The organism is Porphyrobacter sp. SLTP (genome assembly GCF_009905735.1).
Classification (GTDB): Bacteria; Pseudomonadota; Alphaproteobacteria; order Sphingomonadales; family Sphingomonadaceae; genus Erythrobacter.
Map to the genome: position 1 here is coordinate 1 of NZ_JAAALE010000015.1, position 55,961 is coordinate 55,961.

General features: G+C 64.2%; 57 protein-coding genes and 1 tRNA gene (1 of these 58 running past the window's edge). 25 read left to right on the forward strand and 33 right to left on the reverse strand.

Annotation, left to right across the window (positions count from 1 at the left end):
* The 4 genes from GVM20_RS12480 to GVM20_RS12495 form a co-directional block, all read left to right on the forward strand.
* The coding region (locus GVM20_RS12480; protein WP_502706194.1) for a hypothetical protein at positions 1–875 on the forward strand (875 nt) is incomplete at its 5' end.
* Between the two features lie 259 nt (positions 876–1,134).
* The gene (locus GVM20_RS12485; RefSeq protein ID WP_160761140.1) at positions 1,135–1,395 is read left to right on the forward strand and encodes a type II toxin-antitoxin system CcdA family antitoxin; all 261 of its coding nucleotides are present in this window, start codon (positions 1,135–1,137) and stop codon (positions 1,393–1,395) included.
* Entirely contained in the window at positions 1,395–1,694 is a 300-nt protein-coding gene (locus GVM20_RS12490; protein ID WP_166547527.1) for a CcdB family protein, read from the forward strand. Before GVM20_RS12485 ends, GVM20_RS12490 begins: the two co-directional genes overlap by 1 nt.
* A gap of 32 nt (positions 1,695–1,726) precedes the next feature.
* Entirely contained in the window at positions 1,727–2,569 is an 843-nt protein-coding gene (locus tag GVM20_RS12495; protein ID WP_166547528.1) for a hypothetical protein, read from the forward strand.
* 38 nt (positions 2,570–2,607) lie between these two features.
* Here the strand turns inward: GVM20_RS12495 and GVM20_RS12500 are convergent, their stop codons facing one another.
* The gene (locus tag GVM20_RS12500; RefSeq protein ID WP_166547529.1) at positions 2,608–2,922 is read right to left on the reverse strand and encodes a hypothetical protein; all 315 of its coding nucleotides are present in this window, start codon (positions 2,920–2,922) and stop codon (positions 2,608–2,610) included.
* Positions 2,923–3,113: 191 nt separating this feature from the next.
* Between GVM20_RS12500 and GVM20_RS12505 the strand changes: the two genes are divergently transcribed.
* Complete coding sequence (locus GVM20_RS12505) at positions 3,114–3,278, forward strand: Flp family type IVb pilin (protein ID WP_199799596.1); 165 nt, start codon at positions 3,114–3,116, stop codon at positions 3,276–3,278.
* Positions 3,279–3,488: 210 nt separating this feature from the next.
* On the opposite strand, the gene lepA is transcribed toward GVM20_RS12505, so the two are convergent.
* The 3 genes from lepA to GVM20_RS12520 all read right to left on the reverse strand — a co-directional run bounded on the left by lepA (position 3,489) and on the right by GVM20_RS12520 (position 10,362).
* Positions 3,489–5,306, reverse strand: a complete 1,818-nt coding sequence (gene lepA, locus GVM20_RS12510; protein ID WP_166547530.1) for a translation elongation factor 4 — start codon at positions 5,304–5,306, stop codon at positions 3,489–3,491.
* A gap of 55 nt (positions 5,307–5,361) precedes the next feature.
* Entirely contained in the window at positions 5,362–7,539 is a 2,178-nt protein-coding gene (locus GVM20_RS12515) for a putative bifunctional diguanylate cyclase/phosphodiesterase (protein ID WP_234031989.1), read from the reverse strand.
* A 159-nt stretch (positions 7,540–7,698) separates the two neighbouring features.
* Positions 7,699–10,362 carry an EAL domain-containing protein gene (locus tag GVM20_RS12520; protein WP_353653157.1) on the reverse strand — a complete coding sequence of 888 codons (2,664 nt, stop codon included), beginning with the start codon at positions 10,360–10,362 and terminating at the stop codon, positions 7,699–7,701.
* A 277-nt stretch (positions 10,363–10,639) separates the two neighbouring features.
* Between GVM20_RS12520 and GVM20_RS12525 the strand changes: the two genes are divergently transcribed.
* Together GVM20_RS12525 and GVM20_RS12530 are read left to right on the forward strand one after the other, a co-directional pair.
* Complete coding sequence (locus tag GVM20_RS12525) at positions 10,640–12,337, forward strand: PHA/PHB synthase family protein (protein WP_166547531.1); 1,698 nt, start codon at positions 10,640–10,642, stop codon at positions 12,335–12,337.
* Positions 12,338–12,469: 132 nt separating this feature from the next.
* A complete protein-coding gene (locus GVM20_RS12530) occupies positions 12,470–13,330 on the forward strand; it encodes an alpha/beta fold hydrolase (protein ID WP_353653158.1) in 861 nt (286 codons plus the stop codon).
* 22 nt (positions 13,331–13,352) lie between these two features.
* On the opposite strand, the gene GVM20_RS12535 is transcribed toward GVM20_RS12530, so the two are convergent.
* Entirely contained in the window at positions 13,353–13,634 is a 282-nt protein-coding gene (locus GVM20_RS12535; RefSeq protein WP_166547532.1) for a DUF427 domain-containing protein, read from the reverse strand.
* 36 nt (positions 13,635–13,670) lie between these two features.
* Positions 13,671–14,624: a glycerophosphodiester phosphodiesterase family protein gene (locus tag GVM20_RS12540; RefSeq protein ID WP_166547533.1), complete on the reverse strand. Its 954-nt coding sequence runs from the start codon at positions 14,622–14,624 to the stop codon at positions 13,671–13,673.
* Positions 14,625–14,728: 104 nt separating this feature from the next.
* On the opposite strand from GVM20_RS12540, the gene GVM20_RS12545 reads away from it, so the two are divergent.
* Positions 14,729–16,495 carry an N-acyl-D-amino-acid deacylase family protein gene (locus tag GVM20_RS12545; RefSeq protein WP_166547534.1) on the forward strand — a complete coding sequence of 589 codons (1,767 nt, stop codon included), beginning with the start codon at positions 14,729–14,731 and terminating at the stop codon, positions 16,493–16,495.
* 30 nt (positions 16,496–16,525) lie between these two features.
* On the opposite strand, the gene GVM20_RS12550 is transcribed toward GVM20_RS12545, so the two are convergent.
* From GVM20_RS12550 to GVM20_RS12570, 5 genes are all read right to left on the reverse strand, one after another.
* Positions 16,526–17,608: a DUF2855 family protein gene (locus tag GVM20_RS12550; protein ID WP_166547535.1), complete on the reverse strand. Its 1,083-nt coding sequence runs from the start codon at positions 17,606–17,608 to the stop codon at positions 16,526–16,528.
* 28 nt (positions 17,609–17,636) lie between these two features.
* Positions 17,637–18,764, reverse strand: a complete 1,128-nt coding sequence (gene dnaN / locus GVM20_RS12555; protein ID WP_166547536.1) for a DNA polymerase III subunit beta — start codon at positions 18,762–18,764, stop codon at positions 17,637–17,639.
* A 162-nt stretch (positions 18,765–18,926) separates the two neighbouring features.
* A complete protein-coding gene (gene fabG, locus GVM20_RS12560) occupies positions 18,927–19,691 on the reverse strand; it encodes a 3-oxoacyl-[acyl-carrier-protein] reductase (protein WP_166547537.1) in 765 nt (254 codons plus the stop codon).
* A complete protein-coding gene (fabD, locus tag GVM20_RS12565) occupies positions 19,691–20,629 on the reverse strand; it encodes an ACP S-malonyltransferase (protein WP_166547538.1) in 939 nt (312 codons plus the stop codon). The genes fabG and fabD overlap by 1 nt, the downstream gene beginning before the upstream one ends.
* Positions 20,630–20,663: 34 nt before the next feature.
* Positions 20,664–21,494 (reverse strand): LD-carboxypeptidase, encoded by an 831-nt coding sequence (locus tag GVM20_RS12570; RefSeq protein WP_166547539.1) that lies wholly within the window; start codon positions 21,492–21,494, stop codon positions 20,664–20,666.
* 56 nt (positions 21,495–21,550) lie between these two features.
* On the opposite strand from GVM20_RS12570, the gene GVM20_RS12575 reads away from it, so the two are divergent.
* The 4 genes from GVM20_RS12575 (at position 21,551) to GVM20_RS12590 (ending at position 25,953) form a co-directional block, all read left to right on the forward strand.
* Positions 21,551–22,978 (forward strand): glutamate ligase domain-containing protein, encoded by a 1,428-nt coding sequence (locus GVM20_RS12575; RefSeq protein WP_166547540.1) that lies wholly within the window; start codon positions 21,551–21,553, stop codon positions 22,976–22,978.
* The gene (locus tag GVM20_RS12580; RefSeq protein WP_234031990.1) at positions 22,975–23,262 is read left to right on the forward strand and encodes a hypothetical protein; all 288 of its coding nucleotides are present in this window, start codon (positions 22,975–22,977) and stop codon (positions 23,260–23,262) included. Before GVM20_RS12575 ends, GVM20_RS12580 begins: the two co-directional genes overlap by 4 nt.
* 36 nt (positions 23,263–23,298) lie before the next feature.
* On the forward strand, positions 23,299–24,840 hold the full coding sequence (locus GVM20_RS12585; protein WP_166547541.1) for a class I adenylate-forming enzyme family protein: 1,542 nt from the start codon (positions 23,299–23,301) through the stop codon (positions 24,838–24,840).
* Between the two features lie 156 nt (positions 24,841–24,996).
* Positions 24,997–25,953: a stealth family protein gene (locus GVM20_RS12590; RefSeq protein WP_166547542.1), complete on the forward strand. Its 957-nt coding sequence runs from the start codon at positions 24,997–24,999 to the stop codon at positions 25,951–25,953.
* A 7-nt stretch (positions 25,954–25,960) separates the two neighbouring features.
* Here the strand turns inward: GVM20_RS12590 and GVM20_RS12595 are convergent, their stop codons facing one another.
* Together GVM20_RS12595 and GVM20_RS12600 are read right to left on the reverse strand one after the other, a co-directional pair.
* Complete coding sequence (locus GVM20_RS12595; protein WP_166547543.1) at positions 25,961–26,602, reverse strand: glutathione S-transferase family protein; 642 nt, start codon at positions 26,600–26,602, stop codon at positions 25,961–25,963.
* Positions 26,603–26,612: 10 nt separating this feature from the next.
* Positions 26,613–27,560: a DUF808 domain-containing protein gene (locus tag GVM20_RS12600; protein WP_166547544.1), complete on the reverse strand. Its 948-nt coding sequence runs from the start codon at positions 27,558–27,560 to the stop codon at positions 26,613–26,615.
* Between the two features lie 209 nt (positions 27,561–27,769).
* On the opposite strand from GVM20_RS12600, the gene rpsF reads away from it, so the two are divergent.
* The 4 genes from rpsF (at position 27,770) to GVM20_RS12620 (ending at position 30,559) form a co-directional block, all read left to right on the forward strand.
* A complete protein-coding gene (gene rpsF, locus GVM20_RS12605; protein WP_069310429.1) occupies positions 27,770–28,135 on the forward strand; it encodes a 30S ribosomal protein S6 in 366 nt (121 codons plus the stop codon).
* Positions 28,135–28,359: a 30S ribosomal protein S18 gene (rpsR, locus tag GVM20_RS12610; RefSeq protein ID WP_017665523.1), complete on the forward strand. Its 225-nt coding sequence runs from the start codon at positions 28,135–28,137 to the stop codon at positions 28,357–28,359. The genes rpsF and rpsR overlap by 1 nt, the downstream gene beginning before the upstream one ends.
* A gap of 14 nt (positions 28,360–28,373) precedes the next feature.
* On the forward strand, positions 28,374–28,979 hold the full coding sequence (gene rplI / locus GVM20_RS12615) for a 50S ribosomal protein L9 (RefSeq protein ID WP_166547545.1): 606 nt from the start codon (positions 28,374–28,376) through the stop codon (positions 28,977–28,979).
* A 143-nt stretch (positions 28,980–29,122) separates the two neighbouring features.
* Positions 29,123–30,559, forward strand: coding sequence for an AMP nucleosidase (locus tag GVM20_RS12620; protein WP_166547546.1), 1,437 nt, complete (start codon positions 29,123–29,125; stop codon positions 30,557–30,559).
* Positions 30,560–30,610: 51 nt separating this feature from the next.
* Here GVM20_RS12620 and GVM20_RS12625 read toward each other — a convergent pair whose 3' ends face one another.
* Positions 30,611–31,099, reverse strand: coding sequence for a hypothetical protein (locus GVM20_RS12625; RefSeq protein WP_166547547.1), 489 nt, complete (start codon positions 31,097–31,099; stop codon positions 30,611–30,613).
* A 182-nt stretch (positions 31,100–31,281) separates the two neighbouring features.
* Between GVM20_RS12625 and GVM20_RS12630 the strand changes: the two genes are divergently transcribed.
* Positions 31,282–32,049, forward strand: a complete 768-nt coding sequence (locus GVM20_RS12630; protein WP_166547548.1) for an SDR family NAD(P)-dependent oxidoreductase — start codon at positions 31,282–31,284, stop codon at positions 32,047–32,049.
* A 7-nt stretch (positions 32,050–32,056) separates the two neighbouring features.
* On the opposite strand, the gene rimK is transcribed toward GVM20_RS12630, so the two are convergent.
* The 5 genes from rimK to GVM20_RS12655 all read right to left on the reverse strand — a co-directional run bounded on the left by rimK (position 32,057) and on the right by GVM20_RS12655 (position 37,158).
* Entirely contained in the window at positions 32,057–32,962 is a 906-nt protein-coding gene (gene rimK, locus GVM20_RS12635; protein WP_166547549.1) for a 30S ribosomal protein S6--L-glutamate ligase, read from the reverse strand.
* A gap of 24 nt (positions 32,963–32,986) precedes the next feature.
* On the reverse strand, positions 32,987–33,454 hold the full coding sequence (locus tag GVM20_RS12640; RefSeq protein ID WP_234031991.1) for an ATP-dependent zinc protease family protein: 468 nt from the start codon (positions 33,452–33,454) through the stop codon (positions 32,987–32,989).
* Entirely contained in the window at positions 33,451–34,509 is a 1,059-nt protein-coding gene (locus GVM20_RS12645; protein WP_234031992.1) for a YncE family protein, read from the reverse strand. Before GVM20_RS12645 ends, GVM20_RS12640 begins: the two co-directional genes overlap by 4 nt.
* A complete protein-coding gene (locus GVM20_RS12650; protein ID WP_166547550.1) occupies positions 34,467–36,320 on the reverse strand; it encodes a M2 family metallopeptidase in 1,854 nt (617 codons plus the stop codon). Before GVM20_RS12650 ends, GVM20_RS12645 begins: the two co-directional genes overlap by 43 nt.
* Positions 36,321–36,396: 76 nt before the next feature.
* Positions 36,397–37,158, reverse strand: coding sequence for an alpha/beta fold hydrolase (locus GVM20_RS12655; RefSeq protein WP_166547551.1), 762 nt, complete (start codon positions 37,156–37,158; stop codon positions 36,397–36,399).
* A gap of 80 nt (positions 37,159–37,238) precedes the next feature.
* On the opposite strand from GVM20_RS12655, the gene GVM20_RS12660 reads away from it, so the two are divergent.
* The 3 genes from GVM20_RS12660 to GVM20_RS12670 are packed head-to-tail and all read left to right on the forward strand — an operon-like array spanning position 37,239 to position 40,341.
* Entirely contained in the window at positions 37,239–37,682 is a 444-nt protein-coding gene (locus tag GVM20_RS12660) for a MarR family winged helix-turn-helix transcriptional regulator (RefSeq protein WP_166547552.1), read from the forward strand.
* Entirely contained in the window at positions 37,675–38,751 is a 1,077-nt protein-coding gene (locus tag GVM20_RS12665) for an HlyD family secretion protein (protein WP_166547553.1), read from the forward strand. The genes GVM20_RS12660 and GVM20_RS12665 overlap by 8 nt, the downstream gene beginning before the upstream one ends.
* Positions 38,752–38,754: 3 nt before the next feature.
* Positions 38,755–40,341, forward strand: a complete 1,587-nt coding sequence (locus tag GVM20_RS12670) for an MDR family MFS transporter (RefSeq protein ID WP_166547554.1) — start codon at positions 38,755–38,757, stop codon at positions 40,339–40,341.
* Positions 40,342–40,347: 6 nt separating this feature from the next.
* Here the strand turns inward: GVM20_RS12670 and GVM20_RS12675 are convergent, their stop codons facing one another.
* From GVM20_RS12675 to GVM20_RS12740, 14 genes are all read right to left on the reverse strand, one after another.
* On the reverse strand, positions 40,348–40,914 hold the full coding sequence (locus GVM20_RS12675; RefSeq protein WP_166547555.1) for an aspartate-semialdehyde dehydrogenase: 567 nt from the start codon (positions 40,912–40,914) through the stop codon (positions 40,348–40,350).
* Positions 40,915–40,919: 5 nt separating this feature from the next.
* Entirely contained in the window at positions 40,920–41,945 is a 1,026-nt protein-coding gene (locus GVM20_RS12680) for an aspartate-semialdehyde dehydrogenase (protein ID WP_166547556.1), read from the reverse strand.
* A gap of 81 nt (positions 41,946–42,026) precedes the next feature.
* Complete coding sequence (locus tag GVM20_RS12685; RefSeq protein ID WP_166547557.1) at positions 42,027–44,270, reverse strand: S9 family peptidase; 2,244 nt, start codon at positions 44,268–44,270, stop codon at positions 42,027–42,029.
* Positions 44,271–44,454: 184 nt separating this feature from the next.
* Positions 44,455–44,823: a 50S ribosomal protein L19 gene (rplS, locus tag GVM20_RS12690; RefSeq protein ID WP_166547558.1), complete on the reverse strand. Its 369-nt coding sequence runs from the start codon at positions 44,821–44,823 to the stop codon at positions 44,455–44,457.
* On the reverse strand, positions 44,820–45,563 hold the full coding sequence (gene trmD / locus GVM20_RS12695) for a tRNA (guanosine(37)-N1)-methyltransferase TrmD (RefSeq protein ID WP_166547559.1): 744 nt from the start codon (positions 45,561–45,563) through the stop codon (positions 44,820–44,822). The genes rplS and trmD overlap by 4 nt, the downstream gene beginning before the upstream one ends.
* Complete coding sequence (locus GVM20_RS12700; protein WP_166547560.1) at positions 45,560–46,048, reverse strand: hypothetical protein; 489 nt, start codon at positions 46,046–46,048, stop codon at positions 45,560–45,562. The genes trmD and GVM20_RS12700 overlap by 4 nt, the downstream gene beginning before the upstream one ends.
* Entirely contained in the window at positions 46,045–47,001 is a 957-nt protein-coding gene (locus tag GVM20_RS12705; protein ID WP_166547561.1) for a carbon-nitrogen hydrolase family protein, read from the reverse strand. The genes GVM20_RS12700 and GVM20_RS12705 overlap by 4 nt, the downstream gene beginning before the upstream one ends.
* A 22-nt stretch (positions 47,002–47,023) precedes the next feature.
* Positions 47,024–47,836, reverse strand: coding sequence for a TIGR04222 domain-containing membrane protein (locus GVM20_RS12710; protein ID WP_166547562.1), 813 nt, complete (start codon positions 47,834–47,836; stop codon positions 47,024–47,026).
* Positions 47,836–48,381, reverse strand: coding sequence for a glycine-rich domain-containing protein (locus GVM20_RS12715; protein ID WP_166547563.1), 546 nt, complete (start codon positions 48,379–48,381; stop codon positions 47,836–47,838). The genes GVM20_RS12710 and GVM20_RS12715 overlap by 1 nt, the downstream gene beginning before the upstream one ends.
* A gap of 4 nt (positions 48,382–48,385) precedes the next feature.
* Positions 48,386–48,886, reverse strand: a complete 501-nt coding sequence (rimM, locus tag GVM20_RS12720; protein ID WP_166547564.1) for a ribosome maturation factor RimM — start codon at positions 48,884–48,886, stop codon at positions 48,386–48,388.
* A gap of 6 nt (positions 48,887–48,892) precedes the next feature.
* Positions 48,893–49,402 (reverse strand): 30S ribosomal protein S16, encoded by a 510-nt coding sequence (gene rpsP / locus GVM20_RS12725; RefSeq protein ID WP_166547565.1) that lies wholly within the window; start codon positions 49,400–49,402, stop codon positions 48,893–48,895.
* A gap of 61 nt (positions 49,403–49,463) precedes the next feature.
* Positions 49,464–50,933, reverse strand: a complete 1,470-nt coding sequence (gene ffh, locus GVM20_RS12730) for a signal recognition particle protein (protein ID WP_166547566.1) — start codon at positions 50,931–50,933, stop codon at positions 49,464–49,466.
* Positions 50,934–51,065: 132 nt separating this feature from the next.
* Positions 51,066–51,141, reverse strand: a tRNA-Ala gene (locus GVM20_RS12735).
* 243 nt (positions 51,142–51,384) lie between these two features.
* The gene (locus tag GVM20_RS12740) at positions 51,385–51,726 is read right to left on the reverse strand and encodes a TIGR02300 family protein (protein WP_166547567.1); all 342 of its coding nucleotides are present in this window, start codon (positions 51,724–51,726) and stop codon (positions 51,385–51,387) included.
* 198 nt (positions 51,727–51,924) lie between these two features.
* Here GVM20_RS12740 and aroA point away from each other — a divergent pair, with 198 nt between their 5' ends.
* From aroA to rpsA, 5 genes are all read left to right on the forward strand, one after another.
* A complete protein-coding gene (aroA, locus tag GVM20_RS12745) occupies positions 51,925–53,241 on the forward strand; it encodes a 3-phosphoshikimate 1-carboxyvinyltransferase (RefSeq protein ID WP_166547568.1) in 1,317 nt (438 codons plus the stop codon).
* Positions 53,238–53,507 carry a CBU_0592 family membrane protein gene (locus GVM20_RS12750; protein WP_166547569.1) on the forward strand — a complete coding sequence of 90 codons (270 nt, stop codon included), beginning with the start codon at positions 53,238–53,240 and terminating at the stop codon, positions 53,505–53,507. The genes aroA and GVM20_RS12750 overlap by 4 nt, the downstream gene beginning before the upstream one ends.
* Positions 53,504–54,517, forward strand: a complete 1,014-nt coding sequence (locus GVM20_RS12755; RefSeq protein WP_166547570.1) for a proline iminopeptidase-family hydrolase — start codon at positions 53,504–53,506, stop codon at positions 54,515–54,517. The genes GVM20_RS12750 and GVM20_RS12755 overlap by 4 nt, the downstream gene beginning before the upstream one ends.
* Positions 54,514–55,134 carry a (d)CMP kinase gene (locus tag GVM20_RS12760; protein ID WP_166547571.1) on the forward strand — a complete coding sequence of 207 codons (621 nt, stop codon included), beginning with the start codon at positions 54,514–54,516 and terminating at the stop codon, positions 55,132–55,134. The genes GVM20_RS12755 and GVM20_RS12760 overlap by 4 nt, the downstream gene beginning before the upstream one ends.
* Before the next feature lie 216 nt (positions 55,135–55,350).
* Positions 55,351–55,961 carry the start of a 30S ribosomal protein S1 gene (gene rpsA, locus GVM20_RS12765; RefSeq protein WP_166547572.1) on the forward strand. It continues 1,096 nt past the right edge of the window, so the window shows 611 of its 1,707 coding nt (coding positions 1–611); the start codon lies at positions 55,351–55,353; its stop codon lies off the right edge, out of view.

Below are 55,961 nucleotides of genomic sequence, written 5' to 3' on the forward strand. Positions count from 1 at the left end.
GGACGGGAGTGAAGGGGGGCAGCTCGCTGCCCCCCTTCACTCCCGTCCCCCGCCAGTACGAACGCCACGACGGCTGGACCCCCGAACGCCAGCGCGGCTTCATCGAGGCGCTGGCCGACACCGGCTCGGTCGAGGCAGCCTGCAAGGCGGTCGATATGAGCCAGGCCGGGGCCTACAACCTGCGCCGCCAGCCCGGCGCCGAGAGCTTCCGCGCCGCATGGACCGCCGCGCTCGACCTCGGCATCGCCCGCGTCGAGGATGTCGTCATGGACCGCGCCCTCAACGGCGTGGAGGAGGACGTCTTCTCCTACGGCAAGCACGTCGGCACCCGCCGCCGCTACAACGACCGGCTGCTGATGTTCATCCTGCGCAACCGCGCGCCCGAGCGTTTCGCGGTCGGCGGCGGGCCGAAGGGCCTCAACGCGATCAGCCAGATGCAGCTCGACCGGCTCAAGAAGCAATGGATCAAGGAATACGAGGCCAGCCAGCCCAACGTCTCGGCCGAGGAGGTTCGCCGCAGCATCGACCGCAAGATCGAGGACATCCGCCGCCGCTTCCAGCACGAAGCCGAGGACCGCTGGGCCGCCCTCAGCGAGGAAACCCGCGCCGCCTGGGCCCACTTCCTGGCCCTGCGCGACCGCGACCTCGACGCGATGAACGCCGACGCCAAGACCCGCGAGCTGCTCGATGCGCCGTGGCACGCAGAGGCCGATCGCTTTGATCCGCCGGAGCGCAAACGCCTCCCCCCGCCGAAGCACCGGGCGGAGGAGGAGGCAAACCGTCACCCGCCCGAGGGCTGGTCCTACGGCAAGCCCAAGCCCGCCCCGCCGCCGCGGACGGAGTGGACAATCAAGGATGAGAGTTTTGATCCGTAGGCGGTGAAGGCGCGCAAGTCCTCCCCTCAAGGGGAGGGGGACCATCCGCAGGATGGTGGAGGGGCGGGCGAGGTTATCTCTGCGCGGCAGAGTCCAAGCTGCAAGCTGGTGCGCGTCAGCGCATCACCGCCCTCGGCCGGCGGGCGGCGTTAACCGACCCGTTCGGAAGCGAAGCTGGCCGAAGGCCACCTCCTGGCCGCGGCTTTGCCGGGGCTGCTTTCACCTTGATGCATACACCCTATGCATATACATTAGTGACATGAACAGCCACACACCTTCACGCCTCAAGGCCCCTAGCGAGCCGCGCAAGCGCACAACCATGACCATCCGACCAGATTACCTCGCCGATGCGAAAAGGCTTGGCATCACGGTTTCCGAAGCCGCCGAACGCGGCCTACGCGATGCGATCCGCGAGGCTGAAGCGGCGCGTTGGCTTGAAGAAAACGGAGATGCGGTCGCGGCGGCCAATGACTGGGTTGAGGCCAACGGCCTGCCACTCGCGGATCATCGCCTGTTCTGATGGCGCGTTTCGATGTTTACGCGTTGAAGCGCGGCGGGGCGCTAGTGGTCGATTGTCAGGCGGATTTGCTGGCGGGGCTAAAAACCCGCTTGGTTGCGCCGCTGATTGCGGAGAGCCAAGCGCCCAAACCTGCGCGCCGACTCAATCCCGTGTTTGAGATTGGCGGAGAGCGTTATGTGTTGATGACGCAGCTTCTCTCGGCGGTTGAAGTGAGCGAATTGGGGGCGAAGGTCGTTGCGCTCGAGAAGGATGGCGATACAGTTCTGAATGCGTTGGATTTTCTGCTTACGGGGGTTTGAACGGCTCGCAATTTCGTATAACGTTGAACCACATGATTGAGTTAAACGCACCGTCATTTTTGGGCGCAGCCACTTCGCTTGCGCGGATCCATCAAATTTTTTCTGGGCTTTCGGCTGCCAATGACGAGAAGTTGATTCCCGAAAGCATTTCTCTGATTTTACCTGCAGTCAGATTGTTTGAGGGTGAAACCCAAGCCATCGGAGCAAGGTTGGCAAGTGTCTCAGCGCATCGCTTTATGGCCTCGTTAGAGCAAAGCCCTTGCGACGTGACCGTCGGAAAAGCGACAATTGCGCTCCACGATATAGAAAGCCGGTTCGCTGATTATCTTAGCGAAATTAAGCTGTTCACATTATCTTCCCAAGAGTCGCCCTTCATGTCACCAGCAGATGATCTGCTTCAAAATTCGGGCTTCTCAATACTGTTCCCTAGCGCATCCTTTGAAGTAGAAGAGGCTGCAAAATGCATTGCATTTGGGCGTTATACAGCCTCGGTTTTTCATGCGATGAGGATGCTTGAGATAGGTATCCGGGCACTGTCAAAGCGACTTGGAATCCCTGATCCCACGAAGCCATCGGAAAAAAACTGGGGGAAGATTCTAACTGCAATCAAGGCACAAATCGATCAACTCTGGCCTACCAATTCGAGACTACCTGGGTCTGAAGGAGTAGCGTTCGAAGGTCTTTATGCGCACCTAGATGCAGTTCGTAATCCGTGGCGCAATTCTACTATGCATGTGGAAACGATTTACGCACCCCACGAGGCACTACACATTATCAGGTGTGCTGCATTCTTTATGACAGCGTTATCGAAGCTAACCGACGAAGATGGGACTCCACCTCACGCAACACCTTCCCTACAGCTGGCAGGACCATGATGTGCTATGAAGCCCACATTATAGCTATGAATCCACCATCAAAATGCCTTGAAAAGTTTTTTACTTCCCACAGTTTCACGCTTCACCAAACCGCGCGCTATAAGTCCGCCCAAGAGTGAATATGTGAGATAGTTCTTTTGCCGACCTGCGAAGTCAGACTCAAGGCCAAGGTCACGAGCAATCTCGCTGTTGATCGCGCCCTCAGGTCGCTCCCTCAAATACTCAAGGATCGCATCCTCAAGTTCGGCGCGACCCTTGGCTGCTTTCTCTCTTGGCTTCATAGCTTTAGCTCCTTTTGGAAGCACCAAAGCAGAAAAGTAAGCCTCGGCAAAGTCGCGTGCATGAAATAGCATTTGGCAAGCTTCGCTTCCGAACAGGCTCCGCTTCGCGCACCCGCCCCCCAGAATGCTCGCCCTTCCTTCTTGCCGCCATTCGCTGCGCGAACCCCAGCGCTAGGCGCAGGGCCTTGTTCTTAACCATCCCCCGCCACCTCTCAGCAACCTTTCACCTCCACCTTCAGCACAACGCATTGAAAGGGTTAGCGATGTTCACACGGTTGCGGGACGACGACGCGGGGGCGACCGCCATTGAATATGGGCTCATCGTCGCGCTCATCGCGATTGCGGCGCTTATCGCGTTTCAGTCGCTCGGGCTGACGCTGTCGGATGTGTTCGATACGATCAGGACGGCGATGGGGAGCACTTTGTAGGGGTGGTTGTTCGGGGGGTCGGCTTAGCTTGCCCCTCCACCACCTTCGGTGGTCCCCCTCCCCTTGAGGGGAGGATTGAAGGTTAGCCGCGGCAAAGCCGCGGCCGTGACGTCGAACGCGCTGGCCTACGGCCACCCGCCGGCCGGAGTTACAGCCTCTCGCTTCTAGCTTGTCGATTGCTGTGCAATCGCCTGCGCTAGGCGCGGGGCCTCACTCCTCACCCATCCGCAGCGCAGCAATGAAAGCTTCCTGAGGAATAGAGACGTTGCCGTATTCTCTCATTCTGGCCTTCCCCTTCTTCTGCTTGTCCAGCAGCTTCTTCTTCCGGGAAATATCCCCGCCGTAACACTTGGCGGTCACGTCCTTGCGCATCGCCGCGATGGTTTCGCGGGCGATCACCTTGCCGCCGATCGCGGCCTGGATCGGGATCTTGAACAGGTGGCGGGGGATCAGGTCCTTGAGGCGCTCGCACATGCCGCGGCCGCGTTCTTCGGCGACGTGGCGGTGGACGATCAGGCTCAGCGCGTCGACCGGCTCGGCGTTGACGAGGATGTTCATCTTCACAAGGTCGCCCTCGCGCGTGCCGATCTGCTCGTAATCGAAGCTGGCATAGCCGCGGCTGATCGACTTCAACCGGTCGTAGAAATCGAACACCACTTCGTTGAGCGGCAGTTCATAGGTCACCTGCGCACGGCCGCCCACATAGGTGAGCTCGGTCTGGATGCCGCGGCGGTCCTGGCACAGTTTCAGGATCGCGCCGAGGTACTCGTCAGGCGTGTAGATCACCGCCTTGATCCACGGCTCCTCGATCACCTCGATCCGGTTGGTATCGGGCCAATCGGCGGGGTTGTGGATGTCGATCACCTTGGCGTCCTCGTATTTCGAGTGGCCGAGGTGGATGCGGTACACCACGGAGGGCGCGGTGGTGATGAGGTCGAGGTCGTATTCGCGGCTGAGGCGTTCCTGGATGATCTCCAGATGGAGCAGGCCGAGGAAGCCGCAGCGGAAGCCGAAACCGAGCGCGGCGGAGCTTTCCATCTCGAAGGAGAAGGAGGCGTCATTGAGGCGCAGCTTGGCGATGCTTTCGCGCAGCTTCTCGAAGTCGGCGGCGTCGACCGGGAACAGGCCGCAGAAGACGACCGGCTGGACTTCCTTGTAGCCCGGCAGCGGGGTGTCGGAGCCGTTCTTGACCGTGGTGATGGTGTCACCGACGCGGGCCTGCTCGACCTCCTTGATCTGGGCGGTGATGAAGCCGATTTCGCCGGGGCCGAGTTCGGCCAGGTCGGTGCGCTTGGGGGTGAAGCAGCCGACGCGGTCGACAAGGTGCTGGGTTCCGCCCTGCATGAAGCGGATGTTGAGCCCCTTGGTGAGCTTGCCGTCGATCACACGCACGAGGATGACGACGCCGAGATAGGGGTCGTACCACGAATCCACGAGGCTGGCGGTGAGCGGCGCGTCGATCTTGCCCTTGGGCGCGGGGATGCGCTGGACGACGGCTTCGAGCACGTCCTCGATCCCGATGCCGGACTTGGCGCTGGTCATGACCGCGTTGGACGCGTCGAGGCCGATGATCTCCTCGATCTCGGCGCGGACCTTCTCGGGTTCGGCGGCGGGGAGGTCGATCTTGTTGATGACGGGGACGATTTCGTGATCGTGCTCGATGGATTGGTAGACGTTGGCGAGGGTTTGGGCCTCGACCCCCTGCGCGGCGTCGACGACCAGCAGCGCGCCCTCGCAGGCGGCGAGGCTGCGGGAAACCTCGTAGGCGAAGTCGACGTGGCCGGGGGTGTCCATCAGGTTGAGCTGATAGGTCTCGCCATCCTTGGCGGTGTAGTTGAGGCGCACGGTCTGCGCCTTGATGGTGATGCCGCGCTCTTTCTCAATGTCCATGTTATCAAGGACTTGCTCGGACATCTCACGCGCGGTGAGGCCTCCGGTGAACTGGATCAGCCGGTCAGCGAGGGTCGACTTGCCATGGTCGATATGCGCGATGATGGAAAAGTTGCGGATTTTGGAGAGGTCAGTCATGAACCCGCGACTTAGCGCCCGGTCAGGCGGTTGTCATTCGCCAAAAACGCAACACCTAGGCTGAAGGTGCGGCATAGCCGAACTTGGGGATCGCGCCGCCCTGATCCATGCCAAGGAACCGGCCCGGTGCCAGCGCCGCGAGCGGGGTTCCGGCAGCGGCGAGGGCATAGGGCGAAACGCGGTTGCGGGTACACAGCCCGCCCGACCCGTCCTCGATCAGCGATTGTTCGAACTCGAGCCCCTGCACATCGCCATTGGCACGGGTCACCGTCGCCACCGCCAGCTGTCCGCCGCCCAGGTCGACCACGAATTGCGTGCCCTTGGGCACGTCGGCCAGTCCCTGGATCAGCGCGCCCGACTTCGAGAGGTTGCGCAGCGTCACCTCATAGGCATAGTCATCATGGATCACCTGGATCTTGCGGAACACCGTCCGGCGCCGCGCACGACGGGTGCGGTCGGTGCCGGGTTCGATCTTCCACGTGCCGCCAGCCATCTCTTCCGCCAGCGAATCTTCGTCGAGCGGCTCGCTGAAAATCGGGCCCTCAAGGTAGCGCACCCCGCCGGCGGTCAAAGCTGCCAAGAGGTCCGCGCTTTCGATGCCGCTCGCGATGGTGTCCATCTGGAGCGCACCGGCCAGCGCCACAATCGCGCGCACCAAACCAAGCTCGCGGCTGTCTTGACGTTCGGCTTCGGCAATCAGCTTCTGGTCGATCTTGATGCTGTCAAACGGCGCGCGGCGCAGATAGGCGAGCGAGGAATAGCCCGAGCCGAACTCGTCAAGCGTCAGGCGGACGCCTAGCTTGAACAGTACGGCGAGCGTGCGGTCGACCACGGCGGCATCGCCGAAGAACACGGCTTCGCTGATTTCGAGCTCAAGCCGCGCGGGGTTTAGTCCGGCGCTGTCGATCGCCTCGCCGATCTGCTCGACGAAGTTATCGGCGAGGAACAGCGCGACCGGCACATTGACCGCCACCCGGACAGTATCGGGCCAGAGGGCCGCGCGCTGGCACGCTGCGGCAATAGCCCACCGCCCGACATCGGGGAGCAAGGCGGAACCTTCCACGATCTGGGCGAACTCTTCCTCGTCGATCACACCGCGCTCGGCATGGGTCCAGCACACATGCGCTTCAAGTGCGCAGACCGATCCGGCGGCGGCTTCGACGATGGGTTCGAAGCGCAGGAACAGCTGCTCTTCGCGCAGAGCGGTTCCCAGGTCCTGTTCCAGACGGCGGCGGAAAATCGTCTCGTTCTCAAGCTCACCGGAGAAGAACCGATATTGCCCGCGCCCGCCATTCTTGGAGGCATAAAGCGCAAGGTCGGCAGCGCGCACGATTTCCTCGCGGCTCACGCCGTCATGCGGAGCAATCGCAATGCCGACCGACGCACCGATGACGCAGCGGCCATCTTCAAGGCTGTAAGGCTGGCGCAGCATGGTGATGATCTTCATCGCCAGATCGCCAAGCACCCCGCGGTCGTCGATATCGGGCAGCATCACCTGGAACTCGTCGCCGCCGAGCCGTCCGATCTCGCATTCGCGGTCGATCGCACGGGTCAGCCGTGCGGCGACCTGCTTGAGCAATTCATCCCCTGCGGCATGACCGAGCGTGTCGTTGACATGCTTGAACCGGTCGAGGTCGATCATCATCACTGCGCAGTTGCGCCGCGCCGCCTTGAACGCGGTCAGCGTGCTTTCGATTTGGTGCGCCATGCGGTGGCGATTGCTGAGGCCCGTGAGCGAATCGTAACGGGCGAGCCGCGCGGTTTCTTCCTCGCGGTGATATTCTTCGGTGATGTCGACGCCGGTGCCACGGAAACCTGCAAAGCGTCCCTCGCCGGTGGTCACCGGTTGGCCGGAAAGGCGCAGTACCGCGCCTTCGGGCCGCCGTGCCGCGTGGACTGCGATGCCGCCAAAGGCCTTGTGCGCGCCGAGCATGAGCGGGAGCGACTTGCCGCGCTGCTCGCGGTCGGCGGCTGTGAAGATGGTGCCGAGGGGTTGGCCCAGCAACTCACCAAGAGGGATATCAAGTCGGGCGGCGATAGCGGCAGACAGATAGGTCAGATGGCCATTCGCATCGCTCGCCCAGAACCAGCCGAGACCCGATTGCTCAAGCTCATCGAGCATGGCGAGACGCTCGCCATCAGACAGCGCCGAAGCGGCAGCCGGGGCGGCAAGACTGCGCGCACTGCGGGGAGCCGCGGCGTTGCGGGACGACAGGAGACCCTTCAGGGACATCGTCTCGGTAAACCTCCAGACCTCAATCCGGTAGCAGCCCGCACGGCCGCCCCCGTTGTTCGCCAAGGAGTAAAGCCCGATGGTTATTTTTCCGCTAACAGCCACCCTTGCGAGAGATGGCTAAGAGGCCGCTAACTTATCCGCGCTGCGCCGCGATGATTACCAGCCGCCAGCGCCAGCGCCTTGGCTGCGTTGCCCCTTCAGCACCGAGTAGGAACCATCGGCCCGGCGGCGCAGGGGCTCGTGGAATTCGACTCCGACGCGATTCTCGCGCGACCAGCGCACCTGCGCAGTCACCGATTTGTCGTCCGAAAATTCGATCCGCATCGGACTTCCTGCGGGCATGTTCCACAGGCCTTCGATCATCGCGCCGCTTTCGGAAATGTTGCGCAGCGTGGCATTGAGGCGGTTGTTGTTGTGGATCACGGTCACCTTGCGCAGCAGGTTCTGGCGCGGCACGCGCGCGCATTGCGGGCCATCAGCCTCGGCTACCAGATTGCCCGAAACCAGTGCGGTCGCCTCTGCGGCATTCATTGGCTTGAAGTAGATGTAGCCCTGAATGTGGCTGCACCCGAGCAGGCGCACCAGTTCCAGCTCGTCGAGCGTTTCAACACCTTCGGCCGTGGTGTCCATATGCAGCGCTTCGGCCAGGGACGTGATCGAGGCGATGATCGCGCCGTTGCGGCTGCCTTCCTCGGTGGCGCCCTGCACAAAGCTGCGGTCGATCTTGATCTTGTCGAACGGCGCCTTCTTGAGATAGCCCAGCGATGAGTAACCGGTCCCGAAATCGTCGAGCGCAAGACGCACTCCGACCCGCTTCAGCGCCTTGAACATGGCATCGGTCCCGGCGCTGTCGTTGAGGAACACGCTTTCGGTGATTTCCAGCTCCAACCGCGATGGGGCGACCCCAGCATGGGCCAGCGCATTGGCGACGATGGTCGGCAGTTCGGGATTGGCGAATTGCAGTGCCGAAACATTGACAGCACAGCGGATCGAGCGGGGCCAGCGGGCGAGATCGGCACAGGCCGTGCGCAGCGCCCATTGGCCCATCCGGTCGATCAGGCCGGCATCTTCGGCGATGGGGACGAATTTCGAAGGGCTGAGCCAGCCGCGCTTGGGGTGGTTCCAGCGCATCAACGCTTCGAAACCGACGATCTTTTCGTCGGCGGCGAAGACCACGGGTTGGTAGTGAAGCTCCAGCTCGCCCTTGGCGATCGCCTCGCGCAGGTCCTGTTCCAGCTCGGCGCGTTCTTCTGCGGCGGCGTGGAGGTCTTCGGCGTAGAAGCGATACACGCCGCGGCCTGCGTCCTTGGCGGCATAAAGCGCAAGGTCGACATTGCGGATCAGCGCATCGCTGGTCGAGCCATGCTCGGGAGCGAGCGCGATCCCGACCGATGCACCGATGACCACGCTCTGGCCGGTGATCGAATAGGGCTGCGACAGCGAGTTGATGATTTCCTGTGCCATGTGCCCGAGTGTTTTGCGGTCCTGGTGGCCGGGGACGATCACCTGGAATTCATCACCGCCAAGACGCCCGCAGCGCCCTGCCCCGCCTATGGCGCGTTCGAGCCGTTGAGCCACCTGCTTGAGCAACGCATCGCCAGCGGGGTGGCCTAGCGTATCGTTGACATGTTTGAAGCGATCGAGATCGAGCATCAGCACCGCGCAGGCCCGCTCACGCCCGCTGGGGGCGGCCAGGATTTGCTCGAGCGCCTGACTCATCTGCACGCGGTTGGCGAGGCCGGTGAGGGAATCGTAGTGAGCGAGGCGCGAGACCTGCTGCTCGCTGCGGCGCTTTTCGGTCAGATCGGTGCCGTGGCCGCGGAAGCCGCAGAAGTTCTTGTAGCTGTCATACACCGGGCGCCCGGCAAGCGCCCACCAGCGTTCGTCGCCGGTGGTGGCGGCGCGCACCTCAACATCGTGGAAAGCGGAACGGGCCGAAAGGTGGAAAGCGAGCGTGCGCTCGGCATCGGCTGCGCTCTGGGTGGGGTCGACGATCTCGCTCAGCGGACGGCCGACAATTTCATCGCTGGACTTGCCGAGCGCCATGGCCGCCTTGGGCGAGATATAGGTGATCAACCCGCGCCGGTCGGTTTCCCAGAACCAGCCTTGCCCGGTCTCCTCGAAACTGCGCAGGATATCTTCGGCGCGCGCTGCGACCCGCTCGCGTGCTTCGCGGGCGAGGCGGCGCTGTTCTGCCGCTTTCCATTCGAGCCGCGCGATCAGCGACAGGGTTATGGCTGCAGCAATCAGGGCGGCATAGGTCAAAAGACCTGGCATGAGCACAGCAAAGCCCGCCCAGCTGGCAATCTTGGCGCAGAACAGCGAGATAATGCGCATGTCGAACAGCGCGGCGGCGGCCGCGTTGACGCAGATCAGCGTTGCGATGGCCCATTGCCACGGCAGGCCCTCGTTCACCCAGCCGGCCAAGGCATAACCCGCCAGCGCCATCGGCAGGACGATGCCCGCCACCACCACCAATGCCCGCGTGGCGAATGACCTATCGCCGCGACGTTCCGTGGCGGCGAACAGCGAGCCACATGCAAACAGCGCCGCCGAAGCCAACGCTGCGCCGACCGTATGGGTCGACGGCAGGCCCTGAAAGGCCACCGCCGAAACGGCATAGGCGGCCAGCAGGAACAGGGTCATGCCCCCGGCTTCGCGCGGCAAAAGGAAGCCTTGCTCGCTGGCAGGCTCGTCGATCGCGTGCTTCAGCCCCCCGATCTTTTCGGTCTGGAGCCGCTCAATCCCGCGACGCTCACCGCGAGCGCGCAGATCGGCACCGTCAATCTCGGCTGTCGCCTTGGCCTTGGCTCTTGCCACCGAACGCAAATCACGATCCCCGCCAACGGGGCGGGGATCAAATGTTGCGAATTTTCGGATCGGATCCCCAGCCATTGCCGCACCCTACCCGATCAGGGTTGAGAAAAGCGTTAATCGGGATGATGAATCCTTTCATCTTTGGGCCTCACCCCCGCGATACGTCCGCGCGCGCCACGCTTGCAACTTGGCAGCCGAGGCGGCATTCTGGACCACAAGGACCGCGTTAACCGATTGCCATGCAGGGCAGCGGACGAGACGGCCTCACAAAGGGGATTCCATGGCACGCAGCGAAGTGAAGCTTGAGAACGAAGCAGCCCAGTCCACCAATGCTCTGGGGCCGCTGGTCGGCCTGGCCCGCGAGGATTTCGTCAGTGCGGTGGCGCTGCTGCTGCGCGAAACGGCCTCTGATCCCTCGCGCTTCGTGCGCCATTCGACCGCGATGGCGCAGGACATGGTCAAGATCATGACCGGCAAGAGCGAACTCGCCCCCGATCCCAAGGACAAGCGGTTCATGGACCCTGCGTGGCAGTACAACCCGTTCTTCCGGGCGGGCGCACAATATTATCTCGCGGTGCAGAAAGGGATGAAGAACTGGCTCGAGGAGCTTGAGCTTGACGAACTGGAGCGCAACCGCGCCAACTTCATCGCCAATATCATCCTTGATGGTCTGGCCCCCACCAATTCGCTGATCGGCAACCCGACCGCGCAAAAGCAGATCATCAACTCGGGCGGCCTGAGCCTGATCAAGGGCCTCCAGAACGCCTACAATGACCTCGTCCACAACAAGGGCATGGTCAGCCAGGTCGACAAGCGCCCGTTCAAGATCGGCGAGAACATCGCCACGTCCAAGGGCAGCGTTGTCTACCGCGACGAGATCATGGAGGTGCTGCAATATGCCCCCACCACCGATGAGGTCTACGAGATCCCGCAGCTGACGATCCCGCCGCAAATCAATAAGATGTACATCAACGACCTGTCGCCGGACAAATCGGTGATCAAATGGCAGCTCGACAACGGCGTGCAGACCTTTGTGATTTCGTGGCGCAATCCGTCCAAGGATCAGGGTCACTGGGGCATGGCCGATTACATCGCCGCCTGCGAAAAGGCGCTGGAGGTGGTCGCCTCGATCACCGGCTCCAAGAAGGTTAACGTGTCCGCCGGCTGTTCGGGCGGACAGACCGCCGCAGTGCTCGCATCGAAGCTTGCCGCGACCGGCAATCCGATCCTCGGCACGCTGACGCTGATGGTGTGCGTGCTCCATCCCAAGCCGACCGATATCGAGGCCGGTTCGCTGGTGAGCGAGAACGGCATGGCACTGGCCCGCCAGCGGGCAAAGAAGGCCGGGATCATCAAGGCTGATGACCTCGCGCGCGGCTTCGCGTGGCTGCGCCCGAACGACCTCATCTGGAACTACGTCATCAACAACTACCTGCTCGGGCAGGACCCGCCGGCGTTCGACGTGTTGTTCTGGAATGCGGACGCGACCAACCTGTCGTCGAGCCTGATGGGCGATTTCCTGACGCTGTTCGAAACCCTCGCCTTCACCAAGCAGGGCGAGGTCGAGATGGCCGGGCACAAGGTCGATCTCAGCAAGGTGACCGCCGATCTGTTCATCCTCGGCGGGGTGACCGATCATATCACGCCGTGGAAGGCGACCTATCGTTCGACCCAGCTGTTCGGTTCCAAGGATGTGACCTACGTGCTCTCGCAGAGCGGCCACATGCAGGCGATCCTCAACCCGCCGGGCAACCCCAAGGCCAAGTATTTCGTGCAGGCCAAGAAGGGCAAGCTCCCCGCGACCGCCGACGAGTGGTTGCAGGGCACCGAAGAAGTCAAGGGCAGCTGGTGGCCGCTGTGGATGGAGTGGGTGCAGGCGCGTTCGGGCAAGAAGAAATCTGCGCCCGCCGCTCTGGGCAATGACACCTATCGTCCGACCGATAAGGCGCCGGGACTCTACGTCATCGAAGAAGTCTGATATTGCACTGCAGCGCTCGACCTCGGGGGACAGGGGTCGAAGCGTGCAAACAGCTTATGGGCGCGCGCGTTTAGGGATCGACGTGCGCGCCCAACCCGCGCCCTTTGCGGCGCTCAGAAAGGACGGGTTTTTGTGGCCAATGCAATGGACGGCGCTGTCGTCACAATGGAACAAGTGGGCGGTCGGACGCTACGGACTGCGGCATGGCGGCTCGATATGCCGTCCGATCACCTGCCGATCCTGTTCTTCAATGGCATCGGCGCCAATATCGAGGCGGTAGCCCCCCTCGCCGCCGCTTTGCCGGAGCGTGGGTTTCTGATGTTCGACATGCCGGGAACCGGCGAATCGCCCGATCCGCTGATCCCCTATAACCCCTTCACCATGAGCTGGACGGCCGCGCAGCTGCTGGCGCGCTATGGCTTGGATCAGGTCGATGTCATGGGCGTGTCATGGGGCGGCGCGATGGCGCAGCACTTTGCGCTCCAGCATCCGGGGCTCACCCGGCGGCTGACACTGATCGCGACCACACCCGGCATGATCATGGTGCCGGGCAATCCCGCCGCCTTCACCAAGATGGCCGATCCGCGCCGCTATATCGACCCTGAATTCATGAACGAACACTTCGCCACGCTTTACGGCGGCGTCGACAAGGACGGGGCCGAGCACCAGAAGGACAGCCATATCGGCCGTCTGAAACCGCCCAGCCCGCGCGGCTATATGTACCAGCTGATGTGCATGATGGGCTGGAGCAGCCTCCCTGCCCTGCCCTTCATGAAGAAGGAAACGCTGATCATGATGGGCGAGGATGACCAGATCGTCCCCGTCATCAACGGCAAGATCCTGAAGGCGATGATCCCCAATTCGCGGCTCCAGACCTTTGCAGGCGGCGGGCATCTGTTCCTGCTGACCCACGCCGATGAAAGCGTGGCTGCGATCCGCGAATTTCTGGATGCGCCCGACACGGCGAAGGAAGCCAGGCGCGCGGCGGCATAGTCGCGCGCGTTTTGCGCCGTGATCAGGAAACGACGACCCCACGCCAGAAGGCGATGCGGTCCTTGATCTCGGCAGCAGCGGATTTTGGTTCGGGATAATACCACGCAGCGTCAGCGTTGGTCGCGCCTCCCACGGTGATGCTGTGGTAATGCGCGGTGCCCTTCCACGGGCAAACCGTGGTCGTGGCGCTGGTGCTCAGAACCGCCGGATCGACCGCGGAGCGCGGGAAATAGTGATTGCCTTCGACCACCACGGTGTCGTCGCTCTCGGCAATCACTGCGCCGTTCCATGTTGCCTTGACCATTTCTCGTTCTCCTTCAGCGCTCCGCACTATGTTCCACTACCCGCCCCGGCTGACCCCGCAAAGTCCTGCCTTCGGCAAACGCCCCGCCTCGGCCAGCGCAGCGGCGGCTTCGCGGGGACGGTCGGTGGCGAGGATGTCGACGCCTTCCTTGCCGAGTTCGGCGTAGCGTTTGTCCATGCCGTAACGATCGATCACCGCATCGATCGAGCGCGGCGGGCGGCCCAAAGTGCCGAAGATCACTTCGATGTTCTGGCCGTCAAGCTCACGGTAAAGTTCAGGGCGCGGCAGGCGGGTGCCGGTGAAGGCCACCATGCGATCCTCCGGGATGCCCGCCGCTTTCAATGCCGCGACATCGCCGGGCGCATCAACCGAGACGGACAGCAACATCTCGGGCGCGGCACGGTGGAGCGCGGCGGCCTGTTCGACCGAATAGGCGATCAGGATCACGCTGCCCGCCATCCCCGCTGCGCGGATTTCTGCCACAACCTTGCCGACATCGGCCGAACGCTTGAAATCGATCTGGAGCACGGTGCGCTCCTTGGCCCATGCCAGCGCCTCGGCCAGCGTGGGGATCGTATAGGGCGTCACCCAACCCCAATTGTCCTTGAGCTTCAACTGGCTGAGCGCGGCCCAATCCTGCGCGGCGGCCTCGCCCTTACCGGTGGTGGTGCGATCAAGCCGGTCATCGTGGAGCAGGAACAGCTGTCCGTCCACGCTCTGCCCCACATCCACCTCCATGATCGCCGGATGCGCAGCGAGCAGCGCGTCCATTGTCGGGATGGCATTTTCCGGCAGGCCCGGAGTCGGCCCGCCGCGATGGGCGGAGATCAGCGTCTGCCCTGCCGCCTCGAAACAGTCGAGCATGGCCGACAGATCGCTCTCCGGCGCCAACCGCCAAGCACCGCTATCCTGCGCGGCGAGCGGCGTCGCCAGCGCGGCCCATCCAACAAGTCCTACAAACCCTGAGCGAATATGCTTGTTCAGACCCATTTTGCTGCCCCTTGGCTTCGCACGCACGTCATAAACTCACGCAGGCACCCCTTGTAGGGGGCCGCGCTTTGCGACATTCTGCGCTCCAATAAGGGAGAGACAGAATGGCGCAATACGACCTGATCATCCGGGGCGGCACAATTGTCGATGGCACCGGGGCTGCGGCCTTTACCGGCGACGTCGCGATCTCCGGCGGATTGATCGCAGCGGTGGGCCGTATCACCGGCAGCGCGGCGGAAGAAATTGACGCCAGCGGCAAGGTTGTCGCTCCCGGCTTCGTTGATATTCATACCCATTACGATGGTCAGGCCACCTGGGATCAGGAGATGGCGCCGTCCAGCTGGCACGGCGTCACCACGGTGGTGATAGGCAATTGCGGCGTCGGCTTCGCACCCGCCAAGCCTGACCGTCACGAATGGCTGATCAGCTTGATGGAGGGGGTCGAAGACATCCCCGGCACTGCTCTGGCCGAGGGCATCACCTGGGACTGGGAGACCTTCCCCGAATATCTCGACGCGCTGGAGAAGCTTCCTCGCACGGTCGATATCGGCACTCACGTCCCCCATGGCGCAGTGCGCGCCTATGTGCTGGGGGACCGCGAGCAGCCCGGCGCGGTGCCGACCGCTGACGACATTGCCGAAATGAGCCGGATCGTCGAGGAAGGCGTGCGCGCAGGCGCCCTGGGTTTCTCGACCTCGCGCACGGTGCTGCACAAGTCGGTCGATGGCGAACTGGTCCCAGGCACCACGGCGACGCCTGAAGAGCTGATCGCGATCGGCAAAGCCATGGGCCGCGCCCGGGCAGCGGGCGGCCATGCGGTGTTCGAGATCGCCAGCGACCTCAAGCGCGAGTGGAACGAGTTCGGCTGGATGGGGCAATTGAGCCGCGAGGCCGGCATCCCCGTCACCTTCGCCGCGCTCCAGTCCATCGCCAAGGAGCTCTCGCTCGACGAGCAGATCGCCCAGATGCGCGCCGAGAACGACAATGGCGCGAACATCGTCGCCCAGATTGCGCTGCGCGGTAACGGCATCGTGATGGCGTGGCAGGGCACGGTGAACCCCTTCGCTTTCCGCCCGAGCTGGATGGCGATTAAGGAACTGCCTTGGGACGAACAGAAAGCGAAGCTGCTCGATCCGGCGTTCAAGGCCCAGCTGCTCGCCGAGCCCAATGATTACACCGATGCCCCCAAAGATATCGGCGGAGTGGTGATGGCGATCTCGATGGGCTGGACGCTGCAATATGAGATGGACCCCGATTTCGACTACGAACCGACGCCCGAAGCCAGCATCAACGCCCGCGCGGCGGCGGCTGGGGTTTCCCCTCAGGAATATGCCTATGATCTGCTGTGCCGCGATGATGGCAAGGGCTTCATTTATCTGCCGATCCTCAACTATGCGGATGGGAACCTCGATTTCCTGCACCCGCTCCAGCACGCCGACGATACCGTGAACTCGCTGTCGGACGGCGGCGCGCATTGCGGGACGATCTGCGATGCGGCCTCGCCCACCTTCATGCTTGAACACTGGGTCAAGAGCCGCAAGCGCGGTGAGCGCATCAGCCTCGAACAGGCGATCAAGCGCCAGTGTCGCGACACGGCGGTGCTTTACGGGCTTGAGGATCGCGGCGTGATCGCGCCGGGCTATCTGGCAGATCTGAACATCATCGACATGGACAAGCTGAAGCTCGGCAAGCCGTGGCTCGCCTTCGACCTTCCGGCGGGCGGCAAGCGTTTGCTCCAGAAGGCCGATGGCTATGTCGCCACCATCAAGAGCGGCGAGGTCACCTTCCGCGATGGGCAATGGACCGGCGCAGCGCCGGGCGGTTTGATCCGTGGGCCGCAACGGGTGGAGCTGGCCGAAGCGGCGGAGTAATCCGCCGCCCTGAGGCCTTAGCGCCCCGGCCTAGGGTTCGATCACGATCCCCTTGGCCGGGTCGATCTGACCTGCAACCATGGCGGTGAATACAGAGCGGGCTGCTTCCAGACCGGCGTGCCGTTCGATCGCGACTGTGCCGTCGGCAGCCTTCAGGAAGTCGTGCCATGCCGCCGCGACCAACTTGCCCCCCTCCTCGGCCCCGTGCGCCTTGAAGAAGGCCACGGCGTGATCCGGCGCGAAGAACAGCGCAGGCTTGGGGCCGGGCAGCGCCTCGCCGCCTCCGAAGGTCGAGCGCGCTTCGATATGGGTCATGCCGACCAGCGCCGAATGGGCCAGCGCATCTTCGAAATGGCGGTGGATCCGCCCCAGCAGTTCGGCATTGCCCGCAAAGTCGACGCTGACGCTGCGCAGCACCGGAACGCGCTCCAGATCTTCATAGGCGACGACTTCGTCATAAAGCCTGGTCGCTTCGACAAAGCCGACATTGCCCTTCGAGGTGAGGCCGATCCGCTTGACGCCGGGCGATGAATGCCGCGCCACGCTCGCCAGACCCAGCGCGGTCTTGGACGACGCACTGGTGACGATCAGCTGCTCCGCGCCGAACCAGTCCTGCCCGCGCAGGAAGTATTCGATCAGGAAGCCGGTGCGGAACAATGGGCCGAAGATCATCCGCTCCGCTTCGCGCACTGCGTCATGCTCGGGATCGGCGGCGAGGCGCGTGTAGCTGTTGTAGACCGGGCTCATCGGCTGGCGATGATCGGTTGTATCGAGGAAACCGCCCGCCGTCACGCGGCCCGGCACCACATCCAGATGGCTCGCCATCGGCAGGTAGCCATAGACTCGTTCGCCCACCGCGATTTCGGCACTGTTGCTTTCGATCACCCGCGCATGGCCCCACATCGGCACGATGCCGAAGTCTTCGGGCGCGGGGAAGAAGTCCCAATACTTGAAGCTGTCCCCCGCCACCGCATAGGTGATGTTGTTCGCCGTGACCGAGAAGCTCTCGATGGCGAGCCGCACCGCGCCGTCAGCCAGCCGAGCCGGCGGCACTTCCGCCAGCACGGCATCGTTCAGCGCGCCTTTGCGCACGTGAACCTGCATTACATTCATTGGCGATTCCCCTCCTTGCAGGCGGGGATCACACCCGCATCGGCATCAGCACATACAGCGCGCGGGCCTGTTCGTTCTCACGGATCAAAGTCGGCGCGCCGGCATCGGCAAGGTGGAGTTCCACCGTGTCGCTGTCGATCTGGCCGAGGATATCCTTGAGGTAATTGGCGTTGAAGCCGATCTCGAGCCCTTCCGAACGATATTCGGCCGCCAGTTCTTCGGCCGCAGTGCCATTGTCGGGCGAGGTGACCGAGAGCGTGACGCGGTCATGGTCAAGACCGATCTTGACCGCGCGGGTCTTTTCAGTGGCGATGGTCGCGACGCGGTCGACGCCCGAGAAGAACAGCTTCGGATCGACCTTGAGCAGCTTGTCATTCGCGGTCGGGATCACGCGGCTGTAATCGGGGAAGGTCCCGTCGATCAGCTTGCTGGTGAGCACCACGCCGCCTTCGCCGCCCATCGTGAAGCGGATCTTGCTGGCCGACAGGTCGATCAGGACGTTGCTGTCCAGCGCTTCGTCCAGCAGCTTGCGCAGCTCGCCCACGGCTTTGCGCGGCACGATGACGTCCGGCATCCCGGCCGCGCCTTCAGGCCGCGGGATGGTGAAGCGCGCTAGGCGGTGACCATCGGTCGCCGCGGCCTTGAGCAGCGGTTCGTCCTCGTCCGTGACGTGCAGGAAAATCCCGTTGAGGTAGTAACGGGTCTCCTCGGTCGAGATCGCGAACCGGGTGCGGTCGATCAGCTCGGCCAGCAGACGCGCGGGCAGTTCAAAGCTGGTCGGCAGATCGCCTTCAACGATCACCGGGAAATCGTCACGCGGCAGCGTGGGCAGCTTGAAGTTCGACCGGCCCGCCTTGACCTCCAAACGATTGTCGCTGGTGGTGAGGCTGACCTGGCTGCCTTCGGGCAGCTTGCGCGCAATATCGAACAGCAAGTGCGCCGATACGGTAATCGCACCGGGCTGATCCACCGAAGCGGCCGACATGGTTTCGACCACCTGCAAATCGAGGTCGGTGGCCATCACCCGCACAGAGCCGCCATCGCTGGCGTCGATCAGCACGTTGGACAGAATGGGAATGGTGTTGCGGCGTTCCACCACGGATTGAACATGGGAAAGGCACCGCAGCAGCGTCGCGCGTTCGATCGTGGCCTTCATCGCTTGTCCCTATCGGTCCTGTATGTGGCAGAGGGGCGAAGGAATCGCCCTCAAGCGCCGGAATCTGCGTAAAACCTTAGCGCAGGCAACACCACGGGCAAGTTGGCGGCTTTGCGAGGGGCGACTCCGCTGGGGATAAGGCAGGGCAGAAGCCCTCGCCCCCTATCCTAGCATCGCCATTCCGCCGTTCACGTGCAGCGTCTCGCCGGTGACATAGGCGGCTTCACGGCTGGCGAGGAAAGCAACCGCAGCGCCGATTTCCGCGCCCTCGCCCATCCGGCCCATCGGAATGCGGCCATTGATCGCGGCCTGCTGCTTCTCATCGAGCGCAGCGGTCATCGCGGTGCGGATGAAGCCGGGGGCGACACAGTTGGCGGTGATCCCGCGGCTCGCGACTTCCTGCGCAAACGCCTTAGTCATGCCGGTCAGCCCCGCCTTGGCGGCGCAATAGTTCATCTGGCCCGGATTGCCGGTCGCGCCCACCACCGAAGTGATGTTGATGATCCGCCCGAACCGCGCCTTCATCATCGGCTTGGCACTCGCACGCATCAGGCGGAAGCTGGCTTCGAGGTTGATGCGGATCACCTGATCCCATTCCTCGTCCTTCATCCGCATCCCGAGATTGTCACGGGTGATGCCGGCATTGTTGACGAGAATGTCCATCGTTCCGAGCGTATCGAGCATCGCCGGAATGAGCTCTTCGACCTGTGTGGTGTTGCCCAGATCGCAGGTGATTTCGACATGGCCATCGTGGTCGTGGTGGGGATAGGCTTCGTTCAGCTCATCGCGAAACGCGCGCAGTTTTGCCGAATTGGAGCCCGAAAGCGCCAAACGCGCACCTTGGCTTGCCAGCGCATGGGCGATTGCCGAGCCGATGCCGCCAGCAGCCCCGGTGACCAGTGCGTTCATGCCTTTGAGTGAGAACATCACACCATCTCCTTCGCAAAGGCCTCAAGATCGGCCATTGTCACGAGGCTCGTCACCTGTGCTTCCTTGTCGGTCCGGCTGACCATCGGCCCGACCACCTTGCCGCCAAGTTCGACGAAGCTTTCCACCCCATCTGCGCGCATGGCAAGCACGCTTTCGCGCCAACGCACCCGGCCGGTGACCTGTTCGACCAGCAGCGCGCTTTCGGCATCAGGATCAGCGACGGCAGCGGCAGTGACATTGGCATAGAGCGGCAAGGTGAAGGCCTGCGGACGCGTTTCGGCCAGCGCTTCCGCCATACGCGCGGCGGCGGGTGCCATCAGCGAGGAATGGAACGGGGCCGACACATTGAGGATCATGCCGCGCTTGATCCCGTGTTCCTTTACGAGGGCGACCGCCCGCTCAATCGCGCCGGTGTGTCCCGACAGCACGACCTGAGTGGGGTCATTGTCATTCGCGACTTCGCACACTTCGCCTTGCGCGGCAGCTTCAGCCAGCGCCTTGGCCTGATCAATGTCCGCGCCGAGCAGCACGGCCATCGTCCCCTCGCCCACCGGCACCGCTGCCTGCATCGCCCAGCCGCGCAGCTTGAGGAGACGCGCGGTATCGGCAAGGCTGAAGGCGCCGATGCTGGCCAGCGCGGTGTATTCACCGAGCGAATGGCCCGCGACGCAGTTCGCCGCCTGGAGCAGCTTCACCCCGAAGTCGCGCTCCAGCACCCTGAGCGTGGCGATGGCATTGGCCATGATCGCGGGTTGCGCGTTCTCGGTCAGAGTCAGCCGGTCTTCGGGCCCTTCGCGCATCAGCTTCGAAAGGTTCTGCTTCAGCGCCTCGTCCACCTCGCCGAACACTTCGCGCGCAGCCGCGCTGGCATCGGCAAGGTCTGCCCCCATGCCGACTTTCTGACTGCCCTGCCCCGGAAAAATGAACGCGCGCATCGACGACCCTCTTTATGAGTTTTGGGGCGCGCCGTTACGTCCGCGTGGGCGGGCTGGCAAGACCGAAGGGCACAACCCTGTTGGCAGAGGTATGGCCGATCAGCGCGCGGCCGAGGTAGGGAATGCCCGCGCGGTCGCACCAGAAGCGGGCAATATCCTCTTCACTCTGACCGAATTCGACGTAGTTTTCGGGCACATCGGTCACTGAACCCAATCGCAGCCCGGCCAGCCGCGGGAGCGTTCCGGCAAGATGGAAGAACATCCGGTCGATTGCGTAAAGATGTTCGGCCACTTCCTCGACCATCACCACGTGACCGGTCAGATCGGGCATCATCGGCGTGCCCGCAATCATCGCCAGCGTGATAAGGTTGAAGGCTGCGGCAGGTGTGGTGCCGTCAAGGCTCGGCTCGACCCCACTGGTATCGCCGCCAAGCCATTTGAGCACCCGGCGGATCGCCTCCCGCCCGCCTTCCGAACGCGCGCTGACCGGCATCGAACCGTGAACACTCTGCCCGATCCCCGCCCGGTACAGCGCAGCGAGCAGGTAACCGCAGTCGGAGAACCCCACGAAAGTCTTGGCCCGCGCAGCGCCATTCATCTGCGACACCGCCGCCTCGGCGATCCGGTTCGAGCCGTAACCGCCCTTGGCAAACCAGACGACATCGAAGGCAGGGTCGTTGGCGAATTCGAGCAGCGCCGAAAGGCGGCGCAGATCGTCACCCGCAAAATGGCCGGCGCGTTCAAAGCACTGGTCGTGAAAGGTGACGCGGTGACCGGGGAATTCGGCTGCGACCAGCTCTTCGAGCGCGGTCTGTTGCTCGCGGGTGATCGGCGTAGCGGGGGCGCAGATGGCGATATTCGTCATGGCGCACAGCCTATGGCGCTTGTCAGGGGGCGCGCAAGCCAATAACCACGCCCCATATGGATAACGGGCTCAAGGCTGGGACACTCACAGGGCGCCCGCTGTTCTTCTGCGGCATCGGCGGGTCCGGAATGCTGCCACTGGCGCAGATTGCGCAGGGTCTCGGCTTGCCTGTAGCAGGCTCTGACCGCAGCCGTGATCAAGGGCGCACCCCTGAAAAGTTCGCGTGGATGGAGGCCAATGGCTTTCCCCTGTTCCCGCAGGACGGGAGCGGGGTGACCTCGCCCGATCAAGTCCTCGTCGCCTCCGCCGCGATTGAGGATACCGTGCCCGAAGTCGCCCGCGCGAAGGCGCTGGGCTGTGAGCGGTTGAGCCGCGCACAGCTACTCTCGCGCCTGTTCAACGCCGCCGATGTCTCGGTCGCAGTGGCAGGCACCTCGGGCAAGTCGACCGTGACAGGAATGATCGCGTGGATCTTCAGCGAGGCGGGCCGCGATCCCACGGTGATGAACGGCGCGGTGATGAAGAACTTCATCTCGCCGACAAACCCTTTCGCCAGCGCCCGGATCGGTTCGCGCGATCTGTTCGTCAGCGAAGTGGACGAGAGTGACGGGTCAATCGCGCTCTACCGGCCCAGCGTAGGCGTGCTGCTCAACGTCAGTCTCGATCACAAAAGCATTGAGGAACTGCGGGTGCTGTTCGGCGATTACCTCAGCGCTTCCGGCACGGCTGTGATCAACCTCGACAGTGCGGAGGCCGGGAAACTCGCCAGCCGGGCGAACGCGGCGGTGACCTTCGGCGTCAGGGCATGCGATGCCGACCTGACGATCGATCCCGACACAATCGCCCAGACCGACCGCGGTATCGAGGCCGTGCTGATCGACAATCGGCGGCGCGAGACCTTTGCGTTAAGTGTCCCGATGCCAGGGCTACACAACCTCTCGAATGCTCTTGCAGCGATTGCGGCAGCCAGTGCGGCGGGGATCGATATCGCGGATGCCGCCTTCGCCCTGCGCAGCTTTGCAGGTCTGGCGCGGCGGTTCGACGTGATCGGCACCTCGGCCTCGGGCGTGACCGTGGTCGACGATTTCGGCCATAACCCAGAGAAATGCGCCGCCACCTTGCGCACGCTCAAGGCAACGCCGGGCCGGGTGATCGCCTTTTTCCAGCCCCACGGTTACGGTCCCTTGCGCCAGATGGGTGAGGAGCTCGCCCAGACTTTTGCGCGCGAGCTTTCGCCAGACGACATTACCATCATGTGCGATCCAGTTTATTTCGGCGGCACGGTGGATCGCAGCGTTGGCAGCGAGCGGATCACGGAGCTCATCACGGTCAACGGCGGCAGGGCTGAGCACATCGCGCTCCGCGACGACTGCGCCGACCGGATCGTCGCCCTCGCCCAGCCCGGTGACTGGATTGTGGTGATGGGCGCGCGGGACGATACGCTGACGGAGTTCGCCCGATCGATCCTCACCCGCCTGGCTTGAGCCTTTACGCCCGTGCAGTGCGCCACGCTTGGCGGATGCTGGGCGGGGTGGGCTTCGGCGTGCTGCTGGTGGCGACGGTCGACCGGCTATACGGCCACTCGAATATCGCCTTTGCCGCGGCCATCCTGCTGCTGCTGATCACCAATGCGCCGATGCTGCGCTTCAATTGCCCGCGCTGCGGCAAGAATGCCTTTTTCCGCGGTGTGTTCGTGGTCCCCTGGCCCAATCGCGTCTGCTCGCGCTGCCACCTCGATCTGACTGAGACGCATACCCAAAATCGCTGATGGCTGACGGGTCTGCGCAGCGCTAGCATGGCGATAATGCACCCCCGCGATTTCAGCCTCGATACCCTGTTGGCAAATTGCGCCGCGCGCCATGCTCATCGGTTGGCGACGGTTGACGGTGAGCAACGCCTAACCTGGGCCGAGCTCGATGCGCGCGTCACCAACCTCGCCCGATGGCTGCTGGCGCGCGGGATCGGGCCGGGAGACCGGATCGCATTGCTGCTGACCGACGGCGCGCCGTTCGTCACGACGCTGCTGGCGGCGGGGCGGATCGGCGCCATCGCGGTGCTGCTCAACTGGCGGCTCGCCCCTGCCGAAATCGCGTGGATCTGCGGAAATGCCGAGCCGGCCATGACCTTCGTCAACCCGCGCTTTTCCAGCCTTTTGGCCGAGGCCGCAGCAGGTGAAGTCCATCACGTCGACGAAACGCATGCAGTGGGTGGGTTTTTTGAAACGGTTGCCAAAACCGCCCTCGGCTCCACCCCACACGCCTATGATTTTGGACTCAACTTGGCTCCGGATCGCCCGCTTTACATGATGTATACCAGCGGCACGACCGGGCGGCCCAAGGGGTGCCTGCAAGCGGGCAGCGCGGTCGCGGCATCGGCGCTCGGCTTTGCGCAGCATCGCGGCTTTGACCACACCGAGGTGCTGCTTTCGGTCAATCCGCTGTTCCATGTGGTCGGAATGCAGCAATTCGCCGCCATGCTCGCCTGCGGTGGCGCCGGCGTGTTCGCGGGTCGCGATGATAGCAACGCCGCGATCCTCGACCTGCTTCACCGCGAGGGCTGCACCACCACCAGCGCCTTTCCCACGATCTGTTTCCCGTGGCAGGCCATGGAGCCGATCCGCGACGGCGTGATGCCGCTCACCAACTACACCGGGGGCGCAGGCATGGGCCGCCCGCAGATGTATGACTTCATCGAGCGCGAGTGGGACGCCCGCGTCGTCGGCGGCTATGGCCAGACCGAGATCTGCGGCTTTGCGACCTTCATCGATTATCCCGACATGCTAGAAGCCCCACGTTCGATCGGGTGGACGCTGCCGCATGTGACGATGACCGTGCTCGATCCCGACGGGCAGCACCTGCCGCCCGGCGAGGAAGGCGAGCTGTGCCTGCGTGGTCCTTCGGTCATGCTCGGCTATTGGCGCAACCCCGAAGCGAGTGAGGCCGCGCTCGGCCACGGCTGGCTGCGCACCGGCGACTTGGGCACGATGGACGCACGCGGACGCGGCTATCTGCTCGGCCGCGCCAAGGAGCTGATCAAGACCGGGGGCGAGAATGTCTATCCGGCGGAGGTCGACGCCATCTTTGCCGCCATGCCCGAAGTCGCCGACGCAGGTTGCTGCGGCGTGCCGGACAAGCAGTGGGGCGAGGCGGTGAAGGCCTTCGTGGTGCTGAAGCCCGGCCAGACCCTCACCCGCGCAGACATCACCGCCCGCTTCAAGGGCCAGATCGCGGGCTACAAGCGCCCGCGCTATATTGAGTTCGTGGACCAGCTCCCGCGCGATCCCATCGGGAAATTGCTGCGGCGAGAACTCTCGGCAAGGCCGGTGACGCCCGATCAGGCAGCTTGAACCCAAGCGGCAACGCCAAGCACGGATTTGGCCGTTTCGGGCATAGCAACCTGTGACACTGTCCTGACTTAAGATTGACAAGTGTGCCTGTGCGCGCCACTGCGCCGCCCGTCCTGTTCTATCGTGGCAGACCAAACGCTTGCCCGGACCGGACAAATGCACAGTATCAACAGCGCCGCGCGGATCGACGCGGTTATCACCTGGGTCGATGGTGACGACCCGGTGCACAGCGCCAAGCGCCAGCACTATCAGCCGCAAGCACCGCGCAACGCCAACGCCGTCAATCCGCACCGCTGGGCCTGCAATGACGAACTGAGCTATTGTCTGCGCTCAATCGCCAATCACGCGCCGTGGATCGCGCGGATCTGGATCATCACCGACGCGCAGACTCCCGACCTTTCGGCCCTGCCCGCCGAGCTGACCGGGCGGATCGCGATTGTCGATCATTCCACCCTGTTCGCAGGGCACGAAAGCGCGCTGCCGACCTTCAACTCGATGGCGATTGAAACCTTGCTGTGGCGCATCCCCGGGCTCGCCGAACGCTTCGTCTATTTCAACGATGATGTGTTCCTGACCGGGCCGCTGGCGCCGGGCGACGTGTTTCGCGAGGATGCGCCGGTGCTGCGCGGGGCCTGGGTCGATCAGTGCGCGATTGCTGCCGATCCTGCCAGTCGCGATGATCCGGCGCTGCTCAACGCCCTGACCCAGATCAATGCCGCAAATCTGGCGGGCTTCGGCGCGGAGCGGATGTTCCGGGCAGCGCATGTCGTCCACCCGCTGCGCCGGTCAGTGCTGGCGCGGCTCAATGATGAGCACCGACAAGCTTTCCTCGCCAATATCCACCATCGGTTCCGGTGTGTATCGCAGTTTCTGCCGCAGGGCTTGCACAACCATGCCTGCATCGCGGCGGGCGAGGCCGTGGTTCAGACGGCGGAGGATCATCTCCACCTGCGCACGGGCGCGGTGCTGGATTACCCGCTGCCGCAGGTCCGCGCCTATCTCGCCCGCGCGCTTTCGCCGCAGTTCAAATTCCTGTGCGTGAATGATCTGCCGCAGGTTGAAGCCGTGATCCCAGATACGCGGGACTGGATCGAACGCGCCATCGCTGCGTGAGAGGGGCCTAGGAGGCGAGCGCCAGGCGCCCTTCTTCCTCGCGCGCAAATGCCCGCTGGTAAGCTTCGCGCGCCGTCAGCCGGGCGCGATAGGCCTTGAGGCTGTCAGGCACGCCGTCATCCAGCCCCACGCTCTCTGCCAGGATCAACGCATAGCCAACGCATATGTCGGCCACGGTGAAGCGGTCTGCACACAGGAACTCGCGGTTCCTGAGGCGTTCTTCAACCTTCACCAATCGCTTGTGAAACCACTTGGCATAGGCGACCCCTGCCTCGGCGAGGCCCTTGTCCTTCTCGAAGATCGCGAACCGCATGTAGACCGTCTGCGGGAAGGTGATCGTTGCATCGGCGTGGTAGGTGTAGTCGAGGTAAGCCCCGTAATCCCGCTCGCCCGGCGCAATCGCGAGGTCTGTGTAACCGTCGCGAGTGGCGAGGTAATGGGCGATGGCGCAGCTTTCCGTCATGCGCGTTTCGCCATCCACCAGCAGCGGCACCGTGCCGAGCGGGTTCAGCGCCATGAACTCGGGCGCAAGGTAACGCGGCGGGAACGGCAGAATCTTGAGCTCAAGCGCAACCCCCGCCTCCTCGGCCGCCCAGGTCGCGCGCAGGCCGCGTGAGCGGGCGCAGGTGTAGAGAACAAGTGTGGTCATGCGGGCGGGCTTAGTGGGCCTTGTCCGCGCCCACACCCAGCACTTTGTGCAGGACGAAGGCGATGATGCCTCCCAGCACCAGCCCGACCACTGCCGACATCGCGGCATAGGTGAGCCAGCCTGCCACGCCGCCCAGCGCTCCGGCAGCGGCTGCCACTGCGCCTTCTGCTCCGTGAATGACATCGTAGAGGCCGTGGAAGCCTACCTCATGCGTGCCATGGACGATGATTCCGCCCCCGACCCACAGCATTGCCACCGTCCCGATGATCGAAAGCGCAACCAGCAGCTTGGGCACGAAACGCAGCAAGAAGTGACCGACACTTTGCCTCCACGCCTCGGCCTGCTTGGTCAGATAGAGGCCAACATCGTCAATCTTCACGATGATCGCGACCGCGCCGTAAACCGCCACGGTGACGATGATCGCCACCAGAGCAAGCGCAAGGCCCCGCTCCCACCAGCTGGGAAGTTCCAGCGCAGCCAGCGTGATCGCCATGATTTCGGCCGAGAGAATCAGATCGGTGCGGATGGCGCCGGCCACACGTTCATTCTCGAAGGCGACGGGGTCGGTGATCTCGTCCTCCAGAGTTTCCCCGTGCTTCCCGAAGCCGAGTTTCTCCATCACCTTCTCCGCGCCTTCGTAGCACAGGAAAGCCCCGCCCAGCATCAGCAGGTAGATGATCGCTTGCGGCAGGAATTCGGAGAGCAGCAATGCGCCCGGCAAGAGAAACAGCAGCTTGTTCTTCAGGCTGCCCTTGGTAATTTTCCAGATGATCGGCAATTCGCGTGCCGGGGAAAGGCCCGTGACATAGCTCGGCGTGACAGCCGCATCGTCAATCACCACGCCCGCGGTTTTGGAGCCCGCCTTGCCCGCAGCCAGAGCAATATCGTCAATCGAGGCGGACGCGGCGCGCGCGATGACCGCCACGTCGTCAAGCAAAGCGACCAAACCTGATGGCACGACAATCTCCTCTGTTGCGAATCGTTCAACCTGAACCGCTCGCCTGCCCGTCCAGTTCCCGCGCAGCAAGTCTTGCAATTGCGCCTGAAAGCTGTAAGGGCCGCCGCTTCGCATGGGAACCGCCCGGCGATTGTTTGAAGAAAGCCGGAGGGGCCCCGTTCTTGTCGAACGGATAAGCCAGCGATCGGCATGGAGTGAAAGGACGCGAGATGGCTCTGTACGAGCACGTCTTTCTCGCGCGTCAGGATCTGAGCCAGGCTCAGGTCGACGCGCTGGCAGCGCAAGCTACCGAAATCGTCGAGGCCGGTAACGGCAAGGTCACCAAGACCGAAACCTGGGGCCTGAAGTCGCTCGCCTACAAGATCGAGCGTAACCGCAAGGCGCATTTCGTGCTGCTCAACATCGACGCCCCCGGCTCGGTTGTGGCAGAACTCGAACGCCAGACCCGTATCAACGAAGACGTCATCCGCTACATGACCATCCGCGTGGAAGAGCACGAGGAAGGTCCCAGCGTGATGATGCGCAAGAACGAACGCGAGCGTAAGCGCCGCGAAACCCGTGAGGAGCGCGACTGATGGCACGCCCGTTTTTCCGCCGCCGCAAGTCCTGCCCGTTCGCGGCCAAGGACGCCCCGAAGATCGATTACAAGGACGTGCGCCTGTTGCAGGGCTTCATGTCCGAGCGTGGCAAGATCGTGCCGTCGCGCATCACCGCCGTTTCGGCGAAGAAGCAGCGTGAACTGGCTCAGGCGATCAAGCGCGCCCGTCAGATCGGCCTGCTTCCCTTCATCGTGAAGTAAGAGGAGAAGAGACAATGGATATCATTCTCCTTGAGCGCATCGAAAAGCTCGGCTCGATCGGTGACGTTGTCACCGTGAAGGACGGCTATGCGCGCAACTTCCTGCTGCCGCAGAAGAAGGCCCTTCGTGCCAACGACGCCAACCGCAAGGTGTTCGAAGCCAACCGTGAGCGGCTGGTTACCGAGAACGCCGAACGCCGTGCCGCTGCTGAAGCGCAGGGCGAAAAGGTGGCAGGCGCAGAAGTGGTGCTTATCCGCGCTGCTTCGAATGCTGGCCAGCTTTATGGTTCGGTGAGCGTGCGTGACATCGTCGCCGGTCTTGCCGATCAGGGCCACGACGTTGACAAGCGCATGGTCATCCTTGGCGCGCCGATCAAGAACATCGGCATGCATAACGTGACCGTTGCCCTGCACCCGGAAGTGCGCGTCACCGTGAAGGCCAACGTGGCCCGTTCGGACGACGAAGCCAAGCTGCAGAGCGAAGGCGTCGACGTGCTCGCCGCGATGTTCGAAGACGAACAGCGTGAAATCGAAGAACAGGCCGATGCCACTCGCATCGACACCAACCTCGAGCCCGGCGAGATCCCGGCCGAGCTGTTCGACGGCGACGACGAAGACTGACACGCGCGGCCTTTCCGGCCCACATGATGCAAAGAACGGGCGCGGGGATCGGCATGATCCCCGCGCCCTTCTTGTAAACAGACCATGTCTCAAGCAAAGGTTCTGTCGCACAACGATAACAAGAAAGGAGCAGAACAACTGCCATGATCGACATTCCGACCATCCTCACCCAGTTGCAGCAGCATTATGACGAAGCGGTCCGCTGCTTGCGCGATGATGTGATCGCTTTCGGGCGCGACGGCACCTTGCCGGCCCCGTCGAAGCGCACTGACGGCAGCTATGCCTATCCCCAGATCACCTTGCGCTATGCCGGGGTCGGCGCCCAGCGCGATCGCAGCCGCGCATTCGGGCGGTTGGAGATGCCGGGGACCTATTCCACCACCGTCACCCGGCCTGACCGCTTTGCCGAATACCTGACCGAACAGCTCCAGCTGATTGCGGCCGAATACGAGATCGAGGTCACGGTCGAACGCTCGCGTCAGGAAATTCCCTTCCCCTACGTGCTCGATGGCGAGGCTGGTGCCGCGATGGTCGGCATCGCGGCGCAGGATATTGCCGCGCATTTCCCTTCGACCGATCTGGCCCTGATCGGCGACGAGCTGGCCGACGGGATCGAGTTCGATGGCGATCACGATATGCCGCTGTCGCTGTTCGATGGTCTGCGCACCGATTATTCACTTGCGCGGCTCAAGCATTATACGGGCAGCGAAGTCAGCGACTTTCAGGACTTCATCCTGTTCACCAACTATCACCGCTATGTCGATGAGTTCGTCAATTGGGGTGCGCAGCAGATCGGTCAGGACGGCTATGTCGCGCTGACCGGGGCGGCTGGCCTCGACATCCGGGTGGCGACGCCGCACGCGCAGGATCAGCTCAACGACACCGCCTGGCGCAAGCACCAGATGCCCGCCTATCACCTGATCCGCGAAGACGGTCGCGGGATCACGCTCGTGAATATCGGCGTCGGCCCGTCCAACGCCAAGACGATCTGCGATCACCTCGCGGTGCTGCGTCCGCACGCATGGATGATGATTGGCCACTGCGGCGGGCTTCGCTCGACGCAGAAGATCGGCGATTTCGTTCTGGCTCACGCTTACCTGCGCGACGATCATGTGCTCGATCCGGTGCTCCCACCCGAAGTGCCGATCCCGCCGATTGCCGAAGTGCAGCAGGCCATGGCAGCGGCCGCTGAAAGCGTGGCGGGTGTGCAGGGCGCGAATCTCAAGCAGCGGATGCGCACCGGCACGGTCGTCACCACCGATGATCGCAACTGGGAACTGCGTTACTCCTCCTCGGCCAAGCGCTTCTCGCAAAGCCGCGCGATTGCGATCGACATGGAGAGCGCCACCATCGCCACGCAGGGTTACCGCTTCCGGGTGCCCTACGGGACGCTGCTCTGCGTCTCGGACAAGCCACTGCATGGCGAGATCAAGCTGCCCGGTCAGGCCAACAAGTTCTACGAGGAAGCCATCGCGGCCCACTTGCAGATCGGGATCGTCGCCTGCGCGATGCTCCGCGATGAAGGCGATCGGCTCCATAGCCGCAAGCTGCGCGCCTTCAACGAACCGCCGTTCCGTTAAAGAGGCACCGGGCCGCCGTTCCGCAAAGGAGCGGCGGCTCGCTGCTCTCGCCTACAGTTCGTCCCCGCCGCCAGTCAGTTCGATTTCCTTGTTATCAGCGGATTCGGCCGCAATCTTGGCCAGCGTGGCAAGCTCGGTCGAGGTCAGGCTTTCAGGCACCTTGATCACGAAATAGAGCACGTTGCCCCGGATTTCCCAGCTGCCGACCTTGTTGGTGCTCGAATCCTCCAAGAGTACGAGCGCCTTGCTGCCGGTGACCTTATCCTCCTCGATCCGGGCTGCTGGCGCGAAGATTTCGCGGATCGTCATGCCGCTCACGGTCTGCGTGGCGCCAGAGACGAACACGATCTGGGTGCGCCCTTCTTCGGTGTAATCGAACAACAGCTTGTAATCGCCGTCCTTGTCGACCTCGTACTTGAGTCCCTCCTTGTCGAGGCGCGTCGCCACGCTCCGGTCCTGTGCTGCAGCAGGGACCGCGGATACGAGCGCAAGTCCGGTCAATGCCAAGGCCGACAATGACGGGCGGTAACGTGTGGTCATGCAAATTCTCTCCCTCAGGCATGCAGCGATCCCACTCCCCGATAGCGGGTTTGCGGCGGCAGGGCTTGGACCAAATGGTCAGTTGTAAGACGAAATCGGCATTGCATAGGTGCGCGTCGCCAAGGTGACGGGCCGGGAGGCTTCAGCTAGCCTTGGGCGATCAGAACTTGCGGAGAGCCCCCATGACCAGCCCCAGTCTGTCGCGATCAATTGCGGGACGCGTTGCGATTGTCACGGGCGCTGCCAGCGGCATGGGGCGCGCAACGGCGCGGCTGTTTGCCGCCGAAGGGGCGCATGTCGCAGTGGTTGATCTCGACTTGGCGGCCAGCGCTGCGGTGGCGGCAGAGTGCGGTCCTGCCGCACGTCCCTACGCGCTCGATGTGGCGGATGGCAACGCTATCACCCGCACGGTCGCGCAGATTGCAGCGGACTTTGGCCGGATCGACATTCTGGTGAACAATGCCGGGGTATCGAGCTTCTGCGCGCTGGATGATCCCGCTTACGAGGACATCTGGGCCACCGCGCTGGCTGTGATGCTGACCGCGCATCAGCGGATGGTCCGCGCCGCCTTGCCGTGGTTGCGCCAGAGCGACGCTGCCCGGATCGTCAACATCGCCTCCACCGAAGGCCTCGGCGCGACCCCCGGTGATACGCCCTATGTCGCGGCCAAGACCGGCGTGATCGGGCTGACGCGGGGCTTGGCGGTCGATCTCGGCCCGGAAGGCATCACGGTCAACTGTATCTGCCCCGGCCCGATCCGCACCGCGATGACTGATGCTGTCGCCGAGGAGCACAAGGTGATCTTCGCGAAACGCCGCACCGCACTCCGCCGCTATGGCGAGCCGGAGGAAGTCGCGCATATGACGCTGTCCCTCGTACTCCCGGCGGCAAGCTACATCACCGGGGTCGCGATCCCCGTTGATGGCGGACTGATGGCGCGTAACGCCTGATCGAGCGCTAACCCCGCCCCTTGGTCTTCGTCGCCCCGCCTTTGGCGTTGGCGGCGATGAAATCGATGATCTGACCGGCGATGTCCTTGCCCGTCGCGCTTTCGATCCCTTCGAGGCCGGGGGACGAATTGACCTCCATGATCACCGGGCCGTGATTGCTGCGCAGCATATCGACCCCGCAGACGTTCAGCCCCATGCGCTTGGCTGCGCGCACCGCGGTCGAGCGTTCTTCGGGCGTGATCTTGATGACGTCTGCGCTGCCGCCGCGGTGGAGGTTGGAGCGGAACTCGTCTGGCGCGCCGGTGCGCTTCATCGCCGCGACCACCTTGCCGCCCACCACCAGCGCTCGGATATCGGTGCCGCCGGCTTCCTTGATGAACTCCTGCACCAGAATGTTGACGTTGGCCCCGCGAAACGCCTCGATCACGGACTTCGCGCTGCTCATTGTTTCGGCGAGCACCACGCCGATGCCTTGGGTGCCTTCGATCAGCTTGATTACCACCGGCGGACCATTGACCGCCTTGATGATCTCCTCGGCCTGCTTGGGATCATTGGCATAGGCGGTGAGCGGCAGGCCCAAGCCGTGCTTGGCGAGGATCTGCAAACTGCGCAGCTTGTCCCGGCTACGGCCAATCGCCACGCTTTCGTTGAGCGACCAGATGCCGCGCATCTCGAACTGTCGCAGGATCGCGAGACCGTAGTTCGTGATCGAGGCCCCGATGCGCGGGATGACCGCATCATAGGCCGGGATCGGGGCGCCGTTGTAATAGACCTCGGGCCGGTGGCTGGCGATGTGCACCGTGCAGCGCAGGGTGTTGAGAATATCGAGCGTGTGGCCGCGCGCCTCGGCGGCCTGCTTGAGCCGCTGGTGCGAATAGAGGTTGGCGTTGCGCGCCAGCATCGCGATTTTCATGAAGTACCTTTCGTGTCCGGCGACTTAGCGGCGGATGCGCCCCATATGCGCTATCGCAGGTGATTGCAGCCACGAATGACCGCTATCCACCACCATCCGCCGCCGGAGCGCGGTGCGCCCGATCAGCATCGGGAATTGCATCTGGGACCGATTCGCCAGACTGATCTCCGCCCGGAAGGTGAGATTACCGATGGTCAGCGGCGACTTTATGACAAAGCGGGTCTGCTGGTCGCCATTGCTGCTGGTGATCCCCCGCAGATCAACATTCACCGCCTCGCAGACATGCCGCGTCCCGTCCCAGTCGACGGCAAAGCGCACAAACCGCTCGCCATCCCTCACGAAGTCTTCGAGCACATGGCCGTGGAGCGACGACGTGCGTGCGCCAGTGTCGATCTTCGCTGGGATGCCCGCAAGCCCAAGCTCGGGCAGGCTGACCAGTTCGCGCCAGCCAACGACCAACAGGGGCTTGGGCAGAGGCTTGGGACCCTTCAAGGCAGGATCGCCATCCCGTCCCCGCCCTCGCCCACTTTCAAGCGGCGCAGGACTTTGCCGCTGGCGTAATCGACCTCGGCGACAGTGTCGCTGGCGGTTTCGGCCACATAGACTTTTGAGCCGTCGTCGGACCACAGGATCGTCACCTGAAAGCGCTGCTGCGCCTCGGCAGGGCTGGAAACGGGAATCGTGCGGATCACCTTGGCGGTTGCCGTATCGATCACGCTCAGGCTGCCGTCCTGAAGATCGGAGGTCACCGCGACATCGCCTTGCGGGCGAACCGCAATGCGCAGCGGGAATCGGCCTGTGGCGACCGTTTCGCGCACTTCCATCGTCTGCGGATCGAGCGCGAAGGCCTGGTTGGAACCTCTCGCCGAAACCCACAAAGTCTTGCCATCGGGGCTAAGGGCGATGCCCTCGGGCTCCTCACCCACCGTGACAGACAGCGGTGCGCGGCGTGTGCGCAGGTCAATGCGCGTGACCGTTCGCGAACCGAGGTCGGTGGTCCATGCCGTGCGCTCGTCCGGGCTGACGGCGAGCATGTGGCTGCCCTGCTGCCCGGTCGCAAATTCGAAGGTGACAGTCGCCCCGGTCAGCGGGCCGACAATCTGGAAGATCGAACGGCGTCCCTCGGCCGTCGCATAGATATTGCCGTTTTCGTGCCAGACGATCCCGTGCGGCCGCGCATTGTCACCGAGGTTGATGCTCATGACCCGCTCAAGCGTGTCGGTGCGGAACACGTCCACGCTCGTCCCGCCATAGCAGGCGAGCGCGACATGCTGCCCATCGGGCGATGTGGCGAGTTCGTGCGGGTTGGTGCAGCTTGGCAGTCGCAGCACCTCCTCGCCGGTGGCCAGATCGACCTTGGACAGCGTGTTGCCGCGCTTGGCCGCGACGAACAGGGTGGGCGGCATGGCAGCCGCCCCTGCACCCTCAACCTCGGCAACCGGCGCACAGGCAGCAAGCGCCACCAGTGCCGCCGCCCCGGCGAGTGATCCACCCCCGCGCCGCATCACCAGCCCGCCTTCTCGCCCTTGTTCTGCTTTTCGAGCCATTTCATCAGCGGGGCGAAATACTCGACCATCGCGGTGCCGTTCATCTGACGCTCGCCAGTGAAGGCTTCGAGCGCGTCGGGCCAGGGCTTGGACGCGCCCATCTCCAGCATCGCGTTCAGCTTCGCGCCGACATCCTTGTTGCCGTAGATCGAGCAGCGGTGAAGCGGCCCCTTCCATCCGGCGGTGTCGCAGGCCGCCTTGTAGAACTGGAACTGGAGCAATCGCGCCAGGAAGTAGCGGGTGTAGGAGACGTTGCCTGCGATGTGATACTTGCCCCCGGCATCAAAACCGGCGGCATCGCGCGGCACGGGTGGGACAATGCCCTGATACTCCAGGCGCAGATCGTTCCAGCCGGTATTGGTCGCCGCTTCCGGAATCGAGCCGTCGAACAGCCCCCAGCGATAGCGATCCAGCAGCAGGCCGAAGGGCAGGAAGGCGACCTTGTCCATCGCCTGACGCAGCAAGAGGCCGATATCCTTGTCAGCACTCGGCACGTCCTTGGGATCGAGCATGTCGATCTGCACCAGATATTCGGGCGTGATCGACAGCGCGATCATGTCGCCGATCGCTTCGTGGAATCCGTCATTGGCGCCGTTCAGGTGCAGCGTGTCCTGCTTGTTATAGGCGCGCTGGTAGTAGTTGTGGCCAAGCTCGTGGTGGATCGTGATGAAGTCATCCGCGTTGGGCTTGATGCACATCTTGATGCGCAGATCATCGACATTGTCGATGTCCCAGGCCGAAGCGTGACACACCACTTCGCGGTCAGCGGGCTTGGTGAACTGGCTGCGCTCCCAGAAGGTGGCAGGCAGCGGGGCAAAGCCCAGCGAGGAGAAGAACTGCTCACCCACCTTGGTCATGCCAACGGCATCGAGGTTCTTCTTGGCGATCAGATCGGTGAGGTCATAGCCGATGTCGCCAGCCCCCGCCGGCGCGACCAGCGGGTAGATATTGCCCCATTCCTGCGCCCACATATTGCCGAGCAGGTCAGCGCGGATCGGGCCCGTGCGCGGCTGGACGGCGTCGCCGTACTTCTCGTTGAGCTTGCGGCGCACATAGGTGTGGAGCGCGATGTAGAGGGGTTTCACCTCCTGCCACATCCGCTCGGTCTCGGCGGCGAATTGTTCGGGCGGCATGTCATAGCCCGAACGCCACATCGCACCGAAATCGGCAAAGCCCAGCTCCTTGGCGCCCTCGTTAGCTAGCGCGGTCATGCGGGAATAATCCTCCCGCATCGGCGCACCGACATTGTCGTGCCAGCTGGCCCACATTTCCTTCAGCTCTGCGGGGGTGCGCTCGAGATTGCCCATCTCGGCCTCGATATCGCTGCCATTGATCGGCTGGCCATTCAGCGTGCCCTTGCCGCGCCCATAGGCCGAGCCCAGACGGGTGGCGATGGCGTTGAGCTCCTCGGCCGCGCCGGGACGTGACGGTGCTGGCAGGGCGATGCCGTTGCGCAGCATGTCGAGCTTGCGCCCGGTTTCTTCATCAAGGCCTTCGATCTTGGCATAGCGCGCAGCCTCGGTTGCATAGCCGACCTGCTTCAGCGTCAACTCCGCGCCATACTTGGCGGCGAGTTCGTCACTGTCATGCGTGATGTAGGTCGCGTTGATCCACGAGACGCGCGAATATTCGACGATGAAGGCGCCAAATTCGGCCTCGACCTTGGCGATCCACGCGCTGGCATCGGCAGGCGTGAGCGCTTCGGCAGCAGCAGCAGCGGGCGCGGCGTTGTCCTGCGCGGCCAAGGGCGCAGCAACAGCAATGGCAAGCGCAGCGCAGCAGCAGCGCAGCAGGGGGGCGGCAAGTTTCATGGTCCAGATTCCCGTCAGTCGTGTGACAATGCCGTGCGGTTTGGACGCCCCTGCAGCCGGAATCAACCCGCGTGCGTCAGGCCGCAAGGAAGCGGGCAAGCGCCTCGCCAAGGTCAGGCTTGGTCACGCTGTTGAGGTGGGTGCCGGGCACCTCGATATAGCGTGCATCAGGCAGCTGCGCGGCAAGCTCCTCGGCCGAGCCATTGTCCTGATCCTCATCGCCGCAGATGACAGCGGTCGGCATGGTAATGGCGGCAAGGCGGGCGAGATCGAAATCGTCCATCGCGTCCAGCAGCAACCGCGCGGCGACCCGGTCGACGCCTTGGGACTTCAGGAAGGTGCGCGCGGTGTAGGTCGGATCGCCGGGCTTGATCGTGTCAAACTCGTCGATCACCCGCTTGAAGTGATCCGCGCGCCGTTCCCAATCGGACAGGCCCGCCACCCCCATCCCGCAGATCGCCAGACGGCGCGGCTCGAGAATGCCGTAGCCGACCGCGTGGATCGCGGTGCGCGCGCCCAGCGAAAAGCCGACCAGATCGAAGCCGCCTGGCTCCAGCCCGAGATGCTCGGCCAGCGCGACGGCATCGCGCACCAGGACACCGGGCGGATAGGCGCGCGCCTCACGCGGCGCTTGGCTTTGGCCGTGGACGCGAAAATCGAGCATGATTGCCTTGAAGCCGGCCGCTGCGAGCCGCGCGCCGTGGCCCCACTTGATCCAGTTCATCTGGGCCGAGGAGAACAGTCCGTGAAGCAGCAACACAGGGCGGCCCTCGCCTTCCGTGTGAACAGCAAGGCGGGTGCCGTCGAAGCTGGCAAAATGCTCGGTCGTGATCGTCATGCCGCGCCTGCTAGCGCGGTTCGGTGCGGGGGGCCAGCCGGTGCTTGTAGATAGTAAGCACACTTATTATAAGTGCGCGTATGATTATCGAGACAGGCTACCGAGTCGCCGACAATTCGCGCCAGCTGCGCCGCCTGTTTGACGAGCGGGTGCGCGGGCTGGGCATTACCGGCCCACAGGCGCGGCTGCTGCTCTCGCTCGAACGCAATCCGGACGAGAATCAGGCCTTCTATGCCGAGCGGCTGGAGATCGAGCCAATCACCCTCACCCGGATTGTTGACCGGCTGGAAGAGGCTGGCTGGATCGAACGCCGCAGCGACCCGGGAGATCGGCGTGCGCGCATCCTTCACCTCACGGACAAGAGCCGGGGGATCGTAACCCGGCTGCGGGTCAGTGTGGAAGGGCTGTTCGAAGACATGCTTGCCGGGTTCGACGCGGGCGAGCGGGCGGTCTTTGCCGATCTGCTCGAACGGATTGCCACTAACCTTGCCGCCGCGCGTCAGCCCGAGGTGGCCCATGGCTGAAGCCGATCCCGCCATCGCCCGCGACAGCGTGAGCGAGGCTCCTTCAGTCCCCACCCCATCCCGCAAGCCATGGGCCCGCTGGGCGCTGATGCTGGTCGTGCCACTGGTGCTCGCCGCTGGCGCGCTGCTCTATTGGCAGAGCCTTGCGGGCAAGGTCTCGACCGACAATGCCTATATCAAGCAGGACATGGTCGCGGTCAGCGCCGAAGTCGGCGGGCGGATTGTCGAGGCGATGGTGACAGACGGCGCGGTGGTCCAGCCGGGCCAGCTGCTGTTCCGTATCGACCCCGAACCCTTCCGCTTGCAGATCGCCGAAGCCAACGCCGCCATCGCCGGTGCGCAGGCGAATGTAATCGCGCTCAGCAACGCGCCCGAACTCACCGGCACCGACATAGAAGCCGCACGCAGCGATGTCGCCTTTGCCGAAGCGCGGTTCGAACGGGTTGCGGCGCTCAGGCAAAAGGGCTTCTCGACCAAGGCCGATTACGAGGCGGCGGAGCAAGCGGTGGTGCAGGCGCGCGAGGCGGTGCGGCAGGCGGAAGACCGCCAGCGTGAAGCGCGCGCGCGGCTTGCGACCGGAGCCGCCGTGCCCGGCGTCAACCCGCAGGTCGCCGCCGCCGAAGCTCGCCGCGCCAATGCCCAGCTCGCCCTGCGCCGCACCGAAGTACGTAGTCCTGCGGCGGGCCGTATAGCGCAGGCCGACCGCTTGCAGGTCGGCCAGCAGGTCGTCCCCAACCTCCCCGTACTGACGCTGGTGCGCGAGGGATCGACCTATGTCGAAGCGAATTTCAAGGAGACCGATCTGGCTGACATGGCGGTCGGCCAGCGCGCTGAGGTGCGCTTCGACGCCTATCCCGATCTGGTGTTGAAGGGCCGCGTGGCTGCGATTGGCGCGGGAACGGGCGCTGAGTTCTCTGTACTCCCGGCCCAGAATGCGACCGGCAACTGGGTCAAGGTGACGCAGCGCGTCCCGGTCAGGATCGCGCTGGACGGCATCAGCCCGCGCCGCCTGATCGCCGGGCTTTCGAGCGAAGTCACCGTGTTCACCGACACAAGCGCCCGCAATTGAGCCATGGCAAGCCGGGCCGAGCCTGCCGCTGGCATCGGCCAAGACCGACCAAGCGTCCCGCTGGACGCGCCCGAGCTGGAAACGGGCAATTACCCGCTGATGATCGTCGGGGTCATGGCGGCATCGCTGCTCCAGATCCTCGACACCACCATTGCCAATGTCGCCCTGCCGCATATGCAAAGCTCATTGGGGGCGACGGTTGACACGATCACCTGGGTGCTGACGAGTTACATCATCGCCTCCGCCGTCGCCCTGCCGATCACCGGTTGGCTCGCGGATCGCATCGGCGCACGGCGGTTGTTCATCGGCTCGGTCGCGGGGTTTATCCTCGCCTCGATGCTGTGCGGGCTGGCGCAGAACCTTGAGGAAATGGTCGCCTTCCGCGCGCTGCAAGGCGTGGCCGGAGCCTTCATCGCGCCGCTGAGCCAGTCCTTCATGCTCGACGCCACGCGCCCCAGTCGCCACCCGCAGATCATGGCAATCTGGGGCATGGGGATCATGATCGGCCCGATCCTCGGGCCCATCCTCGGCGGCTGGCTGACCGAGACCGCGAACTGGCGTTGGGTGTTCTATGTCAACCTGCCGGTCGGAATCGCCTCATTGGCGATCCTGATCGCCTACCTGCCCAAGCGTCCCCGGCGCGAGCGGCGCTTCGACATCACCGGGTTCCTGCTGTTGGCCGTCGCCCTCGCATCATTCCAGCTGTTGCTTGATCGCGGCGCGCAGGAAGACTGGCTCGCGTCGGTGGAAATCTGGACCTACCTCGTCCTCACCCTGTCAGCGACGTGGATGGTGTTGATCCACTTCGCCAAGGCACCGGCCCCGATGTTCGAGCGCAAGCTGTTCGCCGACCGCAATTTCGCGATTGCGCTGTCGTTCATGGTGGTGATCGGGATCGTGATGTTCGCGGTCATGGCGTTGCTGCCGCCGATGCTGCAAAATCTGTTCGGCTACGGCGTGATCGACACCGGGATTGTCTTGATGCCGCGCGGGGTCGGCATCCTCGTCTCGATGCAACTCTCCGGCCTGATGATGCGCCGGGGGATCGACGCGCGGCCCGTGGTGGCGAGCGGGTTCCTGATCTGCGCCTTCTCGCTGTGGCAGATGGCGCACTGGTCGCTGGAAGTGGACGAGGCGCATGTGATTATCAGCGGGTTGCTGCAGGGGCTCGGCATGGGGCTGGTGTTCATCCCCTTGCAGGTCAGCGCCTTTGCTACGCTCAGTCCGGCAATGCGGACGGATGGGTCGAGCCTGCTCAACCTGTTCCGCTCTCTGGGCGCTTCAGCGGGGATCGCGTGGATGACGGTGCTGCTCGCCCGCAATATCCAGACCAGCCACGCGGACCTCGGCCAGCATGTCACCGCGGCAACGGGGAGCGTGGTGGATTTCTCGACCATCGACCGGTTCCAGGCGCTGGGCGATACGGCGATGACGCTGATTGATGCCGAGGTGAACCGGCAGGCGGCGATGATCGCCTATGTGGATGATTTCTGGCTGATGATGTGGATCACGCTGGCCGCCGCGCCGCTTGCCTTCCTGATGCGCGGCAACAAGGGGCGCGCCGCCGGGCCAATCGCCTTGTCAGAATAACGCGCTCTACCGGAAGAAGCACTGCGTCCCGGCGTAGAGCATCTCGACAACATCACCCTTGATGAAGCCGCCGATGTTGCTGCCAAGGGCGAATTCCTCGCCCAGAGTGCTGCCCTCAACCTTGGAGAACCCGGGCGCGGTCTCGATCACCGCGCGGGCCGAGCCGAGTTGCACGGTCCCCGGCAGCTTGACTGTGCCGGTCGCTGGCGCATCGCCATCCTGCGGCGCGTGCCAGTTCCAGCCGACCAGGCGGCCCTTCTGGAAATGCGCCGTCAATCCGCCCGCAAAGTCGGTGAAGGTGATCGGCCCGGCCCCGCATTCGGCATTCTCGCCCGAACGCAGCGGTTTGCCGAGCGCCGTGCCAAGCGCGGCTTCGACTTCGGCCTGCCCGGCGGCGAAATAGAATGCCTCCGCACCGGCCGAAAGCCCATCACCGCGAAGCTCGACCGCGTTGGCCGTCACCGGAGCCTCAGCTGCTTCGCCCTGCTGGCGTTCAGCCGGGCTCGGCACGTCACCGCTGTCGCAGCCTGCCAGAGCGAGCGCACCCGCCAGCACGAGGAAAGGAGCCCGCATCGGCCTTAGCCCTTCTTCAAATGGCGCCGCCCGAGCAGCTCGGCGATCTGGACGGCGTTGAGCGCAGCGCCCTTGCGCAGGTTGTCCGAGACGCACCACAGCGTCAGGCCGTTCTCCACCGTCGGGTCTTCACGCACGCGGCTGACGAAGGTCGCCGCATCGCCCACGCACTCGATCGGGGTGATATAGCCGCCGTCTTCGCGCTTATCGATCAGCATGACGCCGGGGGCTTCGCGCAGAATGTCCATCGCCTGCTGGGCGCTGATTTCATTCTCGAACTCGATATTGACCGCTTCGGAGTGGCCCACGAAAACCGGCACGCGCACGCAGGTCGCGGTCAGCTTGATCTTGGGATCGAGGATCTTCTTGGTCTCGACCATCATCTTCCACTCTTCCTTGGTCGAACCATCGTCGAGGAAGCTGTCGATGTGGGGGATCACGTTGAAGGCGATCTGCTTGGTGAACTTCGACGGTTCGACCGGATCGCCTACAAAGATCGCGCGGCTCTGCTGGAACAGCTCGTCCATGCCCGCCTTGCCCGCGCCCGAGGTCGATTGATAGGTCGAGACGACGACGCGCTTGATTGTGGCAAAGTCATGCAGCGGCTTGAGCGCGACCACCAGCTGCGCGGTCGAGCAGTTGGGATTGGCGATGATGTTGCGCGCGGTGTAGCCGTCGATCGCGTCGGGGTTCACCTCCGGCACCACCAAAGGCACATCCGGGTCCATACGATACAGCGACGAGTTGTCGATGACGATACAACCAGCCGCCGCCGCCTTGGGGGCATATTCCTTGGCCGGGCCGGAGCCTGCGGCGAACAGCGCGATGTCCCAGCCGGCGAAATCGAAGTGCTCGATATTCTTGCACTTGAGCATCTTGCCGGTGTCGCCGAATTCGACTTCCGTGCCGACCGAACGGCTGGAGGCCACCGCGGCGACCTCGTCACACGGAAATTCACGCTCGGCGAGAACCATCATCATCTCGCGCCCGACATTGCCGGTCGCGCCGACCACTGCCACCCGGTAACCCACTTGGCATTCTCCTTTGACTTCGGACTGCGCGAGATAGCGATGCGTGCCTATTGCGCAACCGCTAACCTTGCCAGTGCAGACCTATTCGCTCGCAGGCGGCGTCACGCCGTGGGCCGCAAGGAAGCGCATGATCGCGTTCCATACATGCGGCCCGATCTTTTCGCCCGACACGCGGTGGGTGTAGCCGGGGTAGAGCATCATCTCGAACGGCGTGTTGCTTTCCTGGAGCACGCTGATGAGCTCCGACGAGTTTTCGAACACCACATTGTCGTCCGCCATGCCATGGATCAGCAGCAGCGGATCGCTGATCTGGGTCGCAGCGGGGATGGCGCTGGCCTTTTCATAGGCTTCGGGCACCTCGCGGGGATCGCCCATGTAGCGTTCGGTGTAGTGGGTATCGTAGAGTTCCCAGCGGGTCACCGGAGCGCCGGAAATGCCCGCCGCATAGAGCCCGGGGTCCGCCTCCAGCTGCTTCAGCGTCATGTAGCCGCCATAAGACCAGCCATAGATGGCCACCTTGGCCGGATCGACATAATCCAAGCTCTTGAGGAACAACGCCCCCGCCTTCTGGTCGCGCACCTCAGCCCCGCCCATCGCCCGGTAGAGCGGCTGTTCGAAATCGACGCCACGGTTGGCCGAGCCGCGATTGTCGAGCTGGAAAAAGATATAGCCCTTGTCGACAATCGACTGGGCGAGCGCCCCGCCCCAGCCCTTCGTCACCGTCTGCGGCCCCGGCCCGCCATAGTGCTGGAAGAACACCGGATAGCGTTTGCCACGCTCCATCTTGGGCTTGAGCATCATCCAGTGCAGCGGCGTGCCGTCCTCGGCCGCAATCGTGCCGAATTCGGGCGTGACATGGCTGGCAAGATAGGGCGCGTAGGGGTGCGCGCCTTCAACCCGGTTCTCCTCGATCCAGGCGACCTGCTTGCCGTCCGGCGTCGCGAGATAGGACTGCGGCGGCTGGTTCGGGCTTGAGCGCGTGACATAGAGCAGCTTGCCCGCCCCATCCATGCTGGCGCTGTTGGTGAAGGCGGGATCGGTCAGCAGCTGGGCGCCGCCCTGCCCGCCAAGCTGCGCGCGGTAGATCTGCTGGGTCAGAACGTCAGTGGTCGCCTGATAGGTGAAGGTGCCCGCCGCCTCGTCCACGCCGACCAGTGCGGTGATTGGCTCAAGTCCGCTGGTGATCCGCAGCCAGTTCTGCCCGTCAAAGCGGTAGAAATGGCCATAGCCGTCCCGCTCCGACCACCACAGCAGGCTGCCGTCCTTGAGGAAGCGGTAATTGTCGGAGAGGTTCACCCAGTAATCGGGCCGCGCGGCGGTTTCGGTGAACCAGATCGTGCTCGCGCCCGTGGCCGGATCGACCTTGAGCATATCGATCTTCGTCTGCGCGCGGTCTTGCCGCTGGACATAGATCGCACTGCCATCCGGCGCCCAGTCGACGCGGGCGACATAGATATCGAGATCGAGCCCGAGATCGACCTGCACTTGGCCCGAGCCATCGGGGTTCATCACGAACAGTTCCACCACCGCATTGTCGGTGCCGGCTGCCGGGTAGCGCTGATCGAACACCTTGGTGCCCTTGGCGCCGATGGCAGCGCGGGTGACGATGCCGACCGCCGCCTCGTCGGTGCGTTGGACGACGATACGGGTGTCATCGGGGCTCCACCAATATCCTTGCAGGCGCGCCATTTCCTCCTGCGCGACGAATTCGGCTTCGCCCCAGCGGATGGTTTCGCCTTCCTGCGGCGTGATTGGGTTGGCCTCGCCGCCAACCTTCCCGACCCACAGTCGCCGGTCCCTCACGAAACTGACGTAAGCGCCCTTGCTCGACAGCTTGGGGTTGAGTTCGGTGCCTTCGGTATCGGTCAGGCGGGTGACCGTGCCATCGAGCTTGGCGAGGAACAGATCGCCATCCAGCGGCACCAGTACGCCGCTGCCATCGCTGGCCCATTGGTAGGCGATGATCCCCTTGAGGCTGCCGACGCGGGCGCGCTCGCGCTGCATCTTCTCGTCCTCGGAGAGTTCCCGCCCGCTGCCGAGCTTTTCCGAATCCACCAGCATCCGCCATTCGCGGGTGTCGATGTCATAGCCCCACAGGTCATACCGCTCGCGGTCGTCAGTCCGGTTGCGCAGCAGGGTGAGGTAGCGACCATCGGGCGAAAGCTTCACCTGCCGGGGTGCGGGGCCATCAAGACCGGGGGAGGCAAAGACGCGTTCAAAGCTCAGCGCAGGGGCGGCCTCAGTCATGGCGGGCGTTTCCGCCAGAACGGGCGATGTCAGACAGGTCGTCAGAGAAAGGGCAACCGCAGCAAGAACCGAACGCATCCAAAGCTCACCTCGTCATTGCGAGCCGCCGAAGGCGGCGCGGCAATCCAGGGTCAGCGCGCGCCGCTCTGGATTGCTTCGTCGCTACGCTCCTCGCAATGACGAACGGGAATGGCAAGTGCCCCAAAGCAAAAGGGCGGCCCGTTGCCGGACCGCCCTTCGCAATTTCGGTGGCTGGAAAGCCTTACGCCTTGGGGGCGCTCATCTTGCGCTCGACGATACGTGCGCTCTTGCCGGTGCGGCCGCGCAGGTAATAGAGCTTGGCGCGACGCACCACGCCGCGGCGGACCACGGTGATGCTTTCGACGATCGGCGAGTAGAGCGGGAAAACGCGCTCGACGCCTTCGCCAAAGCTCATCTTGCGCACGGTGAAGTTGCTGCCCATGCCGCGGTTCGAACGGGCGATCACGACGCCTTCGTAGTTCTGAACACGCTCACGGTTGCCTTCCTTCACCTTCACGCCGACGCGGACGGTGTCGCCTGCGCGGAATTCGGGAATGTCCTTGCCGGACTTGGCGATTTCTTCGGCTTCAATCTGCTGGATCAGGTTCACTGGTCCGGTTCCTTGTCTTTTCGCCGCGCGCCAGAGGCAGGTTGGACCCGAGCGCCCTCATAGCGCTCCCACAAGTCCGGCCTGCGTGACCGTGTATCATTTTCGCTTTGCAGCTTGCGCCACGCCGCGATCTTCGCATGATCCCCCGATCGCAGCACTTCGGGGATCGTGCGCCCTTCCCATTCCTGAGGTCGGGAATAGTGCGGGTATTCGAGGAGGCCGTTTTCGTACGACTCCTCCTCCCCGCTCAAGGTCGCGCCCATTACGCCGGGAAGCAGCCGAATGCAAGCGTCAAGGATGGTCAGCGCAGCCATCTCACCCCCGCTGAGAACGATGTCGGCGAGGGAGACCTGTTCGATGTCAGGCCGCGCTTCGAAGAGGCGCTCGTCAAAGCCCTCGAACCGCCCGCACAGGATGACGACCCCGGGGCCTTGCGCGAGTTCGCGGATGCGCGCCTGGGTGATGGGTTTCCCGCGCGGAGTCATGGCGAGGATGGGGCGGCCAGCGGCGGGCGCGCTGTCCAAAGCCCGCGCCAGCACATCGCACTTGAGCACCATCCCCGCCCCGCCGCCTGCGGGGGTATCATCGACCGTGCGGTGCTTGTCGGTGGCAAAGTCGCGGATCTGCACCGTCTCGCAGGCCCACTTGCCCTCAGCCATGGCACGGCCTGCCAGCGAAACGCCAAGCGGGCCGGGGAACATCTCGGGATAGAGCGTGAGGATGGTGGCGGCGAAGGTCATTTGCGGCGCAGGAACTGCCAGACGGCCTTCCAGAACCGCGCTTCGAGCACCATCAACTTCGCGATCCATTCCGGCATCGCGAACTCGCGTTCAAGCGTCTTCGCATCGGCGTCGTGGCGATACACCGCGCCAATCACCTTCCAGAGAACCCATCCCTCGAATGCCACAATGCCGACCATCGCAATTTTCCGCACCGCTGAAAGCTCGCCGATGATGAACTGGTTGGGCTCGGGGACGATGAAGCTTGAAGCGAACAGTCCGGCTCCGGCGACCCCGAGGCAGCGCAGCAAACGCGCTTTTCGGGTCAGTTCGCTGGTGAAAGCGGTCAGATATAGCATCGGCATAAAGACGCACAGGTCGAACAGCGCGACCCACTCGCTCCGCGGATACGCCGACCAGTCGAGCGTTCGCGCGAAAGCCCATTCGATGGCGATTGCCAGCGGCAGAGCGATCAGGAAGAACCATTTTTCGCGCGGCTTGCTCACTCTGAGTTCCATTGAACGCCCTCCCTCGCCCGCGTATCAACCGACAGCTCGAACACATCGGGCCGCGCGTAGTGTCCATCGGTATCGAGATTCGCCAGCCCCGCCGCCACTTCGGCTAGGTCGAGTTCCGCGAGCAGCGTCTCCTCCCCATCGCCTGCCTGCGCGATTACGCGGGTGTCGGGTGCCGCGATCAGCGAGCCGCCGCGGTTGAGCACCTCGCCGGGGATCGCCTCCAGCAACTCGCGGGCAACATCCGACCCGCCCACGCGCTCCAGCCCGTCGAGCAAATCGTCCTTCATCTGCACGAGCCCCGCCGCCAGCACGAAGCAGCGGCCCTCCATCGCATAGTGCCGCGAGGCGATCTGGTGGCTCTCGCGCACCGTCGGCCAGGCGGCGATGTGCACATCCTCGGCGAGATTATGCATCGCCGCGCGGGCGAGCGGCATCCAGTGCTCCCAGCAGATCAGCGTGCCGAGACGGCCCCACTCGGCCTGATGCACGCCCAGCGTCGACCCATCGCCGCGCGCCCAGATGAGGCGCTCGCCGTGGGTGGGCACCAGCTTGCGGTGGTCGAGCACCGGGAGGCCGGGGCGGAAGGTCAGTTGGTTGTTGACGAGGCTGCGCCGCACCCGTTCATGCGCGCCGATGCTGATGATCGCGCCGCTTGCATCAGCGAGTTCCTGCAAGGGCAGCAGCCGCTCGTCATGGGCGACCACGGCCTGTTCGAGCATGATCGCGTGGAGCGCCTTGGTGCCGGGGTGGTCCCACAGGGCCGCGCCGGGTGCCTCGTCGAGCCACAGCGGGTAACCGCCGAGGAATGTCTCGCCAAACGCCACCACGCGCGCACCGCCATCAATGGCCGCGCGCGCCAGACGTAGCGCCTTGTCGATCCCGGCCTGAAAATCGAGCGGGATCGGCGCGGCTTGGACAACGGCGACAGTGAGCTTCGTCATGGCGTGCGCTTACGCCGGGAAATCAGCCCCCGCAACCGCCGCAGCCACCGCCGCCGCAGCCGCCATCGCTGCTGCCGTCGGCACCGCCGCCGTCGCCATTCTTCTGGCGCAGGGCGTGAACCGGCTCCCACGGGGTGCCGACCAGAACGCTGGTGCCGAACAATGCCACCGCCATCGCCGCCTCGTCAGGCCGGGGAGCGCGAGCGAAGCGGCCGTTGCTGACGCGCATTTGCTGCACAGTCGCCATGCCGGCCGCAGTGCGCGGATCACAGGTCAGGAAGCGGATCACCGCTAGTGCGACGGTCACGCCCAGCAGCACAACCAGAAACCCCGTTGGCTCGTCCAGCGCGCTCCCGGCCCGCTGGCGATAGAGGCCCAGCATGAGCAGCGCGCCAAAGGGCGCCACCGATAACAGGCGCAAGCGGTTGTGCTCCTCGGGGCGCAGCAGCAGGCCTGCGCGGCGCAGGCGGGCCGCGACCCGATCGGCATGGATATGGATTGCGCGGCGTGCCTCGGCGAGCGTCACGGGGGCATCAATGGCCAGCAAGGCCTTGCCGCCCGGGCTGACGGGCAGATCGCGTGCAGCGACGTGAAGCTTGCCCTTCTCGGCCGGAACCAGCGCGCCGCGCACGTAGAGATCGGCCAGAAGCGAATCGGCCATGCGCTGGCGGCCACCTACGAGCAATGCGATGCTTTCAAGATCATCGGTCTCGCCCTGCCGCCCCGGCTCGCGCAGATGCACCGGCAGCCACCATGCAGCGAAGGTCGCAAGACCAAGCAACATCGTGTAAAACAGCAGGAAATCGCTGCCCGTCCAGGACGAGAACAGCTGCATTACATCATCCTTCCCGCGATGAACCCTGCCAGAAAGACAATCAGGCCCAGCGCCAGAGCGACCCGGCGTTTGAGGACAATATCATCGAACAAGTTAACGCGAATACCTTTGGGATCGACGGAGAACCGCCTGCTGGCGGCCGGCCAGATGTCGGCAGGCGGCGGCGCGCCGAAGGCGGCCTCGTAGGCGGCGAGCGTATCGGCATATTGGCGGTAGAACCGCGTCCGCTCGATTTCGCCGCCCTGCGTGGGCCCGTGGTGCAAGGGGGACGCCAGCACGACGGGGCAGAACTGCTCCCAATAGTCGCGGCTGTAGGTGAGGTGGAGGTGCCAGGCCTGATCCACCGCGTCAGACGGCGTGACCTCGTGCCCGGCGGTCATCGCGAGATAGCAGAAGCGCTTGTACTCATCGATCACGCGTTGGGCGTATGGCTCGCTCCAACGGTTTTCGCGGGCAAGCCGGGCGGCGAAAGTAAGCGATGCGTCCGCTGGGCCGATCCGGTGGTCGGCGATACGCTGCCAGAGGGCGTCGTCAGGCGGGCTCACGCCGTCAATCTTCGGCGAAAGCGGCTCCGATCACAAGCCTTGCTTGATCCCACTCGATCACAGCGGTGGGAATCATCGGCACCATGAAGGTCTTCGGACCCTTTTCGGGCACCGGGGCGCGGGTGATTTCAATGATGTCGGTCGCGCCGAAGTTCTCGACCGCAAGTACGGTGCCGACGCTCTCTCCGGTGTCGGTGACGACCGGCAGCCCGAGCAGATCGGCGTGGTAGAACTCGCCCTCGGCCAAGGGCGGCAAGGCATCGCGGGGGACGGTCAGCGCCGTGCCGCGCAGTTTTTCCGCATCCCCGCGGGAGGTGCTTTCGGCCAGCCGCGCAATCGCGCCGCCTTTCCCGTCATCCCGCACCTTGATCAGGGTAAGCGCACCGTCATTGAAGCTCTTGTGGGTCGAGAGCGTCTGGGCACCCTCCCCGAACAGCTTCAGACGCACCTCGCCCGCCACCCCATGCGCGCCGATGATGGCGGCGAGGGTGACGGGCTTGGTCATATCAGCTTAGCCTTCGGCCTGTTCTTCGGTCGCAGCGTCTTCAGCAGCCGGGGCTTCCTCAGCGGCAGCTTCTTCAGCGGCGGGCGCTTCTTCAGCAGCCGCTTCTTCGGCAGCCGGAGCCGGGGCAGCAGCAGCGGCTTTGGCTTCTTCTTCAGCGGCGCGGGCCGCTTCTTCGGCTTCGGCGATCTTGGCAGCACGCTCTTCAGCGCGCTCCTTGGCCTTTTCGCCGGGCTCACCCTTCTTGGGGTTCACGCGAGCGGTACGCTCAAGGATGCCCGCAGCATCGAGGAAGCGGGCCACACGGTCGGTCGGCTGCGCGCCAACGCCGAGCCAGTAACGGGCACGGTCTTCGGTGATCTTCACGCGCTCACCCGAATCCTTGGCGAGCAGCGGGTTATAGGTGCCGATCTGCTCAAGATACTTGCCGTCGCGCGGGCTGCGGCTGTTGGCGACGACGATGCGGTAATAGGGACGCTTCTTGGCACCGCCGCGCGAAAGCCGGATGGAAATGGACATGGAATGCTACCTTTCGATTGGAATTGAGTTTGATATTTGAACTTAAACGATTGAATTGAAATTATTTCTTGCCACGTGGAGGGCCGCCGAGGCCAGGCAATCCGCCCATGCCTCCGGGGCCGCCGAGACCGGGAAGACCGCCTGCGCCGCCGCCCATCCCGGGCATTCCGCCCATCGGGCCGCCAGCACCGCCGCCGCCGAACATGGCCGCCAGCCCCTTGAGGCCGCCCATCTTCTTGATCTGCTTCATCGCGCGGGCCATTTCCTGATGCATCTTCAGCACCTTGTTGACCGTCTGCACATCGGTGCCGCTGCCGGCCGCCACGCGCTTCTTGCGCTTGGCGTTCATCAGATCGGGATTGGCGCGTTCCTTGGCGGTCATGGAGGAGATGATCGCTTCCATGTGGACGAGGACCTTGTCGTCCATGCCCGAACTGGCCATCGCCGCCTTGGCCTTCTTCATGCCCGGCATCATGCCCGCCAGCATCCCGAGGCCGCCCATGTTGCGCATCTGCTTCAATTGCATGGCGAGATCGTCGAGGTCGAACTTGCCCTTTTCGAGGTTGCGCGCCATCTTTTCGGCGTCGGCTTCCTTGATCGTGGCCGCCGCGCGTTCGACCAGGCTGACGACATCGCCCATGCCGAGAATACGGTCAGCGACAGAGCCGGGACGGAAGGGCTCGATCGCGTCGAGCTTCTCGCCGGTCCCTGCAAACTTGATCGGCTTGCCGGTGACCGCACGCATCGAAAGCGCCGCGCCGCCGCGGGCATCGCCGTCCATGCGGGTCAGCACCACGCCGGTCAGCGGCACTTCATTGGTGAAGTTCTGCGCGACGTTGACCGCGTCCTGACCCGTCAATGAATCGACAACCAGCAGCACTTCATTGGGCGACGACACGCCCGCGACCGCCTTCATCTCGGCCATCAGCGCATCATCGACATGCAGGCGACCCGCCGTGTCGAGCAGCAGCACGTCAAAATTCTGGAGGCGCGCCGATTCCATCGCGCGCCGGGCAATGTCGACCGGCTGCTGGCCGGGGACGATCGGCAGCGTCGCGACGTCGACCTGGGTGCCCAGCACCGCGAGCTGTTCCTGCGCGGCCGGACGGTTGACGTCGAGCGACGCCATCAGCGCCTTCTTGCCGTGGCGTTCGCGGATCAGCTTGGCGAGCTTGGCGGTGGTGGTCGTCTTGCCCGAACCCTGCAGGCCGACCATCATGATCACGACCGGCGGCTTAGCATCGAGCTTGAGGCCTTCGACCTCCATCCCGCCCAGCGTTTCGACCAGCTCGTCATGGACGATCTTGATGACCATCTGGCCCGGCGTAACCGAGCGCAGCACGTCCTGGCCCACGGCCTTTTCGGTGACGGCATCGATAAAGCGGCGGGCAACGGGGAGCGCAACGTCGGCTTCGAGCAGCGCGATCCGCACTTCGCGCATGGCATCGCGCACGTCCTGCTCACGCAGCGCGCCGCGGCCCTTGAGCTTGTCAAAGACCCCGCCAAGACGGTCAGACAGCGTGTCGAACATCGCCAACTTCTCCACTCGGACACCGAAGTGGCCGAAAAATGCGAAAAACGCCGGCGGACGAAACCTCGTCGGCCAGCGTTGCGGAAGGTGCTCCCTGAGGGATGCGAGCCTTTCGACTTTGATCAGGATGACTGGTGGAGCCTAGCGGGATCGAACCGCTGACCTCAACACTGCCAGTGTTGCGCTCTCCCAGCTGAGCTAAGGCCCCGAGCCAGTCATCATGCGAGCAAGGCTAAGTGCCCTGCTTGCGGGAGGCGGCCATTAGTGGGGCCGCCCTCCCTTGGCAAGCGTATTTTGATCGACCGGGCCCAATAATCGCAGCTTCAGCGGTAAAGTAGTGGTCCGGCCGCATCGCGGCCGCGAGCGCAAGCGCGCGAGCCGCAGGCGCCCCGCCGCATGGCGGCGGGAACAGCGCCGAGGACGGGCCCGCGGAGGCGGGCCCGCAATTCGATCAATTCTCGTGATCTTCGTCGTCACCCGAGGTGGCAACGCCCAGATCGTCATCGCCGCCGAGGTCGACATCATTGTCGGGCGAATCGCCGTCCTCGTCGATGTCCTCGATGTCTTCCAGATCATCGATATCGTCGTCGCCGCCGAGATCGGCGTCAGCATCGACATCCTTCTTCTTTTCGACTTCCTCGAAGGGAATCGGCTGCTTCGACTTGAGCACCGGCTCCGGCGACCAGGTCTCACCGCATTCAATGCAGGTGACCGGATCTTCCTTGCCGAGATCGTAGAAGCGCTCCCCGCACTTGGGGCAGGTACGCTTGGTACCCCATTCGGGCTTTGCCATCTGTATTCCTCAAACTGGCCGCCCCGAAGCAGGGCGGGCGAAGCGCGGTTGCGAATTCGCGGGATTGCACGAGAATTGTGGGTTCCGGCCTCACTTGATTCAAGGGCCTTGGTATTGAGCGCCTTGAATCAACGGGTCGGGCCCGATGCGCGGCGCGCCTTGCCAGAAGCGCGGGGCGCTGTCAAAGACCGCCGCCTCATGACCAGCCACCGTTTCTCAGCCCTGGGCCCGCTCACCGGCGCGATCAGCGTCCCCGGCGACAAGTCGATCAGCCACCGATCGCTAATGTTTGCCGGGCTCGCGGTGGGTCGCAGCACCATCACCGGCCTGCTCGAAGGCGAGGATGTGCTGGCCACAGCCGCCGCGATGCGAGCCTTCGGCGCGAAGATTGCCCGCAATGTGGATGGCACCTGGACGGTCGACGGCGTCGGCGTCGGCAGCTTGCTTGAGCCCAAGACCGCGCTCGACATGGGCAATTCCGGCACCTCGACCCGGCTGCTGATGGGGCTGGTCGCCAGCCATGCCATCACCGCGACCTTTATCGGCGATGCGAGCCTGTCAGGCCGCCCGATGAAGCGCGTGATCGACCCGCTGGCGATGATGGGCGCAGGGATTGAAGCCTCGGCGGGCGGCACTTTGCCGCTAATGCTGCGCGGCGCATCCCCCGCTGTGCCGATCACCTATCGGCTCCCGGTGGCGAGCGCGCAGGTCAAAAGCGCGGTGCTGCTCGCGGGCCTCAACACCCCCGGCATCACCCGCGTGATCGAACCTGTCCCGACCCGCGACCACACCGAACGGATGCTGACCGGCTTCGGCGCGAAGCTGGAAGTGGGCGAGGAGAACGGCGAGACGATCATCGCGATCCACGGCGAGGCTGATCTCAAGCCAATGGATGTGACCGTGCCCGGGGATCCGTCCTCCGCCGCCTTCTTCATGGTCGCGGCGAGCATCGTGCCGGGCAGCGATCTCACCATCCGCAATGTCGGCCTCAACCCGACCCGCGCCGGACTGCTCGAAGTGCTGCGCCAGATGGGCGCGGATATCGAAGAGGTGAACCCCCGCGAAGTCGGCGGCGAACCGGTGGCGGATTTGCGCGTGCGCCATGCGCAGCTGACCGGCGTCGATGTCGATCCGGCGATTGCGCCGAGCATGATCGACGAATTCCCGGTGCTGTTCGTCGCCGCCGCCCTCGCCAAGGGCACCACGCGCACCAGCGGGCTCGACGAGTTGCGCGTCAAGGAAAGCGACCGCCTCGCGACCATGGCCGCCGCGCTCACCAGCGTGGGCGCGCGGGTCGAGGAGCACGAAGACGGCCTCACCATCCACGGCACCGGCGGCGAACCGCTGCGGGGCAGCGCCAATGGCCAGGTCAAGACCATGCTCGACCACCGCATCGCGATGAGCATGGCAGTAGCCGGATCGGTCAGCCGCGACGGCGTGATGGTGGACGACACCGCACCGATCAACACCAGCTTCCCGACCTTCATGGGCCTGCTTGAAGAGGCCGCGCGGTGACCACTCCGCTTGATTGGCCGAGCATCATCGGCCTGTGCGGCACGGCCTGCATCATCGGCGCCTATGCCTATCTGACGCTGGCCAAGGCGACCAATCCCTTCCTGCTCCACGGCACCAACCTGCTAGGCGCCGCGCTGCTGACCGTTTCCTTGATCTACCATACCAATTGGGCGAGCCTGGTGCTCGAAGGCTTCTGGGCCTCGATCGCGATTTTCGGGCTGGTGCGCGCGTGGCGCGCCCGCTCTGCTGAGGGAGAACAGCCGTGAGACTGACCGACTTTGCCGCCGCCCTCGCCCTCCTTCCGCTCGCCGCACAGGCCCAAACCGCCGCCCTCCCCACCGATCCCGCCGCCGATTGGTCGGTCGCCACCTCCGAGCATCGCATCGCTGTCGAAGGCGGCAAGGTCTGGGCGCGGGTGAATGGCACCATCGGTGAAGGCGCGACCCCGGTGATCATCATCCACGGCGGCCCCGGCGGGACGCATGTGAACTTTGGCGGCCTCCTCAGTCTCGCCGACACGCGGCCCGTGATCCTTTACGACCAGCTCGACAGCGGCATGTCCGACCGGCCGGAGAACCCCGCCAACTGGAAGCCGGAACGCTTCGTTGCCGAGCTTGAGGCGATCCGCAAGGAACTGGGCGTCGAGCGGTGGCACGTCATCGGCCACAGTTGGGGCTCGGCCCTCGCGCTCGAATATGCCGCGGCCTATCCCGAGCATACCGCATCGGCGGTGCTGAGCGGCACCTTCCTCTCGACCTCACACTGGATCACCGGCACCAACCTGTTGATCCGCGACCTGCCCGATGATGTCGCCGCGGCGATCCGCGCGTGTGAAGGCCCCACCCCGCCCGCCGCCGAGGTCTGCGAGCCTGCCACAGCCGCCTTCTACGCCGCCTATAATGGCCGCGCTGACCGCCCTGTCCCCTCGCCCGAGGCGCTCGCTTACCGCGCGCGCTATGGCGGCAAGGGGTTCAACGCCACCGTCTACAACGCAATGTGGGGGCCGACCGAATTTCGCGCCTCGGGCTCGCTGGCGAGCTATGACGCCAGCGGGTTGCTGCACCGCGTCGATGGCAAGCGAATCCTGTTCGTGGTCGGCCAGTATGACGAAGCGCGGATCGACACGGTGCAGGATTTCCTCGCCCTGACCCCCGGCGCGGAGCTGGCAGTCGTCCCCGGCGGGAGCCACGCCTTCATTGCGGAACGGCCCGAGGTGTCCGAAGCGATCTACCGCGACTGGATGAACCGCATCGATGGCCGAGAGAGCGCCGAATGATCATCGCCGTCGACGGCCCCACCGCATCGGGCAAAGGAACCATCGCCAAGGCGCTGGCCGCGTATTTCAGGTTGCCGCATCTCGACACGGGCTTGCTCTACCGCGCTGTCGGTCGGCAGGTGCAATTGCTGGGCGGCAATCCCGATGATCCGCACGATGCCATCGCCGCCTGCGACTTTGCCGAGGGCCTGCTGGAGGATGACATCCTGCGCTCCGAGGACGTCGGCGGCTATGCGAGCCGCGTGTCTGTGCATCCGGCGGTGCGCCAGGCGCTTTACGAACGGCAGCGTGCCTTCGCCCTGCAAGAAGGCGGCGCGGTGCTCGATGGACGCGATATCGGCACGGTCATTGCGCCCGAAGCGCGGGTGAAGCTGTTCGTCACCGCCAGCGTTGCCGAGCGCGCGCGCCGCCGCTGGGCCGAGATGACCGGGCGCGGGATCAACGTCGCGCTCGCGACAATCGAGCATGACATCGCTGCCCGCGATGCGCGCGACATGAACCGCAAGGACGCCCCGCTGATGGCGGCACCCGGCGCGCTGGTGATCGACACCACCCACTTCGGCCGCGATGCGGCTATAGAGGCGGCGATCGAGGCAGTCGAAGCTCGGCTCGGCTGACGGGCGGTTTTCCTTGCATTTTGGCCCGCCCTCGCCTAGGCGCGCGGCCGTTCACGCAATCCTCGTTGATTGAAGAACCTTCGCGCAATCGCATTCGGCGGCGCGGAGACGTCGGCCTCTTGCCCTGCCAGCCCGCGCAATGGTGCACGGGAAGCAGTTTAAGACCCCGGAAAAACCGGCGGCCGGTAGCACAACGAAACAGGACCAAATCAGCCTATGGCAACCCAGATGCCCACGCGCGCCGATTTCGAGGCGATGCTCAATGAACAACTCGGCGGTGCCGGCGAAGATGGCTTTGAAGGCCGCGTCGTCAAGGGAACCGTCACTGCGATCGAAAACGGCTTTGCCGTGATCGACGTCGGCCTCAAGAGCGAAGGCCGCATCTCCCTCAAGGAATTTTCGCGCGGCGAAGACGACCACGGCCTGACCGTTGGCGGCGAAGTCGAAGTCTTCGTGGACCGCGTCGAGAACGCTGACGGCGAAGCCATGCTTTCGCGTGACCGTGCCCGCCGCGAAGCGGCGTGGGACAAGCTGGAAAGCGAATTCGGCGAAGGCAAGCGCGTCGAAGGCCGCATCTTCGGCCGCGTCAAGGGCGGCTTCACCGTCGATCTTGACGGCGCCGTGGCGTTCCTCCCCGGCTCGCAGGTCGACATCCGCCCCGTGCGCGACGTCACCCCGCTGATGGACGTGCCGCAGCCCTTCCAGATCCTCAAGATGGATCGTCGTCGCGGCAACATCGTCGTCTCGCGTCGTGCCGTGCTCGAAGAGACCCGCGCCGAACAGCGCAGCGAACTGATCAATGACCTGGTCGAAGGCCAGATCATCGA

What these genes read in the sequence shown, in the direction of transcription:
- GVM20_RS12485 (WP_160761140.1), top strand. Translation starts at nt 1,135, where the DNA reads ATGAACAGCCACACACCTTCACGCCTCAAGGCCCCTAGCGAGCCGCGC.
- GVM20_RS12490 (WP_166547527.1), top strand. Translation starts at nt 1,395, where the DNA reads ATGGCGCGTTTCGATGTTTACGCGTTGAAGCGCGGCGGGGCGCTAGTG.
- GVM20_RS12495 (WP_166547528.1), top strand. Translation starts at nt 1,727, where the DNA reads ATGATTGAGTTAAACGCACCGTCATTTTTGGGCGCAGCCACTTCGCTT.
- GVM20_RS12500 (WP_166547529.1), bottom strand. Translation starts at nt 2,922, where the DNA reads ATGCTATTTCATGCACGCGACTTTGCCGAGGCTTACTTTTCTGCTTTG.
- GVM20_RS12505 (WP_199799596.1), top strand. Translation starts at nt 3,114, where the DNA reads ATGTTCACACGGTTGCGGGACGACGACGCGGGGGCGACCGCCATTGAA.
- lepA (WP_166547530.1), bottom strand. Translation starts at nt 5,306, where the DNA reads ATGACTGACCTCTCCAAAATCCGCAACTTTTCCATCATCGCGCATATC.
- GVM20_RS12515 (WP_234031989.1), bottom strand. Translation starts at nt 7,539, where the DNA reads ATGTCCCTGAAGGGTCTCCTGTCGTCCCGCAACGCCGCGGCTCCCCGC.
- GVM20_RS12525 (WP_166547531.1), top strand. Translation starts at nt 10,640, where the DNA reads ATGGCACGCAGCGAAGTGAAGCTTGAGAACGAAGCAGCCCAGTCCACC.
- GVM20_RS12535 (WP_166547532.1), bottom strand. Translation starts at nt 13,634, where the DNA reads ATGGTCAAGGCAACATGGAACGGCGCAGTGATTGCCGAGAGCGACGAC.
- GVM20_RS12540 (WP_166547533.1), bottom strand. Translation starts at nt 14,624, where the DNA reads ATGGGTCTGAACAAGCATATTCGCTCAGGGTTTGTAGGACTTGTTGGA.
- GVM20_RS12545 (WP_166547534.1), top strand. Translation starts at nt 14,729, where the DNA reads ATGGCGCAATACGACCTGATCATCCGGGGCGGCACAATTGTCGATGGC.
- GVM20_RS12550 (WP_166547535.1), bottom strand. Translation starts at nt 17,608, where the DNA reads ATGAATGTAATGCAGGTTCACGTGCGCAAAGGCGCGCTGAACGATGCC.
- dnaN (WP_166547536.1), bottom strand. Translation starts at nt 18,764, where the DNA reads ATGAAGGCCACGATCGAACGCGCGACGCTGCTGCGGTGCCTTTCCCAT.
- fabG (WP_166547537.1), bottom strand. Translation starts at nt 19,691, where the DNA reads ATGTTCTCACTCAAAGGCATGAACGCACTGGTCACCGGGGCTGCTGGC.
- fabD (WP_166547538.1), bottom strand. Translation starts at nt 20,629, where the DNA reads ATGCGCGCGTTCATTTTTCCGGGGCAGGGCAGTCAGAAAGTCGGCATG.
- GVM20_RS12570 (WP_166547539.1), bottom strand. Translation starts at nt 21,494, where the DNA reads ATGACGAATATCGCCATCTGCGCCCCCGCTACGCCGATCACCCGCGAG.
- GVM20_RS12575 (WP_166547540.1), top strand. Translation starts at nt 21,551, where the DNA reads ATGGATAACGGGCTCAAGGCTGGGACACTCACAGGGCGCCCGCTGTTC.
- GVM20_RS12585 (WP_166547541.1), top strand. Translation starts at nt 23,299, where the DNA reads ATGCACCCCCGCGATTTCAGCCTCGATACCCTGTTGGCAAATTGCGCC.
- GVM20_RS12590 (WP_166547542.1), top strand. Translation starts at nt 24,997, where the DNA reads ATGCACAGTATCAACAGCGCCGCGCGGATCGACGCGGTTATCACCTGG.
- GVM20_RS12595 (WP_166547543.1), bottom strand. Translation starts at nt 26,602, where the DNA reads ATGACCACACTTGTTCTCTACACCTGCGCCCGCTCACGCGGCCTGCGC.
- rpsF (WP_069310429.1), top strand. Translation starts at nt 27,770, where the DNA reads ATGGCTCTGTACGAGCACGTCTTTCTCGCGCGTCAGGATCTGAGCCAG.
- rpsR (WP_017665523.1), top strand. Translation starts at nt 28,135, where the DNA reads ATGGCACGCCCGTTTTTCCGCCGCCGCAAGTCCTGCCCGTTCGCGGCC.
- rplI (WP_166547545.1), top strand. Translation starts at nt 28,374, where the DNA reads ATGGATATCATTCTCCTTGAGCGCATCGAAAAGCTCGGCTCGATCGGT.
- GVM20_RS12620 (WP_166547546.1), top strand. Translation starts at nt 29,123, where the DNA reads ATGATCGACATTCCGACCATCCTCACCCAGTTGCAGCAGCATTATGAC.
- GVM20_RS12625 (WP_166547547.1), bottom strand. Translation starts at nt 31,099, where the DNA reads ATGACCACACGTTACCGCCCGTCATTGTCGGCCTTGGCATTGACCGGA.
- GVM20_RS12630 (WP_166547548.1), top strand. Translation starts at nt 31,282, where the DNA reads ATGACCAGCCCCAGTCTGTCGCGATCAATTGCGGGACGCGTTGCGATT.
- rimK (WP_166547549.1), bottom strand. Translation starts at nt 32,962, where the DNA reads ATGAAAATCGCGATGCTGGCGCGCAACGCCAACCTCTATTCGCACCAG.
- GVM20_RS12645 (WP_234031992.1), bottom strand. Translation starts at nt 34,509, where the DNA reads ATGGCTCGAAAAGCAGAACAAGGGCGAGAAGGCGGGCTGGTGATGCGG.
- GVM20_RS12650 (WP_166547550.1), bottom strand. Translation starts at nt 36,320, where the DNA reads ATGAAACTTGCCGCCCCCCTGCTGCGCTGCTGCTGCGCTGCGCTTGCC.
- GVM20_RS12655 (WP_166547551.1), bottom strand. Translation starts at nt 37,158, where the DNA reads ATGACGATCACGACCGAGCATTTTGCCAGCTTCGACGGCACCCGCCTT.
- GVM20_RS12660 (WP_166547552.1), top strand. Translation starts at nt 37,239, where the DNA reads ATGATTATCGAGACAGGCTACCGAGTCGCCGACAATTCGCGCCAGCTG.
- GVM20_RS12665 (WP_166547553.1), top strand. Translation starts at nt 37,675, where the DNA reads ATGGCTGAAGCCGATCCCGCCATCGCCCGCGACAGCGTGAGCGAGGCT.
- GVM20_RS12670 (WP_166547554.1), top strand. Translation starts at nt 38,755, where the DNA reads ATGGCAAGCCGGGCCGAGCCTGCCGCTGGCATCGGCCAAGACCGACCA.
- GVM20_RS12675 (WP_166547555.1), bottom strand. Translation starts at nt 40,914, where the DNA reads ATGCGGGCTCCTTTCCTCGTGCTGGCGGGTGCGCTCGCTCTGGCAGGC.
- GVM20_RS12685 (WP_166547557.1), bottom strand. Translation starts at nt 44,270, where the DNA reads ATGCGTTCGGTTCTTGCTGCGGTTGCCCTTTCTCTGACGACCTGTCTG.
- trmD (WP_166547559.1), bottom strand. Translation starts at nt 45,563, where the DNA reads ATGACCTTCGCCGCCACCATCCTCACGCTCTATCCCGAGATGTTCCCC.
- GVM20_RS12705 (WP_166547561.1), bottom strand. Translation starts at nt 47,001, where the DNA reads ATGACGAAGCTCACTGTCGCCGTTGTCCAAGCCGCGCCGATCCCGCTC.
- GVM20_RS12710 (WP_166547562.1), bottom strand. Translation starts at nt 47,836, where the DNA reads ATGCAGCTGTTCTCGTCCTGGACGGGCAGCGATTTCCTGCTGTTTTAC.
- rimM (WP_166547564.1), bottom strand. Translation starts at nt 48,886, where the DNA reads ATGACCAAGCCCGTCACCCTCGCCGCCATCATCGGCGCGCATGGGGTG.
- rpsP (WP_166547565.1), bottom strand. Translation starts at nt 49,402, where the DNA reads ATGTCCATTTCCATCCGGCTTTCGCGCGGCGGTGCCAAGAAGCGTCCC.
- ffh (WP_166547566.1), bottom strand. Translation starts at nt 50,933, where the DNA reads ATGTTCGACACGCTGTCTGACCGTCTTGGCGGGGTCTTTGACAAGCTC.
- GVM20_RS12740 (WP_166547567.1), bottom strand. Translation starts at nt 51,726, where the DNA reads ATGGCAAAGCCCGAATGGGGTACCAAGCGTACCTGCCCCAAGTGCGGG.
- aroA (WP_166547568.1), top strand. Translation starts at nt 51,925, where the DNA reads ATGACCAGCCACCGTTTCTCAGCCCTGGGCCCGCTCACCGGCGCGATC.
- GVM20_RS12760 (WP_166547571.1), top strand. Translation starts at nt 54,514, where the DNA reads ATGATCATCGCCGTCGACGGCCCCACCGCATCGGGCAAAGGAACCATC.